This is a genomic window from Lactobacillus jensenii DSM 20557 (assembly GCF_001436455.1).
Classification (GTDB): domain Bacteria; phylum Bacillota; class Bacilli; order Lactobacillales; family Lactobacillaceae; genus Lactobacillus; species Lactobacillus jensenii.
The window spans coordinates 57672-104471 of sequence record NZ_AYYU01000003.1 but is presented as its reverse complement, the minus strand read 5'-3'; the positions used below and the strand labels follow the sequence as shown (position 1 = coordinate 104471).

Sequence of the window (46800 nt, the reverse complement as noted above, 5' to 3'; positions counted from 1 at the left end):
CACTAGTCTTACCACTACCAGCAGCACCTTGAACAAAAAGTAAATCTGCATTAGTATTACGAATTATTTTGTTTTGTTCTTTTTGAATCGTCGTAACAATTGACTTCATCTGTGTTGATGATTTCTCACCCAACACTTCTAGCAGCATTTGATCACCAATTGATTCATTAGTATCAAACATATTTTCAATTTGACCATCTTCAATCATAAATTGACGTTTTTTAGTCATATTGACTTCTTGCTCACCATTAGGTGCGTGATAAGTTACTTTACCCAACTTACCATCATAATATATTGAAGAAATTGGAGCTCGCCAATCATAAATCAAAAAATGATCATCTCGATCTGCAAATGAGCCCAAGCCAATATAAATAGTTTCTGGCTTTTCGCCTACTTCTTCAAAATCAACTCTTGCAAAATAAGGCTTTTTTTCTAGTCTTTTAAGAGTGGATAATTGTTTGCTTGAATGTTGCCATGCATTTTGCCTTTCAGCTAACATCTGTTGTTGTTGATGAATTGATAAAGCTGTATCCATCGAAGTTGAATAGCCATCATAATCTAATTTTAAATCATCAAAAAAATGAGCATTCAAATTACGAGCTTCTTTTTCAGCCGATTTGATTGAACCCGTCAATTTAGCTTCTTTTTTCTTTATTAAATCTAAAACTTCGTCTAAGTGGGCCTGTTCATATCTTTTTTCATTTTCAAAATTACTCAAAAGCTTCCCACCCTTTCTAAAAATCTTGCATACTATTGTAGCATATCTCGGCCTTAAGTTATAATTTGTCGCACTTTAGACTTTCTTTAATAAGCTTTGGTAATTTATTCACATCTTTTTCAAAACTTCCAGATATATTTTTAGCTAAAAATGGATTATTGTATTAATGAGGGAATAAAAATGAAAATTATCAATAAATTATTGAAGTTGGGTATTTGGATTGGCATAATTGCATTTGCTATTCATCTATATCAAAGCGATTCTTCTATCCAAACTGCAGCTAAGGACTCAGTAGCATTTTTACAGACTAAAGTATCTCAACTAGTCTCCCCAAATAGTAAGTCAAGTGCTAGTGACGATCATGACTCAACCGGTAATTATACTTGGACAAGTAATAGCGCTACTGTTTATATCGAGTTGGATAATCAAGTTTTATATAATGCAACAATGAATGCCATTAATAGCTGGAATAATACAGGAGCATTTACCTTCAAGATTGTTAATTCTAAAAAGAATGCTAATATCATAATAAAAGCAATGAATGATGATTCAACTAATGCAGCTGGATTAACTAGCACTTCTTATAATCCAATATCACATCACTTACTGAAAGCAGTTGTTAAACTTAATGAATATTATTTACTAAATCAATGGTTTGGTTATGATAATCAAAGAATTACCAATACAGTTGAACATGAATTAGGTCATGCAATTGGTTTAAGTCACACTAAAGAAGTTAGTGTAATGTATCCTGAAGGTTCTTACTATACAATCCAACCTAAAGATATCAGTAACGTAAAACAGCTATATGAAGAAAATAATCAATCTTCATCTAGTTCAAATAACGCAGCATAAAGAAAAAGAGGCATACTATGAAAAAAGTTTACATTATCCGTCACGGTCGAACACATATTAATCACTACAATAAAATGCAAGGTTGGTGCGATACCCCATTAACTAATGAAGGAATTGAAGGGGCCAAAAAAGTTGCCCAAGTCCTCAAAAATATTCCTTTTGATTTAGCCTTATCTAGTGATACAAAGAGAGCAAGTGATACTTGCGAAATAATTATGAAAGAAAATATTAACCATAATCAGTTACAGCATCTAACTAGTAAATTCTTTAGGGAACAATTTTATGGTTACTTTGAAGGAATGGATTCTGACATGGCTTGGCGTATGATTGCAGGACCTGTAGGATTGCGAAATTTACAAGATTTACTTGATAACTATTCAATTGATGAAATAAAAGATTTAATGAAAAAGTCTGATCCATACCATGATGCAGAAAATGCCCAAGAATACTGGGCTCGATTGGAACAAGGTTTAAACTTAATCCGCCAATTAGATGGTTATGAAAATATTTTGCTAGTTACACATGGCTTTACCATTAGATCTCTTGTTGCAAAATATGGCAATGGAAAATTTGATATTAAAACTGGTCCACGAAACTCATCTATTACTATGATGGAATTAACTGATTCTGATACCAAAATTACTAGTTATAATCAACTTACACTATAAAAAAACAGGGCTCTCACTTAATTATTATGAGAGTCCTGTTTTTAATTATTAGTTTCCAATTTTTGAAAAATCAAAGTCAGGGAACCAAACTTTTGCTTCACGCTCAGCACTTTCTTGACTATCAGAAGTATGAATCACATTTCGAATATTGTCATCTGGCCATTCTCTACCAAAATCACCGCGAATTGTACCCATTTCTGCATTAGATGGGTTAGTGGCACCTGCCATTTTATGTAATACATCAATTACATGTGTACCTGAAACAATCATTCCAATCATTGAACCAGAGGTCATATAATTTAACAAGTGAGGAAAGTATGGCTTACCAACACTATCAACATAATGTTCATTAAGTTGCTTTTCAGTTGCATTAATTACTTTTAATGCTTCAATTTTATAACCGCGATTTTCAATTCTGGTAATAATATCACCAATATGACCGGCTTTTACACCATCTGGCTTAACTAAAACAAGTGAATATTCATCCCTAATCATAAGTTATCTCCTTTAATTGAATTCTTTAACTAGAATATCAAATAAAGCTACATTACTAAAGCTTCTTCAATACAATTCCTTGATAAAGTTTAACAGTAACTAGATAATAAATTGAATACAAAACCAAGAAAATAAGTAATGGTATCCAGAAATCTTGGTACGGACTAATAACAATCTTTTTAAACAGTTGTAATCCTACTAAAACATGACAAATACCTAAAATAGCTGGTAAGAAGAATAATGCTCCTACTTCATGTCTAATTGCACGTTTAATTTGCTTAGTTCTAAAGCCGATTTTTCCAATCATTTGATATCTGATACGATCTTTTTCAGCACCGGTTAAAACTTTAAACATTAAAGTCGAGGCAAGCATTGCTAAGAAAGCAAAGCCCAGGAAGAATCCCATAAATTCAAAGCCTGATACTAAGCCAGTAACCATTTGATAAGCCATTGGAGTTAACGGTGGTAATTCATCTGGATAAGGATTTTGAATTTTGATAACTTCGAGCAATTTTTCATAATTTGCTACCATATTTTTGGTCTTAATCAAAGTTAATTGTTTAACAGTTCCTGCTACTTTTTGATAATTACTTGCTGATACAAATTTTATTTCTTTATTAATTCCAATAAGTGACTGCAACAAATAATTCATTTGCTCAACATCGGATTTTTTGGCAGTCAGCTTAACAGTCTTTAAATTAGTAACTGCTTCACTTTGACTGGATATTTTCTTAGTGTCATAGACTTTATTAATAAAAGGCTGCTTTTCAAACTCCGCTTTTTCAAAGTAAACGTAGTGTTTACCTATCTTGTAGTTATAATTAAATTCTCGTTTTCCAGATATTTGCTTTAACAGTGCTTCTGTTTTAGGTGTTTTCTTTAAAATTGCAGCATCATAATAAACAGTAGCAGAGTAAGTACTCTTATAACTTTCAAAACGCAAGCCAACTGTAATTGCTCCTAAAGCTAGGGCAAAGAAAATTGAAATAACAGAAAGAATTTGTGTATATTCTTCGAGTCTAAACTTTAACTGCCCCAAAGTAAAGGCACGTAAATTCTTGTACTCTAATTTGTGGTAGCGACGTAATAAGTCAATTAGTAAACCCAAACTTGCTTTAAACAAGAAATATGAGCCAAAAGAAATCGTAAATAAAGAAGTTACAATCAGTTTTACATCAAGGCTTTGTTTAAACAAGATAATGTAACCAGTAGCTAAAAGACCAATTCCCAATAAACCAAAAATTACTCTTAAAAACTTTTTATGACTAACATTTACTGGTGATTGTTCTTCCCTTAGCAACTTAATTACTGGTGTTCTCACCAACTTAATTCGATTAAAAAGTGCCGCAAAAAAGAATACTAGTAAGTAAAAGGCAAACGTTAATAAAATCGCAGTTGGTACAACTGGAGAAAATGATTTTAGCTTTATTTTAACCATCTTCATCAAAAGAACTGTTACACCTTGACTAGCAAAAATCCCTAAAACAATTCCAGCTAAAGTAGAAATTGCACCCGTAATTAAGGTCTCCGTAAAGATTAAATTACCGATTTTTCGTGATTTTGCCCCCAACATTAGATATGTTCCATAATCTTTTTTTCGCATACTCAATAAAAATCGATTAGCGAAGTTGACATACGCTAAAGTAATAATCCCTAACAACACAGCACCAAAACCAAAAATAAATTGGGTCATACTCAAAGTTACCGGCATGTTACTTTTCAAAAATACGGGATTCATGATTAAAGATAAAAACAAGTAAAAAACAGTACTTGAAATTACTAGTCCTAAAAACAAAACCAGGTAATCCTTGAAGCGTGATTTTATTCCATTAAATGATAATTTCCAAAGCATCGTAAACTTCCTCCGCTCTAGTTTTCAAGTGTTCCTAACTTAGCGAGTAATTCCTCATAAAAGACTCTTCGACTCTTCTCACCTTTTATTAGCTCAGAATCAACCTTCCCATCTTTGATAAAAATAATTCTCTTACCAAAACTAGCCGAGAAAGGATCATGCGTAACCATTAATGTAGTTACTCCTTGCTTATTCAGTTCTTCCATAGTAGTTAATAATTCTCTAGCGCTTTTTGAGTCTAGTGCTCCTGTAGGTTCATCCGCAAGTAAAATAGCTGGTTCATGAACTAATGCTCTACTTGCTGCCACTCTTTGTTTTTGACCCCCAGATAATTGGGTTGGATATTTATCTAATAAATCAGCTATTTCCAGACGTTTAGCCACTTTTTCAACTAAGGGATCAATCTTTTTGGCAGGATAGTTTTGCAATGAAAGTGGCAATGCAATATTTTCACGAACGCTTAAATTTTCTAATAAATTGAAATCTTGAAAAATAAAGCCAATTTCTTTCCCCCTAAAATCAGCCATCGCATTTTTATTTAGATTACTGATATCCTTTCCATTAATTTCGACACGACCGCTTGTCGGTTTATCTAGTGTTGACAGGATATTTAATAAAGTTGTTTTTCCTGATCCTGATGCACCCATAATAACGATAAAATCGCCCTTTTTAGCTTCAAATGAAATTCCCTTAAGGGCTGTAAATTGTTTTTGCCCCTTTTTTCCATATATTTTAGTGACTTCCTTTACATTAACTAAGTTTGTCATAATCTTTCCTCCCTCTTTTTTGCATTACTGTTATATTCAAATATCACACTATACTAATAAAACAATATTGTCAATAATTTTGTCTTCAATTTCTTTACAAAAATCTATTTATTTGCCTCAAATTACTAATAACCCTTAAAATAAAAGTAAACGTATAAAATGAAAGAAAGGTATCTATAATGATTGATAATCAGCCTCAAAAGACTAAAGTAGTTGTTGCTGGTGTTAACTTAAATGATCCTAATTTTGATTATTACATGACTGAACTTGTAAATTTATCTGAAGCAAATAATATGCTTGTAGTTGGACAAGTTAGACAGAATCTTGAACAAGTATATGGTGGAACCTACTTCGGATTAGGCAAACTCAATGAAATAAAAAATTTAGCTCATGGTTTACAGGCAAGTGCAGTTGTTTTAAATGATGAGTTGACACCAATGCAAATTAGAAATATTGAAAAAATAACTAAATTGCAAGTGATTGATCGAACTGAATTAATATTAGAAATATTTGCCAATCGAGCAAAGACTCGTCAAGCAAAATTGCAAGTTCAACTTGCTAGACTTCAATATGAACTTCCTCGTTTACATCCTAGTGAAAACACTTTAGACCAGCAACGTGGTGGTGGAAGTGTTAACCGTGGTTCTGGGGAAAGTAAACTCGAATTAAATCGCCGAACAATTGATAAACAAATTACAGCCATAAAAAAAGAGTTGCAAAATGTTGCAACTCAAGAAAGCATCAAATCTAAGAGAAGAAATAATTCCAAATTGCCACAAGTCGCTTTAGTCGGTTATACTAATGCTGGAAAATCAACTACTATGAATGGCCTATTGAAGGCTTTTAATAATGATGCTAGTAAAGAAGTATTTGTAAAAAATATGCTTTTTGCCACTTTAGACACTAGTGTACGGAGAATAAATTTTGATGGAACTAATGATTTTATCATTTCTGATACCGTAGGCTTTATTTCTAAATTGCCACATAATTTAATTGAATCCTTTAAAGCAACGTTAAAAGAGGCTAGCGATGCTGATTTGATTGTAAATATTGTTGACAGTAGCGATTCAAACATGCTCCAAATGATTAAAACAACGCAAAAAGTACTTCATGAGATTGGAATTACTAATATTCCAGTTGTAACAGCTTATAATAAAGCCGACTTAACAAACAAAAAATTTCCAGAAATTGAGGGAAATGATATTTTATACAGTGCTAAAGATAGTAAGTCAATTAAAGCTTTAGCAAAATTTATCACTAAACGTATTTTTTCTAATTATAAAACTTTAAATATTGAATTGCCGCTTAATGCTGGCTCTTTATTATCATATTTACATGAAAATGGTGATGTTCAAAAAGAAAAATACACTGACACTGGAATTTTAGTTAAAGTGAAATTAGCACCTAAAGATTACTCTAAATTTTCTATATATAAACAAAAAAGCGAATGATACATTCGCTTTTTACGTTAACTATAAATTAGTTACTATAAATATCCCTTCCATACTAAAATTTTATACAAAAAAGGCATCTACAGTAGATGCCTTTTTTAATATTCTAATTATAATACGCGCTTAGCCACTGATGGGTAGAAGTATTGGCTAATACTTTGCTTAATAACACCTTGGCTAGGAGTTGCTGCGTGAATGTATTGACCATTACCTACGTAAATACCTACGTGGTAAGGTGCGCTTGCTGAACCCCAGAATAATAAGTCACCAGGTTGCAAGTTATTCATTGAAACAGTTGTACCGTTGTTTACTTGAACATAAGTTGTACGGCCAAGTGAAAGACCAACTTGTGAATATACGTAATTTACCAAACCAGAGCAGTCAAATGCTGATGGACCATTAGCACCCCAAACATAAGCTTTACCAAGTTGTGCTGAAGCTAATGATACAACCTTAGCTGCTGATGAAGTAGCTGATTGTGTAGTATTTGATGAGGTGTTTGAACTAGTATTTGATGAAGGATTTGAAGCAATTAGATATTGTGCTGGAACCCATTCATTAGCCCCTACGCTGTACCAAGTTTTACCATTTGAATCAGTTGCTGATGCAACAACAGTAACACTTGAACCGTGAGTTAATCTCTTACCAGTAAATGTTGGATTATTGTAACTTGTCCAAACATTAATACCATAACCTGCTACATAATTGACGTACATTGTAGCATTCATTTGCTTAGTATTTGCGTCAACAGCATATTCTGCTGGAATCCATTCATCAGTACCCACCTTGTACCAAGTCTTGCCCTTTGAATCAGTTGCTGATGCTAAAACGTTTACTGTTGTACCATGAGCTAATCTCTTACCAGTAAATGTTGGATTATTGTAACTTGTCCAAACATTGATACCGTAGCCTGCTACATAGTTAATACGCATTGTAGCATTCATTGACTTAGTATTTGCTTCAATAGTGTATTCTGCTGGAATCCATTCATCAGTACCCACCTTGTACCAAGTCTTGCCCTTTGAATCAGTTGCTGATGCTAAAACGTTTACTGTTGTACCATGAGCTAATCTCTTACCAGTAAATGTTGGATTGTTGTAACTTGTCCAAACATTGATACCGTAACCTGCTACATAGTTAATTTGTACTGTTGAAGGTGTAGTAGCTGCTTGAACAGTAGATTGACTATTAATTGCATTTGCTGTTGCTACACCGGCTAATGCAAAAGCTGTTGCAGCTGAAATCTTAGCTAAATTACGTTTAAAATTCATAAATATATTCCTCTCAAAAAATCTTCGGTAGCGAGTTTTTTAAGCTACATGTTTTATTTCTCAATTAATTCAATGAATATAATACAAAAGCAATGTTACACAAATGTTACAAAACCAAGTCTTTACTGTTAAAAAACATTACAAAAGCAAGATTGTATGTAACAATAGCTAATTTTTTCGTAATTTAGTTATGATTTTGTCTATTTTTCTTTGAGTTTCTTCTAAATTATCATTTACTAAAACATGTGCATATTTCTTTAGGCTATCACTTAACTGAAGATCACGCTTAAATTCGCGGCTATTAATTCTTTTTAGAATTTCAGTTGGTTCGTCACCACGTTCTACAAGTCTTTCTTCTAGTGTCTCCAAATGTGAAACTTTTAAATATATAAAATAAAATTGATTTGCTTGCAACTTTTCCACATATGACTTCACGCCAGCTGTATCAACAATTAATGAAACAATATCATTAGTTTTCCAAGCTTTTTCTAAACCTTCTCGGCTTGAGCCATATTGATATGATCCATATTTAACGCTTTCAAATAAATGTAGTTTTGCAAAGCTTTCTTCATTTTCAAAATAATAAGCATCTTTGCTTTCGCCTGATCTAATCGCTCTTGTAGTATGCGTTAAAACACGTGGAATTTGATATTTTTCTTCTAAATAGTTGGAAATTGTCGTTTTTCCTGCTCCACTTGGTCCTGCAATTATAATTAATTTTTTCAAAAATAACTCTCCCCGCTTGAAATTCATTAACTTATATAATAGTATTTCACTATCGTTGAAATAAAAAGAGAGAAAAGGCGAGAAAATGAAAAAAAATGATGTAAAAATCGGAGCAATTGTTGAAGCACGGTCTCAAGAAGAATTGAAGCACCCATTTCAAGGTAAAGTAGAAAAAATTTATGAAAACTCTGCCTTATTATCAATTACTTCTTTTGATCCTAAAGATGCAGCTTCAGTTAGTGATTTAAACAATAAAATGGTTATTAATTTTAAATATTTAAAAGCTGTAAAATCACCCAAAAAGTCTGCAAATACAACTTCAAACAATGATGTTAAGATTTCTAAAATTGATGATGATGCATCAAATAAAAAGTAAATATTTTTCTGTTTAGAATACTTTGAGGTCTTAAATTAAGGCCTTTTTTTTGTTAACATAAATGTAGTTTCTATGGTGAGGAGAATACCTGTGAATAACAAAATAAAAGTCAGCTTATACTGGATTATACTCATACAACCTTTTTTAGATATCTATTGGCTCTATTATCCACCATTATCAGAAATTTTGCCTTTTGCATTACCAACCATTATTCGAATTTTAGGCGTAATCGTTATATTAGGTATGTTTTTTAGTCAAAAACATAATTGGCAACGTTTAGGAAAGCAGTTGTGGATTGTAGCTTATATCATAATATTAATTTTTTATTCGGTCCTTCATATATGGCATGTTAAAGATTTTAACAGTGTTGATCCAACTAATTATGGCTATTCAACTCTTGGTGAAATTTTTTATCTCATACGAATGGTATTACCATTAATAACAATTTATATTACATGCTATGCAGAACTTACGGAAGAAATTTTTTATTCAGTAATCAAATGGATTATTGGTTTATTTTCCGGAACCATTGTTATTACTAATCTTTTTACAATTTCTTTAATGTCATATGAAAGTGTTTTAGATCCTGGACTTCATTTTATTAAAGGAAATATTTTTACTTGGTTTACAAATAACCCACTCAATTATTACTTTTTAGCTTCTAAAGGTCTTTTTTACAAGGCAAATACATTAAGTGCCATAATGTTAATGCTTTTACCATTAATGCTTTACATTGTAGTAAAAGAACCTAACTGGAAGAATTCAGGTCTATATCTAACTCAATCATTAGCTATGCTTGAATTAGGTACAAAAGTTGCTACAATTGGTTTATTTATTACTACGGCTGTTTTTTTAATAATTTATCTACTCCATTCCTTTATATTCAAAGATATCAAATTAAATAAAAAAGCTATCCTCATTTTGACAATTATAACTTTATTTTCAAGTTTGATCTTTCCACACGCCCCTTCAATTCAACGAGCTAATTATGACTCAACTTCTACTCCACTTCATATTACTAGCAAAACTAAAAAGAAATCTAAACAGCTAAATGAAGTTTTATCAGATGGGTTAAAGCAAAATCGTGGTGAAAAGCGTCGTAATTTCTTAATAAAATTTATTAAGCATAATGCAGCAGCTTACGCTTTAAATCAACGCTTCATAGAAAAAAGTTATTCATACAAGTATGATCCAGATTTTTGGTTAAAGATCATGAAAATGCCTATTCAACAACGAATGAATTATCGAATTATTGAGCGTAAAATGTTAGACCAAGTTGTCAAAAATAATAATAATCGCTTAGATAATTGGTTAGGAATTTCGTATATCCGTGAAAACAATATATTTATTCTCGAAAGAGATTTCTTAGCTCAAAAGTATTCATTAGGCTGGATAGGTATGCTATTATTTACTGGCATATACCTTCTAATTATTTTATACAGCGCAAGCAAATGGTTATTAAATAAAGCATATCGTAAACTTCAAAACACCGCCTTATTAATGTCTACCTCTTTACTAACCATTTCTGCATTCTATGCTGGGAATGTTTTGGATTTTTTAACGGCAACATTCATCTTTGCATTTATCTTAGGATATTTATTATCTAAAATGAGACAAGAAAAAAGAAGCTAATCTATTAGCTTCTTTTTTCATTTTTAACTTCTCTAACGAAGGTGGCGTCAGGAACTCTTATTAAATAATATTTAAGTGCATTTCTTCCAACATGAAGGCCTAATCCATTTTGCCAAGTATTTTTATATTTAGCTTCATAAATAGCAACATAAGCTTTTTGATATTTAACATCATACTTTGCAAGCACTTGCTTTGAATATGGTAATTTTTGTGCAACTGCATTTAAAGCTACAGTGCCATCAGAAATAGTCGCCCAATCACTCGTTACATTATATCGTTTGCCTTCAGTAAAGAAACTATATCTTTGATATAGTTTCTTCTTTTGTACCGAATTACTAGTCACATAATATGAGCGTTCTGCTGATGAAGATAATACTAATGGTTTATACTTAATACTTTGTTCTATTTGACTTTTTGAAGTTAAACTAGGATTATCAAAAAAACTATTTTGAATTTGTACGAAAAGGCCTATCAATAATATCAGAACTTCTAAAAGGTCTAAAGAAAATGTACGCCAAGTAAAATGCTTTTGTTGGATAACTATCATTTTTAAATGACGCTTTCTGATGTGATACGATATAAAAATCAAATAGATTAAAAGAACTAACCAAACCAATATACCTAGCCAATTCCAATTAAACATAAGCTAATTCCTCCTTGTAACTTTTAGTATAAGTTACTTGGTATCTATAAATAAAGAAAAAATCATGATTAAAATCATGATTTTTTCTTTGCCTTATTTTTAGTTGATCCAGATTTCTCAGGCTTAATATAATTACGAATATCAACTAGTTTTTGATTAATTAATTCAGCAAAGCGATTCGCAATTTCTTCCTCATTTACATCATCTGTATCCGCTAATTCTTCAATCCAAAACTTAGAAGCATTTATATATTCACTAGAAACTTCGAAATAGATTTTAACCGGTAATTGTTCTTCAGCTGAAACAAAGTTGCTAATTTTTTTATAATTTGCATACGGTAAATTAACCACATTGGTTTCTAAAATAAAACTAGCAGGTCTTTGTCCTGTTATGTCAAGCTGTACATGAGCTAGAGAATCATTTTTCATTGCTGCTAAAACTTGTTTTACTAAATTCTTACTTATAGCTCTTACCTTAGCTTTAGTTAAAGCAGAATATTTCTCAGTTTCAAGATCTTGAATGTAATCCTCATTTTCAATTTTTTCTAGTAGATCTTTTAATAGTATTTTCAAAGTTTACCCTCTTCAATGTATTAATTTATATCTTTCAAAACTTAGATTAACCAATTACCCAATATTTATCAACTACGAATTAAATAACTTTTTCCCTATTGACTACATTTGTAAACTCACTTTAAGTTATTTAAAGCAATTTAGCAGCATTATCTGTTTACAAGCGCTTACATTCGGTGTACATTGATGCTGTAATAGTTATTCTCCTCTAGTGAGGTAGAAAGAAAGGTCAACACTATGACAGAAAAAGTATATACTGACTACTTCTATGATGAAGCAGATTTTGATAAAAACCATTTTAGATACAAAAATTTGCACATCCCAGATGGGATTGAAGCACAACCTTTAGCAGTTCCACCTGTTTTAAAGCCAGATAAAGAAGAAGGAAATGACGTTTGGTTCACCATCGAATCAATGGAAGGTGAAACTCCATTTTTGCCAGGCTCAAAAACCAAGACCTGGGGCTACAATGCACCATTTTTAGGTCAAACAATGGTACTCAAAACTGGACAACATGTTCATGTTACCTTAAAGAATAGTTTAAAGGAATTAACCACTTACCACTGGCACGGTATGGAAGTTCCCGGTCCATACATTGACGGTAGTTGTCATGCACCTGTATATCCAGGTGAAGAAAAAGAAATTGAATTTACGGTTGAACAACCTGCCGCATTAACTTGGCTTCATGCTCACCCATGTCCAAGTACAGCAGCTCAAGTTTGGATGGGATTAGCAATGGGCGTTGTTATTACTGATGACCACGAAGCTGAACTTCCAATTCCTAAAGCATATGGCAAAGACGAATTCCCTATTGTTTTACAAGACAGAGTATTCCACGAAGATAATCAATTTGATTACCGTGCTGATTACGATCCAATGGGCGTATTTGGTGATACACCATTAATTAACGGTGTAATTAAGCCTTACATTGATGTAACTACTCAAAAAGTTCGTTTACTCTTCTTAGGTGGTACTAACCGTCGTGAATGGAGATTACACTTCGACAACGATTTAGTAATGACTCAAATTGCTGGTGACGACTCATTCTTAGCTCACCCAGTAAAAATGACTAAATTACTCGTTGGTCCTGGTGAAAGATTGCAAGTAATTGTTGACTTCTCTGACTACAAAGAAGGCGATATAGTAAATCTTTACACAGATGACTTCAAGCTAATTGAATTTAGAATTCACCACTTTGAAAAGGATGATTCAGTCTTACCTGATACCTTATTTACACCAGAAGATCCAGTAGTTGCTGACGATGCTGTTGTTCGTAAAGTTACAATGGATGACCACGACAAGATTAATGGTAAACAATATTCCATGCAAAGAATTGATATGAAGGCCGAAGTTAACCATGCAGAATACTGGGATGTAACTAACACTAACTCTAAGAGTCATGGTATGCTTCACCCATTCCATATTCATGGCGCTCACTTCTTAGTCGTATCACGTAACGGTCAAACACCAAATCCAAATGAAATTGGCGTTTACAAAGACACAATTGAAGTTGCACCACAAGAAACAGTTAGATTAAAGGTTATCTTCCCTAAAGAAGGCATCTTCATGTATCACTGCCACATTATTGAACACGAAGATGCTGGTATGATGGCTAATATCTTAATCGTTGATCCAACAAAACCTGAGCCTCACTACGACTTAATGGACATGGAAACCTTAACCAAAGCATTTGCTGAAGAAAAAGGTATTCCAGAAAGTGAAGTCTTCATGCCAGGTATGTGTACTGAAGGATACATGAATCATTGCCACGATGATGCAAACAGTGGTGCTAGTCATCACTAAATAAAGCTAAAATTTATTAGAAAAAAAGACCTGCATTGCAGGTCTTTTTTCTACCAATTTCCACCATTATCATATTCACTAACGTTATTATTATAAGTTGTATTATAACTACTTGAACTTGAGTTAATTGCGGAATCACTATTAGCTGGAAATACTTGATAATTAGTGAAAGCATTAGGATTGGTCCAATCAATAGCATTATATTTTTTATTTAAGCGATTTTGTCTAGTTTCTTCATTACTAATTTTTTGCTTATTCAAGCCTAAATTAGTACGAATATAATCTGATACTCTCTGTAATTCACTAGTTGATGCAACCTGAATCGAGGCTCCATCAATCCATGCATCATGGCCATGAATGTAATCACTCTTAATATTATTTGCAACTGAACGATAATTAATAGCAATAGCCATCATATCACTAAAAGTCATATTAGTTGTCACATTTTTTGAAAATGCTTTTAAAATCTTTTTATAGTTAGAAATACTATTTAGGCTTAAAGCATTTTTGACAATTGCCATAATAATTTGTCTCTGGCGCATTTGACGTCCATAATCTCCACGAGGATCTTCTTTTCGCATTCTCGCATAATCTAATGCTTGCTTACCATTTAAATGCATCTTTCCCTTTTTGAAAGTTGTATTATAAGTAAACGAAAATGGAACTTTAACATCGACTCCCCCTACAGCATCTACTAGCTCTTGTAATGCCTTCATATTAACTTCCATATAATAATTAATCGGGGTATTCAGCAAAACCTTAGTCGTCTTCATAGCTGCTTTGTTACCGCCTACTTGGTAAGCTGAATTAACTCTAAACATGAAATATTTTCCATTATCACCCCTAATATCAGCTAATAAACCGCGCGGTATCGAGGTTAAAGTCGACTTTTGCGTCTTAGGATTGGCTGTCGCCAAAATCATAGTATCAGAATTTCCTTGATCATGACGATTCTCAATTCCTTGATCTACTCCCAAAATCAAAACTGATATAGGCTGCTTATTGGTAATTTGTGTAGCTGGTGTACCACCTTGATAAGTATTTCCTAAAGCAGCTTCTAAATTAAAGTAGAAATGACTACCCCATGTTGCTATAAATCCAATAATAAGAAAAATAAATAAAGTTAAAGTTTTCTTAGACTGTCTATTATTGCTGAAATTTTGCTTATTTGCAGCAAAAAATTGATTTCGAGATAGTAAGCGTCCACTTTGCTGCTTGAAGTGATATTCTTCCCGTCTACCCAGATGGTTTTGTGTCATATCCAATTCTCCTCAACAAACTTATATTTAAATTCTGCCACTTTTTGTTTTAAAACTATACTTTTTTCATTAATTTTAAGGCTTTATTTAAGATAAAAAGATATTTTTTGTAAATTTGATAAGTAACACGCTAAAATAAAATTATTCAATATACGGAGGAATTTTATTATGGTATTACCCACAAGAAATGAGGTCCCAAAAGAATTAACTTGGGATTTAACAAGAGTTTTTCCAAATGATCAAGCCTGGCAAAAAGAATTTAAATCAGTAAGCAATGAAATTGATAAATTAAGCAGCTTAAGCACCATTATTACTAAGTCAGGTAGTGATTTATATTCTGCTTTAACCCAAATCTTTTCAATTGATCGCCGACTTGAGAAAGTTTACGTATATGCCACAATGTCTAGAGATGTTGACACTAGTAATAACCACTATTTAGGTTTTGCTGCAATGGCTGAAGACTTAGCTAATAAATATAGCTCCGTAATCAGTTTTGTTAATCCAGCAATTTTATCTCTAAGTGATCAAAATCTTAAAAAATTTGAATTGCAAGAACCTAAATTGGCACATTATAAGCATTACTTAGACCAAATTACCAACAAGCGTCAACACACTTTAGATGCACAAGCAGAACAAATTATTGCTGCAAGTGGAGCGGCTCTTAACTCATCAAGTAACACTTATAATGTTCTAACAAATTCAGATATGGAATTTGGTTATACAACTGATAATGATGGAGAAATGGTTCAATTATCTGAAGGCTTATATAGTCAACTTATCCAATCACCTCAAAGATCTGTTAGACAAAATGCTTTTGAAACTCTTTATGCAAGTTATGGTCAATTTCAAAATACACTTGCTTCAACTCTCTCGGGTAATGTCAAAGCCCAAAATTATGCTGCATTAATGCATGGTTATGCTAATGCAAAAGAGGCTTCTTTATCGCAAAACAATATCCCCGTTTCTGTTTACGATAACTTAGTTAATGGGGTTCACAAGCACCTCGATTTACTTCACCGCTACATGAAATTAAGAAAAAAAGTTTTGGGACTACAAAACCTTGAAATGTATGACCTATACGTTCCAATTACTGGAACTCCATCTTTAAGATATAGTTATAAAGAGGCTAAAGATCAAGCACGAGAAGCATTGAGTATTTTAGGGAAAGAATATCTTGATCAGGTAGATTATATTTTCAATAATCGTGTAATTGATGTTGTAGAATCTAAAAGTAAAGTTACCGGCGCATACTCTGGGGGAAGCTATGATACTGATCCGTATGAATTGCTTAACTGGACGAATGATTTCGATGCACTTTACACCTTAGTTCATGAAACCGGGCATTCTGTCCATTCTGCATTTACCAGAAAAAATCAACCTTATGTTTATGGTGAATATCCTATCTTCTTAGCAGAAATAGCTTCAACTACTAATGAAAACATTCTAACTGAATACTTACTAAGTAAGACAACTGATCCAAAAATTAGAGCGTTCATTCTTAATTACAACTTAGAGGCATTCAGAACTACACTTTATCGTCAGACTCAATTTGCTGAATTTGAACAATTTATCCATGAAGCAGATCAAAATGGCGAACCATTAACCGCAGAAAGATTGAATACCTTTTATGGTGAACTAAATCAAAAATATTATGGGATTGTAGAACCTGGCAGTGATATTGACAAAGAATGGGCTCGAATTCCGCATTTTTATTATAATTTTTATGTATATCAATATTCTACTGGTTTCGCCGCAGCCGTTGCTTTAGCAAAAAATATCGTTCATGGTACCGATAAACAAAAAACAGACTATCTAAACTTCTTAAAAGCAGGGTCAAGCGAATATCCTATTGATATTATGAAAAAAGCCGGTGTTGATATGACAACATCAGCTTATCTTGATAGTGCCTTTTCAGTATTTGAACAACGCTTAAACGAATTAGAAAAATTACTTTAAAAGAAAAAACAGACTAACAAGTTTCGTAATTTAATAACATTAAATTATTTACAACTTTAGTCTGTTTTATTTTTTACAGCTTTATCATTCCAATAATTATTCCAACTAGATACAAAAAGACGCAAATAATTCCTAAATAAAGTCCTGCCCATTTCAAAGCATCCTTTAAAATAATTCCTTCCTTTCCTTCTAACTTCACCCCAGTAGTTGCAACTGCAATTGATTGAGGTGAAAGCATATTGCCCGCTGTTGACCCAGCCATATTTGACGCAACTAACCAATACTTATTTACTCCTAAATTTTTAGCAGCAGATAATTGTAAATCTCCAAATAAAACATTAGAGGATGTATTTGAACCCGTAGCAAAACTGCCAATTGCACCAATAACTGGTGCAAAAAGTGGATATATTGGACCTAGTCCTTTCACCAAGCTAGTTGCTAGTGTTGTAGTCATTCCTGAATAGTCCATAACTTTTGCCAAGGCAACAATTGCACATACCGTAATAATCGTTTTCCAGACGCTTTTCAAAGTTAATATCAAAAGTTTTAGTTGCTCTTGCAATGAAACTTTTTGAATTAATCCGCCAATAATTGCGGATAATAAAATAATCGTTCCAGGTGAGGCAAGATATGCAAAATCTTGACTATTACCCTGGCCAGGATAAATTTGAAAATTAATTTTAAAATTATTCAAAAAGTTATTAATTTGTGGAAACAGCGATGAAGTAATTAATACTAATAAAAAAATCAAAATAAATGGTGCTGCCGCAACTACGATTTCAGTAAAAGTATGTTTCTCCTGATCAACAGCTGACTTACTTTTTACTCGGGCTAATATTATTAATGCAATCAGAGTAACTAGCGACGCCATAATTGTTGGCAATTCTGCTCCTAGATAATAGGAAACTACTAATTGAACAAGACCATATACCAGTCCAGCTGTTAAAGGATAGTACCAAATCTTTTTTAATTCTTTAAACGAAGAATCTACTAATAAAACTAACAAAAACGGTACTAAAATACATAAAATTAATAATTGTAAGCTAACAAATATAGCTAAAGTTTGCGAATTTAGTTTTGTTACATCTGCTAAAGTAATTACTGGAAGTCCTACTGCTCCAAAAGAAGTAGTTGCAGTATTAGCCAATAAACTAATAACCGAAGCCTTAACAGGCTTAATATTAAAAGAAATCAATATACCAGCAGGAATGGCAACAGCTATCCCAAATCCAGCTACAGACTCTAAAAAAGCCCCAAAGCCCCAGCATACTAGTAAAACTAATATTCGTGGATCAGTTGATACTTGGCTCAATGCATTTTGAATAACTCTCATATTTCCTGAATAACTCGCACTGTTATAAGCAAACAAAGCGGCTACTACAACATATGAAATTACTATTAATCCCATTATTGCACCATCTAAGGCACCTAAAAAAGTTTGAGTGGAGGTTAATTTGCCACCTAATATTGATAACAATATAGTTAAAGCAAGTCCAATACTAGTTGCTTTAACTGCGGCCATTTTTAAAACACCCAGTGAGATAATTAACCATATAATTGGTAACAAGTCTAAAAATAACTGTATTAGTGAATTCATCTCATACCTCCAGTATAGTTATACTTTTATATTATCATATAGTATTTATACGGACCAATTATATGCTTAAAAAAACTCGCTTACGCGAGTTTCTAATTAATATTTTAGCATTCCTAATATTATTCCAAGACCAAATAAATATAGACAAATTACTATTAAATAAAGGCTAAACCATTTTAAAGCCTGTTTTAAAAGCTCTCCTTCATGCCCTTCAAGACCTGTAGATGCAGTAGCAACCGCTATTGATTGTGGAGATATCATTTTTCCTGCTGTGGCACCTACCATATTGGAAGCTACTACCCAGTCAACATTTGCTCCTAATGATTGGGCTGCCGATAATTGCAAATTTCCAAATAATACATTAGCAGAAGTATCTGATCCAGTTATAAAAGTTCCTATTGCACCAATTAATGGAGCTACTAACGGATAAACTGGTCCCATTAAAGCTACTAAGCTAACTGCTAAAGCATTTGTCATTCCGCTATATCCCATTACTTTGGCTAGAGCAACAATCGTGCAAACTGTTAATGTGGTTTTTCCTAATCCTTTAATTGTAACAATAAATATTTTACTTAATTCCTGTAATTTGATTTTTTCAATCAAGCCACCAATAATAGTTGCAATAATTATTAATGTACCCGGCGAAGCTAGATATGCAAACTTAAAACTACCCTTGCCAATTGAAAATTTAATAATGAATTGATTTAAGAGCTGATTAATACTTGGAACAAGTGGAGAAGCTAGTAATACAAATACAAACACTAAAATAAATGGGGACATTGCCTTGAGTACTTGAGCAAATGACTGACTTTTCTCTTTTTTACCCTCAGTTTGCTTTTCATTTTGCTTTCTTAATTTTGCTAAAAAGATAGTCACTACAATACTGAAAATTGCTCCCACAATTGCTGGAAGCTCAGGTCCTACAAATTTTGCAACAATAATTTGAGGTAAGGCAAAGGCAAAGCCTGAAGCCAAGCAAATCCCTGCTACTCCTTTTATTGCTTTAAGACTATTTTCAACTAGAATAACTAAAATAAATGGAATCACCACAATTAACGGAAATAGTTCAAAAGTGACATAAGTGGATAATTCACTACCATTAATTTGGGTAATATTAGCTAAGGTGATAACTGGAAGGCCTATTGCGCCAAATGCTGTAGGAGTGGTATTAGCTATTAAGCATATTACACTTGCCCTAATTGGATCAATTCCAAAAGCTATTAAAATACCTGCAGGAATTGCTACTGCTGTTCCAAATCCAGCAATTGCTTCTAAGAATCCACCAAAGCCCCAGGCGATAATTAACACCAATATACGTTTATCCGTAGAAATTGAACTCAATAAATCCTGAATAACCTTAAGGCTACCCGATTTATTAGTTACATTATAAGTAAACAAAGCTGCCACAATGACATAAATAATTGGAAATAATGCCATTAAAGCTCCCTCTAAGGTAGCACTAAATACATTAATAAGGGGCATATTAAAACTAAACAAGGCTAAAATAATTGTTATAATTAAACCAATCATCGTAGCTTTGGTAGCTGCCATTTTTAAAACACCTAACGAGGTAATTAACCAAATAATTGGAATCAAAGCAAAAATAAATTTAATCCACATACTTACATTCATAATACTGCCTCCATATTTAAAACCCTATAGGTTGATTTTATTATGAAAGCGCTTTAATTGTAAAGTGAAATGTATTAAAAAAATGACGCAAATCTGCGTCATTTCAATGCTTATTTTTTCACAATCTTTGATAAATATACAATCAAATATACTATAACTTCAATTACAGAAATGAAGAAAGTAACTGGCCAATTGGTAATAAAGCCTAAATATAATCCGGCCCAGACACCTATTAATGCTAATCCTACAGACCAAGCTATCATAGCTGGAATCGTTCTTCCTAAATAGCGTGCTGTTGATGCAGGTAAAGTTAATAAAATAAAAACTAACAAAGAGCCTACTACTTGAGATCCAACACTTACAGCCATCGCCATCACAATCAAAAATATTATTCCAACCAGACTAACATTTACATTATGGGCTAATGCCCCAATATGATCAAACGAATCAAAGTTTAGTTGTCTCTGAATTAAGGCAATAATTATTAATACTAATAAAGATAATACAGTTAACTGAATTACCCCTTCTAAATCGACACCAATAATACTTCCAAATAAAATATTAGTTGCATAGCGACTATTAGAACCTGCTAAAGATAAAAATAATACCCCTAATCCAATAAATAAAGCACTAATAGCACTAATGGATGACTCTTTTTGATTAGAATGAATTGATAATTCGCCAACTCCTAAAGAGCCTAACAGTGTAAATAAGAGCATTCCCCAAAGAGGATTAATTCCCATAAATACAGCAAATGCTGCTCCTGCAAAACCAATTTCACTTAAAGTATGGGCTAAAAAGCTAAAACTTCTAGCTACAACATAAACCCCAACCACTCCACAAGTAATTGCAATAAAAGTTGAGGCCCAAAAGGCGTAACGCATAAATTCATATGCAAACATTATTCATACGCCTCCTTAGTTAACTGACTAATTTTATTATGTTCCAATTTTTTATCTTTAAACAACAAGTAGTCCTTCATGTACTTCTTAGCAAGAGGAATATCATGCGTTGTAAATAAAACTGTCAACCCATGCTTTTCATTTAAATGCTTAATGAGAGTCATTAATTCTTCCTTTGCTACTGGATCTAAACTTGCAGTAGCTTCATCTAAAATAATGAAATTTGGCTCATCAAGCAAAGCCTGAGCTAAGTATGCTCGTTGCTTTTGTCCACCACTAGCCTCTCCCATACGGGTATTTTGAATTTCTAGTAAATTCGTTTCCCTTAATATATTATCAACTCTTTTTTTAATAGAGGCTGACTTAAATAAAGGAGTATTCAACTCAATAAAAGCTCTAATACTTAAAGGATAGTCTATATCAATATTCCGAAATTGGGGAACATAACCAATCTTAGTATTCTGAGAGAATTTAAAAGTACCATTAGTAGCTGTTAGCATATTCATAAGAATACGAATTAAAGTTGTTTTTCCTGCACCATTTGGTCCAAGTAAGGCAGTCATTGAGCCTTTTTTTAGTGTGAAATTTAATTTTTTAAAAACAGTCTGATCATCAAACTGCATAGTCAAATTTTCAACTGTTAAAACTTCTCCCATTACTACCTTCCTTTCAATTAAATTTTTGATTTTTATTGATAATTAAAAATCTTATCAGTATATTCCTATTTACTCAACAATGCAATGATTTTTCTTTGAACACTACTATCATCACTTGATCCAATTAATTCATCAGCGGCTTCCTTAGCAACCACTTGTGCTGTTGAAGTAGCAAAACTTTTTCCAACATATTCAAGCATTGCGACATCATTGCCACTATCTCCAAATGCTACCATTTCCTTAGGAGCAATTCCTAATTTTTCTCCCAAAAGCTTGAGTCCCACTGCCTTGTTCATATTTACTTTAGAAACATCGATAGTATATTCAGAACCTGCAACAAAACCTAAATTAGGATATTTCTCTTTCATTTCAGGCACCAAATCTAAAACATTTTTATCTAAAATTACAAAGCTCATTTTAAATAAACGATCAGTAATTTCTTCAAAAGAATCTACTGCTGTCAATTTGTGATAGTACTTTTTCATTTCTTGATAAAGTTCAGTACCATCACTTTTTAAAACATAAGCACTATTCAATCCAGCCCAAACAACAGGATATCTATATTCATTACAAGCTCTTCTTATTTCATTAATTTCTTCAATAGTTAAATCTTCAATTGCCAAAATCTGATTACCTTTAGCAACCAAAGCACCATTTTCTGCTACGAAATATAGGTCATCAATATTATCTGGGAAACGTGTTTTCAAGTTATCATATTGATTACCACTTGCGATAACGAAATTAATATTATTTTTCTTCATCAACGCAATATCTTTTTCAAAAAGATCAACATCATACTTTTTATCAGAGTTCAGCCATGTACCATCCATGTCCGTCGCAATTAATTTAATCATAATTATCCTCCTGCTTACTTACTTTTATTCTATCAAAAAAAGACGCTATCTTAATCGATAGCGTCTAATTTATTTAAATCAACATAAATTATTTGTTTACTGGTTTTTTCCAGAATCCTAAAATAATAGCAGCAACAATTGAACCAATAATTACAGCTAAGAAGTAACCTGGAATGTTAGTAGCAAGTGGGAATACCCAGAAACCACCATGAGGTGCTGGAACACCAACATGAAGGAAACCAACTAAAGCACCCGCAACAGCTGAACCGATAACACTTGATGGAATTACACGACTAGGATCTGCAGCAGCAAATGGAATTGCTCCTTCAGTAATGAATGAGAATCCTAAAATCCAGTTAGTAATACCAGCTTTTCTTTCTTCATCAGTAAACTTATTCTTAAAGAATGCACTAGCAATAGCTGTAGCAAATGGTGCAACCATACCACCAACCATAACAGCTGCCATTAAAATAGCGGCTGTCTTTGAATTAGGGTCATTAGCAAATGCTCCTGAAGCAAAGACATAAGCTGCCTTGTTGAAAGGACCACCCATATCGATTGACATCATACCTGCCAAAATAGCAGTAAGTAATACTAAGTTACCAGTTCCCAAGTGGTTCAAGAATGCTGTAATAGCTCCATTCAATGCTCCAAAAATAGGATTAATAATAAAGTACATGATAAGAGCTACAAACAATAAACCAAAGATTGGGTATAAGAGCATTGGCTTCATACCTTCAACTGATTTAGGCAAGCCCTTGAATAACTTCTTAAGACCTACAACAATGTAACCAGCAATGAAACCAGCAGCAATACCACCTAAGAAGCCGGCAGCAGAATTTGCGCTATGGTTAACACTTGCAACATAAGCTCCACCAAATGAGCCTTTGTAAACAGTTGCCATAAATCCGCCAACAAAACCTGGCATTAGTGCTGGTGCATCCCCAATAGCTTCAGCAATATAAGCTGCAAGAACTGGAACCATGAAGGCAAAGGCCATATTACCAGCATTGTTTAAGAATACAAATGCCTCAGTCTTTGAGCCACCCATATATTGTTCAACTAAGAATGAGATGGCCATCAAAATACCACCACCAATAACGAATGGAAGCATATGACTAATACCATTCATTAATTGTTGGTATACTGCATGCCAACCACTTGCTTTAGCTTCGCTTGCTTCTTCGCCGTTGCCACTATCGTGGTATACACTACCTTTTCCAGCTAAGATATCTTTAACTAATTCTTCTGGCTTGTTAATACCATCAACAACTGGACCAGCAATTAATTCTTTACCATCAAAACGTGCCATCTTAACTTTCTTATCAGAAGCAATGATAACACCCTTAGCGCGCTTAATTTCATCAGCTGTTAATTCATGCTTAACACCTTCTGAACCGTTAGTTTCAATTCTAACTTCAGCACCTAACTTTTCACCGGCCTTAATTAAAGCTTGTTCAGCCATGTAAGTGTGAGCAATACCATTAATACATGCAGTAACACCAACAATTAAAGGCTTATCGCTAGCTTCTTTTGCTGCTTCTTTCTTAGCTGCTGCCTTTTCTGCTGCAGCTTTTTCTTCAGCATCTTTAGCTTCTTCAGCTTTAGTAAAGATATCAATAATTTCTTCAGGCTTAGTAGCTGCCTTTAACTTAGCAATTAAATCAGGATTTACAAGTAAACCTGAAAGCTTAGCTAATGCTTGTAAGTGAGTATTATCTGCACCATCTGGAGCAGTAATCATAAAGAATAAGTGAACTGGCTGGCCATCAAGTGAATTAAAGTCAATACCTTTTTCACTCTTAGCAAACAATACTCTCGCCTTATTAATGCTCTTGTTACGAGCGTGAGGCATAGCAATTCCTTCGCCAATACCAGTAGTAGATTCGTTTTCACGAGCCCAGATTGACTTAACGAATTCTTCTTTATTGTTAACAATACCAGTAGCAACTTCTAAATCAGCCATTTCATTAATAGCTGCTTCTTTGTCAGTTGCCTTTAAGTCCATAATCATTGACTCTGGACTCAAAATATCTTTAATCCGCATATTTTCCCCTCTTTTTCTAAATTTTTATTTTACTTCTTCTACTTTAATTTGTGGTAAAACAGCATCAATTTGACTCTTAACTGCAATATCCTTAGTGAAGGCAGTAGCAGCACCACAAGCCATACCAATTCTAAATGCTTCAACTGGATCTTTAGTTTCAAAATAAGTTCCAACAAATCCAGCAATCATTGAGTCCCCAGCACCAACTGAATTTACTGCTACACCTTTAGCACCAGCTGCATGGTATACACCATCTTGAGTTACTAAGTAACCACCATCTTTTGCCATAGAAATCATGACATTTTGGGCACCCATATCAAGTAATTTCTTAGCATATGTAAGCATATCTTCATTTGAATTAAAAGTTACACCAAATAAATCAGCTAATTCATGATGGTTAGGTTTAATAACAAGTGGTTTATATTCTAAAGTATCAAGTAAAGCTTGACCAGTTGTATCAACTACAAATTCAGCTCCAGCTTCTTTAATAGTTGGAAGCAAGTCTTTATAAAAATCGGCCCCTAAACTTGGAGTTAAACTACCACTCATTACAACAATATCGCCTTCATTTAAATCTGTTAAACGTGACTTAAATGCAGCAATTTCTTGTTCTGTAATTTGTGGACCAGCAGCATTAATTTCTGATTCAACTTCTGCATGAATCTTTACATTAACTCTTGTTGTATCAGAGATTTTTACGAAATCACTAACAATTTGCTTTTTATTAAGTTGGCGAACAAGTTCTGTTCCTGTAAAGCCACCAACAAATCCCCAAGCTGTATTATCAATTTTTAACTGATTTAAAATTTGAGAAACATTAATTCCCTTTCCACCTGCTAAGAATTGACAATCATTTGTCCGGTTAACTTCACCTGTATTTACTTTTTCAAGTTGTAGTACATAGTCAAGTGCTGGATTAACTGTAACTGTATAAATCATTTAGTCAGCCTCCTCATAAACTAAATCATCTGGTAACTTATTTTTTTGGTCAAAAGATAATGGATTAGTAATCAAGGTCACCTCAGATACATGAGCAAATTTAGCAAAATGCTCATCAAATAGCTTTGCCGAATCCATTAATACAAAGACTTGTTTAGCCTGCAATAGTTCTTGACGCTTAATAGCCGCTTCAGCTGGATCGGGAGTAGTAAAATTCCCTGTCTTGCTTAAGCCATTTGCTCCAATAAAAGCAGCTGTAAAATTCAATTCTGAAAGCTGCTTAATTGCAACTTCTCCTACAATAGCATGAGTCTGCTTCTTTAATTTCCCTCCCAAAACTCTTGTAGGAATATCTTCTTTAAGAAGTTCGACAGCTGTATCTAAGCTATTAGTTACTACTGTTAGATCAGCAATCTCTTTTAAAAAAGGGACCATTTCATAAACAGTAGTTCCAGCATCTAAAAATATATAGGATCCAGGTTTTACAAAATTTTGAACCGTATATTTTGCTATTTTTCTTTTTTGCTCAACATTAATTGTGAAACGAATATGTTGAGCAATGTCTCTAATTGACCTATTAACTGCTTGTGCTCCACCATGAACTCTTCGCAATATCCCTAATTGATCCATTTCTGACAAATCACGGCGAATGGTTGATTCTGACGATTGCGTCAATTTACATAAATCAGCAACACGACAGAAATCATGCTGGTCGACGTAATTCTTTATAATCGATTGGCGCTCTTGTGTCAGCATCTTTTTTCACCTCGACTAATATAGTAACCGCTCTCTCAATCAAAATCAATCATTTTCATTCATTTTCTATCACTTTTAGGCAAAATTTTTCTAACAAAAAAGAATACATCCCCAAAGGAATATATTCTTCATTTAATTATTAATCTTGATATAAATACTTGCTTACAGCCTTATCAACTTCCATACCATTTCTAATCTTCAAAGCTAATTCAATCGTTACATCAGCTAAAATAGATTGTGGATCAATTACATTATATGGATGATCTGGTGCTTTTTCTTGGGCTAATGATAATTCAGTACACCCTAGTAAGATTACATTACAACCGTACTCATCATGCATCTTTTGCAAAATTCTGTGGTAGAGTTCTTTATTCACAACACCTTTTTCTTTGATATTATGATAAATCAAATCAGTTACCATTGGCTGAATTTCACTACCGCCAAATTCTACCTCGCGACCCACTTTTTCAATTGACTTTTCATATAGACGATCATAGATTGATCCTTCAGTCGCAATTAATCCTATCTTTTTTTCATTTGGGAATTTTTCCAAAAAAGTATGAATTGCAATGTCCATCATATTTAAAAAAGGGACCTCTGTTAAAGCAGCTAAATCATGATAAAAGTAATGGGCAGTATTACATGGCATTACAAAAAAATCTGGCTTGAGTAAAGATTGTTTTTCAACATCATCTTTTAATGCAAAAAAGAAATTTTCTTTAGTATGATCCTTGATGTAAGCTGTTCTGTCAGGAATTTCAGCATCATTTACTAGGATATAGTTTAAATAATCTTGATCTTTATTAATTTTTACACGGTGATTAATTAAGCGAACATAACTTTCTGTTGCAATAGTTCCCATCCCACCAAGGATAGTAAAAAAGTGTTTCATCCTAATCTACTTTCTATCGATTATTTTTCTAGTTCTTTAATAACATTTCTAGCCACAACAATATCTGATGGGTAAGGAGTGTTTATACCTCTAACTTTTTGGAAAGGATCGGCCCCTTTACCACAAATCAATACAACATCATTTTTACCAGCCATACTAATTGCTTCACGGATTGCTTTTTCACGATCAAGTTCAATAGTTACATCTACCTTAGCGTGATCAATTCCAGCATTAATTTCTTCAGCGATATCCATTGGATCTTCAAAACCAGGATCATCAGTAGTAAGAAAGGCTTTATCCGCAAAAACGCTTAAGCTTTGACTGAAGCCTGGTCGCCGGCTCACTCCCTTATCGCCAGGAGCTCCTACAACAACAATAATTTTAGGATTACTAAATTCTTTCTTCATGAATCCCATTAAAGCCATCATACTTGCCTTATTATGAGCATAATCAACTACAACTAAACCATGGTTTTTAGTTTTCTCAGTTTCCATTCTACCTGGAATAGTGACATGACGAATGCCTTCGGCAGCATGATCGTGATTCGCCCCACCAAGACCTGCTCCAATAATAGCAGCTGTACCATTAATTTCGTTAAAGTCACCAATCATATCTAAAGTATATTCGCCTTCAATAGCTAAGTGCTTGGCCTTATCACTAGCACAGAATAATTGGAACTTAGTTTCAATCAAATCAGTTTCTTCAGATTTAAATAAAAAGTCCACTGGTACTTTTAAATCAGGATTTTCATAGCCTTGTCTACTAAAAAGATAAATACTATCTGGATTAGTAGTTGTTGTAGCAGCAGCATAAACTTCAGAGAAATGATCTGTCTCTGCATTAATAATACACTTCCGTGAATTTACAAGTAATTGTAGCTTGCAGTGCAAATAATCTGCAAAATTAGGGTGTTCATTAGGGCCGATATGATCTGGTGTTATGTTCAAAAAGAAACCTAAATCATAAGTTAAACCAAAAACTCGATTCTTTTTATAAGCTTGTGAGGATACTTCCATAACTAAGTGAGTCATCCCGTTATCTACTGCTCTACGCATATTACGAAATAAATCTAAAGATTCTGGAGTAGTTAAGCTTGATTTGAATGTATCTTCTGGTTTAGGTCCAACTACATCATTAACTGATGAAAATAATGCAGTTTTACCACCATTCATCTTATCAAAAATCCCTTTTAAGAAGTAAGCAGATGTGGTTTTTCCCTTAGTACCAGTGAATGCAACCAAGAATAAATCGTCTTGAGGGAAACGATAAAATGCAGCTGATAATAATGCCATAGCCTTAGTAACATCTCTAACAACTAGAGCGTGCATCCCTTTTCCTTCAGGAAATGGTTGTTCTGCCACATAACAAGTAGCCCCATTGTCTTTAGCCATTGATAAATAAGTTGGTCTAAAGCCTGCTCCCTTACAAAAGAATAAAGTGTTGGTTTGAATATCACGTGAATCATAAGAAATGTAGTCCATTTTCGTAGGTACAGAATCTTGAACTGCACTTGATTTTAATAAGTGATGTTCTTTTAAAATTAAAATACATGTGTTTAAAGAAATACTCATGGTTTAAAACCCCTTAGATTGTTTTCAGACCAAATTATAACACAGTAGTCTTGCTTTCGGGCAAGGCTACCTTAAATGGCAAATGAATAATAAAACTTGTTATTCGTTCATTAGATTCACATGTAATTTTTCCATGATGTAAATCTATGACTTCTTTAACAATTGCTAACCCTAAACCTGTGCCACCAGTTTTAGTATTACGTGAAGTTTCCACTCGATAAAAGCGCTCAAAAATCTTTTGAAGTGCTGCTTTGGGAATAGCTTCACCATTATTTTCTACTCTTATTTCTACTAAATTTGCTTTAATCTTTTTGGCAGATAAGTTAATAAAACTTGCACCATGTCCATATTTCAAAGCATTAGAAATCAAATTATTAAAAACTCTTACTAACTTTTCCGCATCAGCATCAATTACTAAGTCATCTGGATTAGTATTGACATTTAAGGAAATATTCTTTTCTTCAGCTTCTAATTCAAAGCCTGCAGCTACTTGCTCAAGCATTGATGTTAAGTGTAGTGGTGCAAAATTTACTTTTGTTTTTATAGAATTTAAAGTCGTGTAATCAAACAAATCATTGGCTAAAGCTTTCATTTGTCCCGCTTTATTATAGGCAATATCAACATATTTTAACTGATCAGCTGTCAAACTATTATCAGCCTTTAATAACCCTAAATAACCGATAATTGATGTTAAAGGGGTACGAATATCATGAGAAACATTAGTAATCAAATCATCTTTAGATTGTTCTATTTGCCTTTCTTCATTCATAGCATTTACAGTACTATCAACCAAGAAATTTATTGAATCAATCACCTTTTGCAAATCTGTTTTTACTACGAAAGAAATCCGATGATCAAAATGACCCTCAGCTATATAATGCAGTTCTTGAATAACGTGTCGTAATTGCATTTGGTGATAGCGTCTTAACAAGCGCCAATATAGTACTAACATATCTCCACAGCCCATGAAGAAGACAAAAATTCTTTGCCAAGACCAAATATGTAATCCATTTCCTAAAATCAAAGTACTTTTCAAGAAATAAATTCCATTTTCCAAACTTTGATTAGTTAAAATAGCCAAGTTTATTAAGATTATAATTGATAAATTTAAAAGAAGAAGCAGGATAATTGTTACCACTGCTTCCGCAAATAACTCGCTTTTTTCACGCCCAGTTAACTTGACGCGCTTTTTTTTCATGTTTAAGCCTCTACTTTGTAACCTACTCCCCAAACTGTTTGAATAACTTCTTCTCCATCAGTAGCCTTTTGAATTTTATCACGCAAGTGAGAAACGTGGACCATAACAGTTTTAGCTGAAACAACAGACTCTTGTTGCCATACCCTTTCAAAAATTTCATCAGCACTAAATACCCGATTTGGATGGCTAGCAAGTAAATATAAAATACCGAATTCTAATGCTGTCAACTGAATAACATTTCCTGCAATTGTTTTGACTTCATGTGAATCCTTGTTAATTACTAAAGGACCAATTTCCAAAATATCAGGTTTATCACTTGTAACTTTCTTTTGACTACGACGAAGTAATGAACGGACTCTAGCCATAACTTCTAATGGATTGAATGGCTTAACAACATAATCATCGGCTCCAGTAATTAAACCTTGAATTTTGTCCATATCACCAGTTTTAGCTGAAACAACGATAATAGGAATATCTGAATCTTTTCTAAGTTCTTTAATTACGTCAATTCCAGTTATACCTGGCATCATAATATCCAAAATCATCAAACCAATATCAGGCGTCGTTGCAATTTTGGTTAGAGCTTCTTTTCCGCTATATGCAGCAATTGGTTCATAGCCTTCATTTTTGAGGTAAATACTAAGTAATTCAACAATTTCTTTGTCATCATCAACGACTATAATTTTCATAACTTGGAATCCTCTTTTTTTACTTTCTAATAATCTCAATTTATATTGTATCGAATATATAAAAAAGAGCATGTAATTAAGCATGCTCTTTTCATATTCTTAAGATTATTCGATTTCCTTTTTACCAGTGTATAACTCGTAATAGTAACCTTTTTTAGCTAACAATTCTTCATGAGACCCTTTTTCGATAATATGTCCGTGATCAAGAACACAAATCAAATCGGAATTAACAATTGTTGATAAACGGTGAGCAATTACAAAACTAGTTCTACCAGCTAATAAATTATCCATACCCTTTTGGATAATTCTTTCAGTTCTCGTATCGATACTTGAAGTAGCTTCATCCAAAATCATCACTGGTCGATCAGCAATCATTGCTCTCGCAATTGATAATAACTGCATTTGTCCTTGTGACAAGTCACCACCTGAACCATCAATTACCGTTTGATAGCCATTATCAAGCTCATGAATAAATTCATCAGCATGAGCAAGTCGTGCTGCTTGGTAGACTTCATCGTCACTAGCATCTGGATTACCAAAGCGAATATTATCCATGATTGTCCCAGTAAACATGTGCGTATCCTGCAAAACAATTGCAACGGACTTACGCAAATCATCTTTCTTGATATCCTTAACATCGATACCATCGTAGGTAATACTACCACTATTTATTTCATAAAAACGATTAATCATATTAGAAATAGTAGTTTTACCAGCACCGGTTTCACCAACTAAGGCAACTTTCATACCAGGTTTAGCATCAATGTTAATATCATAAAGAATTTGCTTATTTGGAACATAGCCAAAATCAACATGATCAAACTTGATATGCCCCTTAACTGGAACTAATTCATTATTTGCTTTACGCCAATTCCAAGCATTTTTGACGCCAGTTTTATGAGTGATAGTAACGCGACCTTCATCAACTTCAGTAGCTTTATCAAGTACATTAAAGATTCGGTTAGCACCAGCCATTGCCATTACAATTGAGTTTAATTGTTGGGAAATTTGAGCAATTGGCATACTGAATGAACGTGATAATTGTAAAAATGAAGCAATTGCACCCAAAGTTAATGGGAAGAAGCCATTAATTGCACCTAAACCACCAATTAAGGCAATTAAAACGTATGAGATATTCCCAACGTTACCCATAATTGGGAAGAGCACTGTCGCATAAACATTGGCTAAACCAGATGCTTGACGCAATTCATCATTATATTTATCAAAATCGTTCTTAACGTATGGTTCATGACTAAAGACCTTAATTACCTTTAACCCGCTGAGCATTTCCTCATTATAACCATTCATTGCACCTAATTTTTCTTGTTGCAACTTGAAATAATGACCAGACTTTTTAGTTAAGTAACGAACAATTCCAACTGATAATAAGAAAATAACTAAAGTCAAAATTGTTAATTGCCAACTTAAAACTAACATCGAACCTAATACGAAAACAATAGTCAAAGTTGAACTCACAAATTGAGGTATTGACTGTGATATCATCTGCATCAAGGTATCAATATCATTAGTATAACGCGACATAATGTCGCCATATTCATTTTGATCAACATATGCAATTGGTAAATATTGCATATGTTTAAACATCTTATCTCTGATACTCTTTTGCACTTTTTGAGCTAAGACCATCATCAATAAGGTATACAGATAAGTCGTGGCTACCCCAATTAAATAAACTAATGCTAAAAAGCCAAGCGCATTAAACAAAGGGGTAAAATTAGGATTAGCCTGCTTAAGTAAAGGCGTAATATATTTATCAATTAATTGTTGAATAAATAATGAACCATAAACTGTACTAAAGGCACTGACAATGATTCCAATAATTGCTAATGGAAAAGCTACCGGTCCAGTTTTTACAATATACTTAAGTAATCGCCAAAACGTATGCTTTTGATTTTGATTTTTCATCTACTCACCTACTTTTCTTTTTCAGATTGATACTTGTTAAGTGAACTATATAGGTCGTTACGTTCAATAAGTTCATCGTGAGTGCCGATATCTTCAATTCGACCATGATTCATCACAATAATTCGATCAGCATCTTTAATTGAAACAATTCTTTGCGAAATGATAATCTTGGTAGTATTTGGCATATCACGCTTCAAAGCCAAACGAATTTCTTTTTCGGTTTTAGTATCAACAGCTGAAGTTGAATCATCCAAAATTAAGATTTTTGGCTTCTTTAGTAAGGCACGCGCAATTGTAATTCTTTGCTTTTGACCACCAGATACATTGTTACCACCTTGTTCAATCATAGTGTCATATCCATCTGGGAATTCATTGATAAAGCCATCTGCATGAGCCACCTTAGCTGCTGCAATAATTTCTTCATCACTCGCATTTTCATTACCCCATCTTAAGTTATCTTTGATAGAGCCAGAAAATAAAACATTGTTTTGTAAAACCATGGCCACATTATCACGCAAAGTCTTTAAATCATATGAACGAACGTTGTGACCAGCAACTCTTACAGCACCACCAGTGACATCATAAAGCCGTGGAATCATCGCTACTAAAGTAGATTTTGAAGAACCAGTTTCACCAATAATCCCAATAGTTTCACCTGAATGAATATGTAAGTTAATATCAGACAAGGCTAAAACGTCACTATCTTTTTCATACTTAAAGTTAGCATGATCAAATACGATATCACCATTAGTCAAGTCAGTAACTGGGTGCTGCGTTGGCTGAGTAATGGTTGATTTTTCCTCAATTACTTCAGTAATTCTTTTACCACTGGCTTGAGAGATAGTTAACTGGGTAAAAATCATTGATAAAATCATCAAACTGAAGAGCACTGAGTTTGAATATGAAAACATTGATACCAACTGTCCAGTTTGCATTTCATGTCCCACGATCAATTTGGCACCAAACCATGAAAGTAGAAGCATTGAGCCGTTTAATAATAACATCATAACTGGTGCATTTAATGCAATAATCTTTTGTGCACCAGAAAAGAGTTTGTAAATCATATTTGATGATTCAGAAAACTTATCAATTTGCTCTTGCTCATGCACATAAGTTTTAACTTCTCTAACCCCACGAACATTTTCACGAACGGTTTGATTCAACTTATCATAGTTTTTAAAAATCTTGGGAAAGAATGGAAATGCATTCTTAATAATCAAAGCCAATAAGATAGCCATAATTGGCGCAATAATTACAAATTGAATTGCAAGTTTGGCATTAACAACAAAGGCCATAACAATTGAAACAATCAACATCAGTGGAGCTCTAACAGCAATTCTAATTACCATTTGATAGGCCAATTGAATATTGTTAATATCTGTCGTTAGACGCGTTACTAAACTAGAACTTGAAAATTTATCAATATTTTCAAAAGAGAAGTTTTGCGTATTATAAAACATATCTTTTCGCAAGTTGGCCGCAAAGCCAGCTGCTGCTTTAGCTGAGAAGTAACTTGCACCAATACCAAACATTAAAGAGATAAAAGCCATTAATAATAAGAATAGCCCTAATTTAGTTATTAATGAAGTATTCCCCTTCATAATACCGTCATCAATTAGCCATGCCATAACGTAAGGAATAAACATTTCGATGAAAACTTCGACAGTTACGAATATCGGCGAAAGAATCGATTCTTTACGATATTGGCGAATTGACTTCATCAAGGTCTTAATCATATTTGATCCTCTTTTCAATATATTTTTTTATATACAGATTAGTGTACCGCGGTATACTTTTTAGCTCTAAACTAAAGAAAGAAGGCATAAAGCCTTCTTCCTAAAATATCCGCTTATAAGAAAATGATTTTCTCAAAACTTACACTATTTACTTTTTTAATAGATTATCCTTTTATTTAATAAAAGTCAAATAATTTACTCTTTATCTACTTTAGGATTTAAAACACTTGTTGTAATATTGTATTTTTTTCTAAATAAATACCTAGCTCCATAAACAAGTGCTGCCAGTACCAAATTAGCCCAGGCAGGGAGAACAGGATTAATGATTTGAAATGCTTTACTTGAAAAAATAGTAATTACTACGAATAAAACAGCTACCATTGCAATTGTCAATAATGCTATCTTTCCAAATTTTGCTTTTCCACCTGCTACCAACACATCAGTATAATAAGTCATCAAAGTTCCTAAAATCGCTGCAATTGCAACTAATGTCAACAAACCATACTGTGAATTATATTGGTTCTTAGCACCAGCAGTTAAAGCCATAATAGAAATCATTGCAGTAAAGACTACAAAGTATAATAAACCTGAATCAACAGCTCTCATCCAATATTTAGGCTTTTTAGGCTTAATAACTGGATGCAAAATTTCTTCTGCTTTTAAAATTGGTGATTTCTTATACAAGTTACTTGCGGGAATACCTTGCTTTTGGGCAGTTATGATTTCATCCAATAAATCATTGGCTATTTTTGTAGCTTCAGCTTCGCTCTTACCAGCATCCATTAATGCTTTTTCTAAACGAAATACATAATCACTATTTTTGTTAGTTAATTGCTTGCGCATGCTATCTACATCTTGTATTACACTACTAGTTTGCTTTTCTACTTTAGCTTGAGAAGCTTCTTGCTTTTGGGTATTAGCTAAGTTTTTTTCTCTTGTATCCATTTATTTCCCCTTAGACATTAAATCTAAATTCAATAATGTCGCCATCTTGAACAACATAATCTTTTCCTTCTAAGCGCAAGCGTCCCGCTTCTTTAACCTTTTGCATACTTTCATATTTGTCTAAGTCATCAAATGATACAACTTCGGCACGAATAAATCCACGTTCAAAGTCAGAGTGAATAACACCAGCAACTTGTGGAGCCTTCATTCCTTCATGGAAAGTCCAAGCACGTGTTTCAGGGCCACCAGCTGTAAAGAAAGTTCTCAATCCAAGTAAATGATATGCAGCCTTGATTAAACGGTCTAAGCCAGATTCAGTAACACCTTCTGCTTCTAAGAATTCTTGCTTTTCATCATCATCTAAACCAGCTATTTCTTCTTCTGTAGCTGCACTAATCGCAATTGCACCAGCATTTTCACTTTCAGCATGTTTTTTAACAATTTGGAAGTATTTATCACTTTCAGGATCTGCCATTGAATCTTCAGCAATATTAGCCACATAGATTACTGGCTTTGAGGTAAGTAAAAATAACCCTTTAACGATTTTCTTTTCATCATCTTTGAAGTCAATGCTTCTTACAGCTTTTCCTTCTTCAAGAACTGGCTTAATCTTTTCAAGAACAGCAAGTTCAGCTTTAGCATCTTTATCGTTACCTTTAACTAACTTTTCAACCTTACCAATTCTTCGATTTACTGCATCTAAATCTGCAATGGCAAGCTCCAAATTAATTGTATTAATATCTTCTTCTGGATCAACTTTACCAGTTACAGATGTAATATTATCGTCATCAAAAGAACGAACAACATGGATAATAGCATCAGTTTGACGAATATTTTCTAAGAATTTGTTACCCAGTCCTTCTCCTTTTGAAGCGCCTTTAACCAATCCTGCAATATCAGTAAATTCAAAAGTAGTATGAACAATCTTTTTAGCTGGAATTAATTCATCAATTCTTGCTAAACGAGGATCTGGAACTTCAACCATTCCAACATTGGGTTCAATTGTTGCAAATGGGTAGTTGGCCATTTCAGCACCAGCTTTGGTAATAGCATTAAATAAAGTGGACTTACCAACATTTGGTAATCCTACGATTCCGGCAGTTAATGACATTCTTTTTTCTCTCTTTCTTATAAAAATCACTTAGGTATAGCAATATTTTCTTTAGGAAGGTAATGCTCCAATTTTTTATTAACTGGATCATTAGCTTTGGTCAGAATTTTCTTAAGTCTTTTGTTAAAGTCTGCTCGTGGCATCATCAAAATATGACCACATCCCATACACTTAAGGCGAATATCTGCACCTAAACGTAAAACTTCCCAATTATTAACCTGACAAGCATGTGGCTTTTTTAAAAGTACAGTATCAGCTAATTGATATGCCAATTTTGTATCAGTCATCTAAATCAATTCCTAACATTGTCAAAATTCTATTCAAATCATCAGTTGAATTAAAGTCAATTGATAAATGGCCTTTACCTTTTTTACTTTCAGAAATTGAAACAGGACTTCCAAATTTTGTAGATAATCTACTTTCACTTGCTCGAATAAAAGCAGACTTTCTTATCTTATCACTCTTAGAAACTTTATTAGCTTTTTCATTCATTGCACTAACTAAAACTTCTAATTTTCTAACTGGAATTCCTTCTTTAACAACTTTTTTAGCTAAATCATCAATTTTCTCTTTATCTTTTAACCCTAATAAGGTTCTAGCTTGTCCCATTGATAATTCACCATGTTGCAAAAGTTTTTTAGCTTTTTTAGGCAAAGTTAATAGACGTAAGTAATTAGCTATATAAGGGCGAGATTTCCCCATTCTTTTAGAAACTTCTTCTTGAGTTAATCCCAAATTCTTTTGAAGCATTTCATAAGCTTGAGCTTCTTCTAAAGGGGATAAATCTTCACGCTGTAAATTTTCAAGCACTGCAACTTCCATCATTTGAGCTTCATCAAAGTCTCGAATGATAGCAGGGATTGTTGATTTTTTAGCTAGTTTAGAAGCTCTAAATCTCCGTTCACCAGCAATAATTTCATAGCCATCTAAACTTTTACGAACAATAATTGGCTGAAAAACACCATTCTCCTTAATTGAGTCAGATAACTCTTTTAAGCTCTTATCATCAAAGTTCTTTCTTGGCTGATATGGATTAGGCCGAATGTCTTCTAGGCTTAATTCTTCAACTTCTTCTGTACCATCCACACTTTGTACTATTTGAGTTGGAGTATCTTCAAATAAGGCTTCTATTCCGCGCCCAAGGCCACCTTTTTTTCGTAGTTCATTATTTCTTGAGTCTCTTGCCATGAGCTTTTAGCACCTCTCTAGCTAAATCATCATACAACTTTGCACCACGCGACTTAGGATCATATTCAGTAATTGGCTCACCATAACTTGGAGCTTCAGCCAATTTAGTGATTCGCGGAATAATAGTTTTATAAACTTTTTTACTAAAATATGACTGTACTTCTTTAACTACTTCAGCCCCTAAGTTTGTCCGTGCATCAAGCATTGTCAAAAGTACGCCTTCAACATCTAAATCCTTATTAAAGTGTTTTTGAACTAAGCGGATAGTATTAAGAAGTTGGCTTAATCCTTCCATTGCATAGTATTCACTTTGTACTGGAATTAAAATTGAATCACTAGCAGTAAAGGCATTAATTGAAAGCTGGCCAAGTGAAGGCGGGCAATCAATAAAAGCAAAATCGTAATCATTTGCTACTTGATCAAGTGCAGATTTCAACCGAGTTTCTCTGGCCATCATACTAATCAATTCAGTTTCTGCGCCTGATAAATTAATTGTAGCTGGAGCAATATCTAAATTTTTGGTACTTGTATGATGAATAGTATCAGTTATCGGAATCTCATCAACTAATACATTATAAATGTCTTGATGGATAGTCGATTTTTCTATTCCTAATCCACTTGTTGCATTTCCCTGAGGATCAATGTCAATAATTAAGACCCGATATCCTCTATTCGCAATACTTGCAGCCAAATTAATAGTTGTAGTTGTTTTACCAACTCCACCTTTTTGGTTTGCAATTGAAATAATATTGACCATCAATTACATACCCTACTTTCTGTGTAATTCAATTGTTATTTTATACCCATCATCTGTTTTTTCTTCATGGGATTTTACTTGTATACCAGAATCCTTTGCTAATTTAACAGCTTGCTTAATGGTATTAATTTGAACTTTTAAATCCTTGGCTGTTTTTACAACCCGCTTTTTCTCAGGTTCTTTTTTAGCTGGCTTTTTAACTTCTTCAGCTTTTTTAGCAAAGTAACCATCTACATCTTCGCAAATTGCTTCGGTTTCTTTAACACTTAATTTCTTTTGTAATATTTCATGCAAAACATGTGACTGTTCAACTGGTGTTAATCCTAACATTGCCCGACCATGACGAGCCGTAATAGTACCAGATACAAGATATGACTGTACTTCTGGTTCCAGCTTAAGTAAACGTAACTTATTAGCGATGTAAGATTGTGATTTCCCCATATCTTTTGCTAAAGCCGTTTGCGTTAACTCATTTAATTTCATTAAGTCTTCATAAGCTCGAGCTTCATCAATTGGATTAAGATTTTCACGTTGTAAGTTTTCAATTAAGGCCAAACTAGCAGCTTTTTGATCATCCATATTTTGAACAATTGCTGGAATAGTAGTCCAATTAAGACTTTTTGCTGCACGAAAACGGCGTTCACCAGCAATAATTTCATAGTTATCACCTTTTTCTCTTACAACAATCGGTTGAAGTAAACCCTCTTGCTCCAATGTTTGGGCTAATTGTTCAATTGATGCTTCAGAGAATTCATGTCTTGGTTGATAACGATTAGGAATAATTTTACTTAATTCTAAATCTTGAATTTGTTTTTCTTTTGGAATTTCGTTTTTCTTAGAAAAAAAGAATGCCACTGTTCAATTCCTCCATTAATGAAGTGGCTTGCGGTTAGGTGTGCCCGCTTGCCGAGGATATTTTTTCGGAGTTTGTTTTACTTTATTTAGTAAAATTAAAGTCCGTTCTTCATCAGATTCAGGTAATTGTAAACTCTTAGTTGCAGTTATTTGCCCACCAAGAACTGCAATTGCTTTTTTAGCATCTGCTAACTCAGACTCTGCTTTTGGTCCTTTAAGTGCCAAGAATTGACCACCTTTTTTAACTAAAGGAAGACAATATTCGCTCAAAGTAGCCATATTAGCAACTGCTCTAGCCGTTACTAAATCAAATTTTTCACGATATTTTTCATTTTGACCAACATCTTCTGCACGACCATGAATTAATTCCACTTGTTCTAAATCTAAATCTGCTGTTAAATCAGCTAGAAATTTCAATCTTTTATTAAGTGAATCAACAATTGCTAATTGCATTTCTGGGACCAGAATCTTAATAGGAATAGATGGAAAACCAGCTCCAGCTCCAACATCACAAATATGTCCTTTTTTAAAAAGATCTGGATATTCTAAAAAAGGTGTTAAACTATCGTAAAAATGTTTTAAATAGACTTCCTCTAAATCCGTAATTCTGGTTAAGTTAACATATTCATTAACTTCGATCAGCTTTTTATAGTACTTAGAAAATTGATCAATCTGTTTTTGATTTAAAGCAAAGCCTTTTTCAGCTAATTGCTTAATGAAAAGTTCAGGCTTCATTTACCCTCCATGATTTTGTTTCACACTAATCAATTTACTGCGAAATCATACTTTTAGCAAAAAAATATTTTTGTTACTCATCCAATTATGAATTAAATTTTGCTAATCGTCAAAGCATGAAACAATATCATTTTTAAAAATTTTAATCTATAATAGAGCCTTAAAAGGAGATCTAAAATGATTGTTACTATATTAGTTTTACTTTATTTAGGATGGCAAACATATAAAGGTTTTCAAATCGGTTTTACTCGAAAAATCGTAAATTTAATATTATCAGCTGTATTCTTCTCATTAGCTATTATTTTACAAAATCCACTTGGTAATTTTCTTTATAGTCAATATAGTGGACAAAGCACCACAACTGCTTCAAATCAAATGGAATTAATGGCTGCTCGTTTTATTGCCTTTTTCATTATTTTTTATGCAAGCAAACATATAAAAAAGATGTTTAGCAAATGGCTACCAACTAAAAAGAATGAGAAAAATTTTAGCTCATTACTTGATGGTACATTGGGAGCTTTAGCATCATTAATTGCAGCTTACTTATTTGTTTATGTGATTTTATCAATGTGCAATGCTCTTCAAAATCAATGGTTTATTCAGCAAACTGTTGATTCACCATTTCTCCATTTCATTATTTATCAAACTCCTGGTCTATCTAACGGTGTCTTCAATAATCTATTCAGTATCGGAAAAACTGCCGGATAATAAAAAGAAGTAGCAAACGCTACTTCTTTTTATTTACCATCAAAGCCTTCATAGATTACTTCTTCATTTTGATAAACAAAAACCGCACCAATTCGATTTTCATTCAGCCAATTAGCAACTGGCTTTCCAGCAAAGAATAATCTTTTACATTCAATTTCTGCATCTACGCTATTTTTAGTAAATGTAGTTACACCTGCTAGCTTCGTTTCTACCGGATAACCTGTTCTAGGATCAATTAAATGGTGATATTTATGTCCATTTACCTCTAAATAGCGTTCATAAATTCCACTAGTAACGGCCGAGCATTCAGAAACCATTACACTAGTAATATTTTTTCCTCTCTTTTCAATTGGATCTTGAACTCCTAATGACCACTTACCACTTAAGCGTTTAGGACTTGGTCCAACAAATAAAACATTTCCTCCTAAATTAATAATCCCCGCTAATACACCGAAACTCCGCCATTGATCACGAATTCTATCAGCAATCCAGCCTTTAGCAATACCTCCTAAGTCAAGTTCCATTCCTTTTTCTTCCAAAAAGACAGTTTGCTGTTTATCATCCAATACTACTTTTTGGGGATCAATTAATTTCATTTTTTCATCTATTTCAGATTGGCTTGGAACTCGTGCCCCTTTAAAGCCAATATGCCATAATTTTACAACTGGACCAATTAAGGCATTAAATCCAAAATTTTCTAAACTTTTTTCTACAGCAAGCTTTACTAAACTATAAGTTGCGCTAGAAACTTGAACCGGATGAAGCCCAGCTGCATGGTTAATATCCATAACTTCACTTTTATCTCGATTTACAGTGAAAAGATCTTCATAATAATCAATTAATTTAACACTTTGATCTAATATCCAAGTTTGATCTGTGCCAAATAACTGTAAAGTTATTGATGTTCCTAATGCATGGTGTTTTTTAACAACTTGATGAGTTGCAAGGTCTTCAATCATAATAAACTACCTCAATTTATTCTAAATACAACTTTCTAAGCAAGTTAATTAATTCATCACTAACTAATAATTGATTTTTGATATATGAATCAATGCCACCATATTCTTCACACATCGTAATAATCGCATTATCTAAATATTCATCAGCTACTGAACCAAGTGAGCGTAAATTTGCTCTAAAAGCTAAACTACTACCTTTTTCTTTTGCCTCTAAGTCACGTTTAGCCCGATAATCATTGAGCATATAATTTGAGAAAAGGTAATCTTGTCTAATAGTTTCTAAATCAACACCTAAAATATACAAGATGAAAAAGGTTGTTAATCCAGTCCTATCCTTTCCTTCAGAGCAGTGAAAAATAATCGCTCCTTCAGGAGTATTTGCCATCTCTTCTAAAATACTATGAAAAGCACGTTGACTATGAGGGCGGGTAATCATTAGACGATAATTTTCTCTCATGTGTTCAAAGGCAGCTATTGAATTATCATCAAATTTTTTAAATAAGTCTTCAAAACTTGTTCCTGCCTCAGTATTATCTTCTGGAGATATTGAGATATTAAAATGCTTAGTCCCTGAAATAAACGTATCTGGATCTTGTTTACGCTCTTTTTCTGAACGTAAATCAATTACTTTTCTTAATCCATAATTAATTAAGTATTGTTGATCATGCTTAGATAAGTTACAAATTCTCCCGGTTCTAAGTAATCTTTGCATTTTTACTTTATGACCGTCTTTTGTCACATATCCTCCTAAATCACGAGGATTACGAATTGTTTTTAGTGGTAAAACTTTTGCCTGCACAAATATTCTCCTTCGAAAGTAAAACCGGATAGTTGTCTACCCGGTAATTCTACACTTGATTTAGCTTATTATAAAATATTTAGTTTCAGTAAAAAGCAGCTATTTAAAAAGAATCATTTGATTTGAACCAATTATATCCAGTAATGGTAAATCAAAATCTGCTACTTTTCCAACAATATTCACACGCTTATCTTCTGGTAAATCTTTTTTGGCAATTTCTAATTCTCCTTCATAGCGTAAATACTGTTCATTATCACTAGTAATTATACCCTTTGATCTTTTTCCAGCTTGCAATTTAGCTTGTGAAAATAATTGTCTACTCCTACCTTCTTCTAATCTAATAACATCTCTTGATAAATCTGCTCTCTGATGCCAAGAATGCTTAACTAATTGTTCAGTTATGTTATTATTTTCTGTTAAATGAAGTAGAATAGCCTTTTTATTTAAATACTCTGAAAATTGATCAAAACTTTCATTGCTTAAATCACAATCTCCAATAAAGACATAATCTAATCCCATCTTAAATAAAGCAAGACTGGCAAAAAAGCTACTTACATTACGATGCTCCTCTAAAGTAGGTAAGCTTTCAAAAATAGGCGCTCTCTTGATTCCATCACCTGGAGCAAAAGCCATAACTTTAAAGCCATAACTTTTTAGCCATTTATTACGTTCAATCATCCATTCACGATCTAATCCGGTATTAGGACGAGGATAATAATTATGCCAAGCTTCTAAATGGTCAAAATCCGCCTGATTTTCACGCAGACTAATAACATCTTCTTCGCTAATTGTGCTAGCATTTAAAGCTACTCTGAACTCTTTAGATATCTTAGCTATTTCATCGTTATCAAAGCCTGCATCAATTCTAACACCAGTCAGTCCCAAACTTTTTAAACTAGTAAGATCTGCTTCTAATCCTAGTTTTTTCATACCAGCTTTAGAAATATCCCCTACTAACTCTAAGCCCAAATCGTGACACCATTTCTTTAATTCAGTTAATCCCTTTAAGACTTGATCACTATCTTGCTCAGGAGCCTGTAAAGAAGTAAATATTCCTTTAAAACCAACATTTCTCATTTTTAAAATATAATTATGGGTTTGAGCTGTCAAAGGCTCACCTAGATTGATTGAAAATCCTAGCATTTCTCGCTCCAAATTAGATACTCTTTTAATAATTTTAGTCTAGACCTTTATTGCCATAAAAAAAAGACCTACAAGCTATGAAAATAACTTGTAGGCTCTTTTCATAAAGTATTCTATTTTTGACTTTGAGCAACAAACTTAATAAAGTTTTCCATCACAATATCAAGTTGATCAATATAGGATTGATTAATTAAGTCACCAGTTTCCTTATCAAAATTATCTGCTGCTCTACCTATTAGAACTTCATTACCTGGTAAAACATTTGCACTCATATCAGGAGCTAATAATATTTCTCTGGCTTCTTCTTGTGCACGAGCTGCTCCCATCATTCCATAGGAAGTCCCTACTACCATTGCTGGCTTCATATTCATTAAGTCAGCTCCAGAGTGGGAACCTAACCACTCCAATGCACTCTTTAAAGCTGCAGGAATAGCATGATCATATTCTGGTGTTGTCAAAATAATTCCATCAGCTGACTTTACTTTTTCACGCCAATTTTCGACATTTTCATCCCCAGAACTTTCCCGGTTAAATAAAGGAAGGGTATTAATTTCTGCAACTTCAATTTCTGCTTTATCGCCGTATCTTTTAGCGATATATTTAGCTAAAAAGCGATTAAATGAAAAGTCAGCATTTGTCCCTACTACAGCTAGTAATTTCATCAAAATAGCCTCCTATTTCGTAATTTGTTCATACCATTCTTCAACTTCGCCAAAGAAATGATCTAGAAATTCAAGCGTCCGTTCATCTTTAATTTCACCATCTTCATTAAAAGCCTTTGAGGCAAGACCAAGCATAAATTCATCCCCGTTAAATACTGGGCATGAAAAGCCAGGTGCTGCTAATATATTTTTCAAACGCGTCTGTGAACGGCCAGAACCTTGAGCAAGTGGAGAAGTTCCCACAATAAATACAGGCTTCCCCTTAAACGGATGAAGGTTTGAAGATAACCATTCAAGTGCGCTTTTTAAAGCGCTAGTCACAGAATGTTGTTGTTCTGGTGATCCAATTAATACTAAATCAGCTGCTTCAATTTTATTAGCTAAGTCACTAACAACTTGAGGTGTATCTTGGCCTTCTTTATACAAAGGTAAATCTTTAATTTCAGCAAGTTCAATATTGTGCATAGTAAATCTATTTTTTATAGCAAGTAGTAACTTACGATTATAAGAATTTTCTGCATTACTACCAACAATAGCAAGGATTTTCATAAAAAAACCACCTTTCCAGAAATCTATATTACTTATTATAGTGTTAATTTGCTTATATAAACAATAAAAATAAGGGGCCGTTAATATAAACGCTCCCTATTATTCTTTATCACTTGTAGAAAACATAGGATTATTTTCTACTTGAGATAGATTTTCATTATCAATAGCATCTAAAATCTGTGCTTTTAAGACGTTAACAATTTGCTCTTCACTGAATGTAGCAACTTGATTAATAATTAATGCCGCAATTCCAGTTGCAGAAATCCAGTTGGCCATTACCACTTGCTTGGTTTTCTTTTCACTTAAGTTATACTTGCTATATTCTTCATTAAATTTTTCAATTCCCAAATTTAACAAAGTATCAGCAATAATAGCACTTCCGAGCTTTCCATCAACAAACATTGCTCTAAATAAATCAACATGTTCTTTAGCAAAGTTAATATAAGAAAGATCCAAATCAATTAAAGCTCCACCTGTATAACTCTTTTGCAAAATCTTAGTCTTTAAGTTTACAGAGATGATTTCTAAAACCTGAGTTCGTAAATCCTCCATATTTTTAAATTCAAGATAAATAGGTTGGGTTGAAAAGTCACCGGCTTGAGCAATGTTTCTCGCAGTTAAGCTTTCTATTCCTTCACTTAATGCCAGATTATACGCCACATCTAAAATTTGTTGACGGCGAATTTCTTTTTTTCTAGCCATAGAATAACCCCAATTAAATAACGTTTATGTAGAAAATTTTATATTATATATAAAAATTATATTGCTATTTAGTTATTTTCGCTAGTAAATTGGTCGTATCCATTAGAAATCATTTCAACAATTTCTTCTTTAGATAAGCCTTCACTAATTGCATATGATAAAAAAGAAGCCGACAAAATGTAGCCACGTTCTCCTTCATCAGTCAAGTTGTCAGAGAAGTCTATGTTAATACTACTATTAGCATAATCTGTAGTTAAAGTTATTTTTTTATCTTCCATTTTGAAGTCCTCTCTTTTCATAAATACTAATTAAAACTTATAATAGATTATAATATAACATTTAATGAAAGTGTGACTAATATGATTACAAAACATGGTCGTTCTGCTTGTACTTCAATTTTAATCGGAAAAAAAGCTTCAATTAATGGTAGTGTTATTATCGGTCGTAACGAAGACTGTAAAACTGCCTGGCCTAAACATTTAAAATTTAATCCTGCGGCAATCTGTGCTCACAGTCATTTTTCTTCAAATGACAATAACTTTGAAATGGACTTACCAGATAAAAGTTATGCTTACTCAAGTACGCCTGAATGGACTGATAAATATGGTGTTTTTGAGGAAGATGGTATTAATGAATACCATGTAGCAATGAGTGCTACTGAATCAGCATATGCCAATGGACGTGTATTAGCAGTTGATCCTTTTGATACAGAAAAAGGAATACTAGAAGAAGCTATGGTTACTTGCGTTTTACCTTATATTAAAACAGCCCGTGAAGGGGTTGAAAGATTAGGTAAAATTGTTACAGAACATGGAGCAGCTGAAGCAGATGGCATTTTATTTGCCGATCCTGATGAAGCTTGGTACTTAGAAATCGGTTCAGGACATCATTATGTAGCACAACGTATTCCTGATGATTCTTATGCTGTAGTATCTAATCAACTTGCTATTCAAGAAGTAGATTTCACTGATCACTTAAACTTTATTTTTTCACCAGATTTACAAAATTTTGTGTATCAAAATAATCTTTGGCCTAAAGACAGAACTTTTAACTTTAGAGAAATTTTTGGAACGCAAGACGATTCAGACTTGCACTATAATACTCCAAGAGTATGGGCTGGGCAAAAATTATTGACACCATCAAAAAAGAAGGAACCCCAAGACTTTTATTTACCATTTTTGGAAAAGCCTGATCGTCCAATTACCATTCAAGATGCACAAAGAGTACTAAAAGATCACTATCAAAACA

At 33.2% G+C, this 46800-nt stretch carries 45 protein-coding genes and 2 pseudogenes (1 of these 47 cut by a window edge); 9 read left to right on the top strand and 38 right to left on the bottom strand.

Annotation, left to right across the window (positions count from 1 at the left end; genetic code table 11):
• A pseudogene (locus tag FC45_RS01750) lies at positions 1-718 on the bottom strand (RNA polymerase recycling motor HelD); the annotation flags it as partial.
• Positions 719-898: 180 nt separating this feature from the next.
• Here FC45_RS01750 and FC45_RS01745 point away from each other — a divergent pair.
• Both FC45_RS01745 and FC45_RS01740 read left to right on the top strand, forming a co-directional pair.
• Positions 899-1573, top strand: coding sequence for a matrixin family metalloprotease (locus tag FC45_RS01745; RefSeq protein WP_006588200.1), 675 nt, complete (start codon positions 899-901; stop codon positions 1571-1573).
• Between the two features lie 17 nt (positions 1574-1590).
• Entirely contained in the window at positions 1591-2241 is a 651-nt protein-coding gene (locus FC45_RS01740; protein WP_006585622.1) for a histidine phosphatase family protein, read from the top strand.
• Between the two features lie 48 nt (positions 2242-2289).
• Here FC45_RS01740 and ndk read toward each other — a convergent pair whose 3' ends face one another.
• From ndk to FC45_RS01725, 3 genes are read right to left on the bottom strand one after another with little or no spacing between them, the layout of a single operon-like run.
• Positions 2290-2736, bottom strand: a complete 447-nt coding sequence (ndk, locus tag FC45_RS01735; RefSeq protein WP_006585621.1) for a nucleoside-diphosphate kinase — start codon at positions 2734-2736, stop codon at positions 2290-2292.
• A gap of 55 nt (positions 2737-2791) precedes the next feature.
• Positions 2792-4588, bottom strand: a complete 1797-nt coding sequence (locus tag FC45_RS01730) for an FtsX-like permease family protein (protein ID WP_006588199.1) — start codon at positions 4586-4588, stop codon at positions 2792-2794.
• A gap of 17 nt (positions 4589-4605) precedes the next feature.
• Positions 4606-5355 (bottom strand): ABC transporter ATP-binding protein, encoded by a 750-nt coding sequence (locus tag FC45_RS01725; RefSeq protein ID WP_006585620.1) that lies wholly within the window; start codon positions 5353-5355, stop codon positions 4606-4608.
• 179 nt (positions 5356-5534) lie between these two features.
• Between FC45_RS01725 and hflX the strand changes: the two genes are divergently transcribed.
• On the top strand, positions 5535-6806 hold the full coding sequence (gene hflX, locus FC45_RS01720) for a GTPase HflX (protein ID WP_006585619.1): 1272 nt from the start codon (positions 5535-5537) through the stop codon (positions 6804-6806).
• Positions 6807-6916: 110 nt separating this feature from the next.
• Here the strand turns inward: hflX and FC45_RS01715 are convergent, their stop codons facing one another.
• From FC45_RS01715 to FC45_RS01710, 3 genes and pseudogenes are all read right to left on the bottom strand, one after another.
• Positions 6917-7738, bottom strand: coding sequence for a C40 family peptidase (locus FC45_RS01715; RefSeq protein WP_006585618.1), 822 nt, complete (start codon positions 7736-7738; stop codon positions 6917-6919).
• A gap of 54 nt (positions 7739-7792) precedes the next feature.
• Positions 7793-8077 (bottom strand): annotated as a pseudogene (locus FC45_RS07975) (C40 family peptidase); the annotation flags it as partial.
• A gap of 168 nt (positions 8078-8245) precedes the next feature.
• Positions 8246-8830: a guanylate kinase gene (locus tag FC45_RS01710; RefSeq protein ID WP_006585617.1), complete on the bottom strand. Its 585-nt coding sequence runs from the start codon at positions 8828-8830 to the stop codon at positions 8246-8248.
• A 58-nt stretch (positions 8831-8888) separates the two neighbouring features.
• Here FC45_RS01710 and FC45_RS01705 point away from each other — a divergent pair, with 58 nt between their 5' ends.
• On the top strand, positions 8889-9179 hold the full coding sequence (locus FC45_RS01705) for a hypothetical protein (RefSeq protein WP_006585616.1): 291 nt from the start codon (positions 8889-8891) through the stop codon (positions 9177-9179).
• 90 nt (positions 9180-9269) lie between these two features.
• Positions 9270-10811, top strand: coding sequence for an O-antigen ligase family protein (locus FC45_RS01700; RefSeq protein WP_006587835.1), 1542 nt, complete (start codon positions 9270-9272; stop codon positions 10809-10811).
• Positions 10812-10815: 4 nt separating this feature from the next.
• Here the strand turns inward: FC45_RS01700 and FC45_RS01695 are convergent, their stop codons facing one another.
• Entirely contained in the window at positions 10816-11454 is a 639-nt protein-coding gene (locus FC45_RS01695) for an LVIS_2131 family protein (protein ID WP_006585613.1), read from the bottom strand.
• A 74-nt stretch (positions 11455-11528) separates the two neighbouring features.
• Positions 11529-12026 carry a hypothetical protein gene (locus FC45_RS01690; protein WP_006585612.1) on the bottom strand — a complete coding sequence of 166 codons (498 nt, stop codon included), beginning with the start codon at positions 12024-12026 and terminating at the stop codon, positions 11529-11531.
• Between the two features lie 237 nt (positions 12027-12263).
• Here FC45_RS01690 and FC45_RS01685 point away from each other — a divergent pair, with 237 nt between their 5' ends.
• On the top strand, positions 12264-13829 hold the full coding sequence (locus FC45_RS01685) for a multicopper oxidase family protein (RefSeq protein WP_006587782.1): 1566 nt from the start codon (positions 12264-12266) through the stop codon (positions 13827-13829).
• Positions 13830-13879: 50 nt separating this feature from the next.
• Here the strand turns inward: FC45_RS01685 and FC45_RS01680 are convergent, their stop codons facing one another.
• Positions 13880-15088: an LCP family glycopolymer transferase gene (locus FC45_RS01680; RefSeq protein WP_057706331.1), complete on the bottom strand. Its 1209-nt coding sequence runs from the start codon at positions 15086-15088 to the stop codon at positions 13880-13882.
• A 168-nt stretch (positions 15089-15256) separates the two neighbouring features.
• Between FC45_RS01680 and pepF the strand changes: the two genes are divergently transcribed.
• Entirely contained in the window at positions 15257-17044 is a 1788-nt protein-coding gene (pepF, locus tag FC45_RS01675) for an oligoendopeptidase F (protein WP_006587781.1), read from the top strand.
• A gap of 73 nt (positions 17045-17117) precedes the next feature.
• Here pepF and FC45_RS01670 read toward each other — a convergent pair whose 3' ends face one another.
• From FC45_RS01670 to rsmG, 21 genes are all read right to left on the bottom strand, one after another.
• The gene (locus FC45_RS01670) at positions 17118-18641 is read right to left on the bottom strand and encodes an L-lactate permease (protein WP_006588764.1); all 1524 of its coding nucleotides are present in this window, start codon (positions 18639-18641) and stop codon (positions 17118-17120) included.
• Between the two features lie 96 nt (positions 18642-18737).
• Positions 18738-20261 (bottom strand): L-lactate permease, encoded by a 1524-nt coding sequence (locus FC45_RS01665; RefSeq protein ID WP_006588763.1) that lies wholly within the window; start codon positions 20259-20261, stop codon positions 18738-18740.
• Between the two features lie 122 nt (positions 20262-20383).
• Positions 20384-21175 (bottom strand): metal ABC transporter permease, encoded by a 792-nt coding sequence (locus FC45_RS01660; RefSeq protein ID WP_006585609.1) that lies wholly within the window; start codon positions 21173-21175, stop codon positions 20384-20386.
• Positions 21175-21831 carry a metal ABC transporter ATP-binding protein gene (locus tag FC45_RS01655; RefSeq protein WP_006585608.1) on the bottom strand — a complete coding sequence of 219 codons (657 nt, stop codon included), beginning with the start codon at positions 21829-21831 and terminating at the stop codon, positions 21175-21177. The genes FC45_RS01660 and FC45_RS01655 overlap by 1 nt, the downstream gene beginning before the upstream one ends.
• A 65-nt stretch (positions 21832-21896) precedes the next feature.
• Positions 21897-22685 (bottom strand): Cof-type HAD-IIB family hydrolase, encoded by a 789-nt coding sequence (locus FC45_RS01650; RefSeq protein ID WP_006585607.1) that lies wholly within the window; start codon positions 22683-22685, stop codon positions 21897-21899.
• 88 nt (positions 22686-22773) lie between these two features.
• On the bottom strand, positions 22774-24732 hold the full coding sequence (locus tag FC45_RS01645) for a PTS fructose transporter subunit IIABC (protein ID WP_006585606.1): 1959 nt from the start codon (positions 24730-24732) through the stop codon (positions 22774-22776).
• Between the two features lie 24 nt (positions 24733-24756).
• The gene (pfkB, locus tag FC45_RS01640) at positions 24757-25671 is read right to left on the bottom strand and encodes a 1-phosphofructokinase (RefSeq protein WP_006585605.1); all 915 of its coding nucleotides are present in this window, start codon (positions 25669-25671) and stop codon (positions 24757-24759) included.
• Positions 25672-26427, bottom strand: a complete 756-nt coding sequence (locus tag FC45_RS01635; protein ID WP_006587779.1) for a DeoR/GlpR family DNA-binding transcription regulator — start codon at positions 26425-26427, stop codon at positions 25672-25674.
• Positions 26428-26566: 139 nt separating this feature from the next.
• Positions 26567-27319, bottom strand: coding sequence for an amino acid racemase (locus FC45_RS01630; RefSeq protein WP_006585604.1), 753 nt, complete (start codon positions 27317-27319; stop codon positions 26567-26569).
• Positions 27320-27339: 20 nt separating this feature from the next.
• The gene (locus tag FC45_RS01625; protein ID WP_006585603.1) at positions 27340-28890 is read right to left on the bottom strand and encodes a UDP-N-acetylmuramoyl-L-alanyl-D-glutamate--2,6-diaminopimelate ligase; all 1551 of its coding nucleotides are present in this window, start codon (positions 28888-28890) and stop codon (positions 27340-27342) included.
• 34 nt (positions 28891-28924) lie between these two features.
• Complete coding sequence (locus FC45_RS01620; protein WP_057706330.1) at positions 28925-30088, bottom strand: sensor histidine kinase; 1164 nt, start codon at positions 30086-30088, stop codon at positions 28925-28927.
• A gap of 2 nt (positions 30089-30090) precedes the next feature.
• Positions 30091-30777 (bottom strand): response regulator transcription factor CroR, encoded by a 687-nt coding sequence (gene croR, locus FC45_RS01615; RefSeq protein ID WP_006585602.1) that lies wholly within the window; start codon positions 30775-30777, stop codon positions 30091-30093.
• A gap of 105 nt (positions 30778-30882) precedes the next feature.
• Positions 30883-32703, bottom strand: coding sequence for an ABC transporter ATP-binding protein (locus FC45_RS01610; protein WP_006588761.1), 1821 nt, complete (start codon positions 32701-32703; stop codon positions 30883-30885).
• A gap of 8 nt (positions 32704-32711) precedes the next feature.
• The gene (locus FC45_RS01605; RefSeq protein ID WP_057706328.1) at positions 32712-34439 is read right to left on the bottom strand and encodes an ABC transporter ATP-binding protein; all 1728 of its coding nucleotides are present in this window, start codon (positions 34437-34439) and stop codon (positions 32712-32714) included.
• A gap of 195 nt (positions 34440-34634) precedes the next feature.
• Positions 34635-35384: a DUF1129 family protein gene (locus tag FC45_RS01600; RefSeq protein ID WP_006587775.1), complete on the bottom strand. Its 750-nt coding sequence runs from the start codon at positions 35382-35384 to the stop codon at positions 34635-34637.
• 10 nt (positions 35385-35394) lie between these two features.
• Positions 35395-36495, bottom strand: a complete 1101-nt coding sequence (gene ychF / locus FC45_RS01595) for a redox-regulated ATPase YchF (RefSeq protein ID WP_006587774.1) — start codon at positions 36493-36495, stop codon at positions 35395-35397.
• 26 nt (positions 36496-36521) lie between these two features.
• Positions 36522-36782 (bottom strand): DUF951 domain-containing protein, encoded by a 261-nt coding sequence (locus tag FC45_RS01590; protein WP_006585598.1) that lies wholly within the window; start codon positions 36780-36782, stop codon positions 36522-36524.
• Positions 36775-37683 carry a ParB/RepB/Spo0J family partition protein gene (locus tag FC45_RS01585; RefSeq protein WP_006585597.1) on the bottom strand — a complete coding sequence of 303 codons (909 nt, stop codon included), beginning with the start codon at positions 37681-37683 and terminating at the stop codon, positions 36775-36777. The genes FC45_RS01590 and FC45_RS01585 overlap by 8 nt, the downstream gene beginning before the upstream one ends.
• A complete protein-coding gene (locus FC45_RS01580; protein WP_006587773.1) occupies positions 37661-38440 on the bottom strand; it encodes a ParA family protein in 780 nt (259 codons plus the stop codon). Before FC45_RS01580 ends, FC45_RS01585 begins: the two co-directional genes overlap by 23 nt.
• A gap of 12 nt (positions 38441-38452) precedes the next feature.
• Positions 38453-39295, bottom strand: a complete 843-nt coding sequence (gene noc, locus FC45_RS01575; protein WP_006585596.1) for a nucleoid occlusion protein — start codon at positions 39293-39295, stop codon at positions 38453-38455.
• Positions 39296-39310: 15 nt separating this feature from the next.
• Entirely contained in the window at positions 39311-40030 is a 720-nt protein-coding gene (gene rsmG, locus FC45_RS01570) for a 16S rRNA (guanine(527)-N(7))-methyltransferase RsmG (protein ID WP_006587772.1), read from the bottom strand.
• A gap of 177 nt (positions 40031-40207) precedes the next feature.
• Between rsmG and FC45_RS01565 the strand changes: the two genes are divergently transcribed.
• Positions 40208-40738, top strand: coding sequence for a CvpA family protein (locus FC45_RS01565; RefSeq protein WP_006587771.1), 531 nt, complete (start codon positions 40208-40210; stop codon positions 40736-40738).
• A gap of 29 nt (positions 40739-40767) precedes the next feature.
• Here the strand turns inward: FC45_RS01565 and FC45_RS01560 are convergent, their stop codons facing one another.
• From FC45_RS01560 to FC45_RS01530, 7 genes are all read right to left on the bottom strand, one after another.
• Complete coding sequence (locus FC45_RS01560) at positions 40768-41697, bottom strand: FAD:protein FMN transferase (RefSeq protein WP_006585594.1); 930 nt, start codon at positions 41695-41697, stop codon at positions 40768-40770.
• 16 nt (positions 41698-41713) lie between these two features.
• A complete protein-coding gene (locus FC45_RS01555; RefSeq protein ID WP_006587770.1) occupies positions 41714-42496 on the bottom strand; it encodes a tyrosine-protein phosphatase in 783 nt (260 codons plus the stop codon).
• 99 nt (positions 42497-42595) lie between these two features.
• Positions 42596-43639 carry a MupG family TIM beta-alpha barrel fold protein gene (locus FC45_RS01550; RefSeq protein ID WP_006587769.1) on the bottom strand — a complete coding sequence of 348 codons (1044 nt, stop codon included), beginning with the start codon at positions 43637-43639 and terminating at the stop codon, positions 42596-42598.
• A gap of 113 nt (positions 43640-43752) precedes the next feature.
• On the bottom strand, positions 43753-44301 hold the full coding sequence (locus FC45_RS01545; protein ID WP_006585593.1) for an NADPH-dependent FMN reductase: 549 nt from the start codon (positions 44299-44301) through the stop codon (positions 43753-43755).
• Positions 44302-44313: 12 nt separating this feature from the next.
• Entirely contained in the window at positions 44314-44850 is a 537-nt protein-coding gene (locus tag FC45_RS01540) for an NADPH-dependent FMN reductase (RefSeq protein ID WP_006585592.1), read from the bottom strand.
• Between the two features lie 99 nt (positions 44851-44949).
• The gene (locus FC45_RS01535; RefSeq protein ID WP_006587768.1) at positions 44950-45552 is read right to left on the bottom strand and encodes a TetR/AcrR family transcriptional regulator; all 603 of its coding nucleotides are present in this window, start codon (positions 45550-45552) and stop codon (positions 44950-44952) included.
• A gap of 68 nt (positions 45553-45620) precedes the next feature.
• The gene (locus FC45_RS01530; protein ID WP_034538597.1) at positions 45621-45851 is read right to left on the bottom strand and encodes a hypothetical protein; all 231 of its coding nucleotides are present in this window, start codon (positions 45849-45851) and stop codon (positions 45621-45623) included.
• Between the two features lie 60 nt (positions 45852-45911).
• On the opposite strand from FC45_RS01530, the gene FC45_RS01525 reads away from it, so the two are divergent.
• A protein-coding gene (locus FC45_RS01525; RefSeq protein ID WP_006585589.1) for a C69 family dipeptidase crosses the window boundary here: on the top strand, positions 45912-46800 show its 5' portion. It continues 524 nt past the right edge of the window; only the first 889 of its 1413 coding nucleotides appear in the window; its start codon is at positions 45912-45914; its stop codon lies off the right edge, out of view.

Excerpts from the sequence above, each read along its gene's own strand:
- FC45_RS01745 (WP_006588200.1), top strand. The coding sequence starts at position 899 with ATGAAAATTATCAATAAATTATTGAAGTTGGGTATTTGGATTGGCATA.
- FC45_RS01740 (WP_006585622.1), top strand. The coding sequence starts at position 1,591 with ATGAAAAAAGTTTACATTATCCGTCACGGTCGAACACATATTAATCAC.
- ndk (WP_006585621.1), bottom strand. The coding sequence starts at position 2,736 with ATGATTAGGGATGAATATTCACTTGTTTTAGTTAAGCCAGATGGTGTA.
- FC45_RS01730 (WP_006588199.1), bottom strand. The coding sequence starts at position 4,588 with ATGCTTTGGAAATTATCATTTAATGGAATAAAATCACGCTTCAAGGAT.
- FC45_RS01725 (WP_006585620.1), bottom strand. The coding sequence starts at position 5,355 with ATGACAAACTTAGTTAATGTAAAGGAAGTCACTAAAATATATGGAAAA.
- hflX (WP_006585619.1), top strand. The coding sequence starts at position 5,535 with ATGATTGATAATCAGCCTCAAAAGACTAAAGTAGTTGTTGCTGGTGTT.
- FC45_RS01715 (WP_006585618.1), bottom strand. The coding sequence starts at position 7,738 with ATGCGTATTAACTATGTAGCAGGCTACGGTATCAATGTTTGGACAAGT.
- FC45_RS01710 (WP_006585617.1), bottom strand. The coding sequence starts at position 8,830 with ATGAATTTCAAGCGGGGAGAGTTATTTTTGAAAAAATTAATTATAATT.
- FC45_RS01705 (WP_006585616.1), top strand. The coding sequence starts at position 8,889 with ATGAAAAAAAATGATGTAAAAATCGGAGCAATTGTTGAAGCACGGTCT.
- FC45_RS01695 (WP_006585613.1), bottom strand. The coding sequence starts at position 11,454 with ATGTTTAATTGGAATTGGCTAGGTATATTGGTTTGGTTAGTTCTTTTA.
- FC45_RS01685 (WP_006587782.1), top strand. The coding sequence starts at position 12,264 with ATGACAGAAAAAGTATATACTGACTACTTCTATGATGAAGCAGATTTT.
- FC45_RS01680 (WP_057706331.1), bottom strand. The coding sequence starts at position 15,088 with ATGACACAAAACCATCTGGGTAGACGGGAAGAATATCACTTCAAGCAG.
- pepF (WP_006587781.1), top strand. The coding sequence starts at position 15,257 with ATGGTATTACCCACAAGAAATGAGGTCCCAAAAGAATTAACTTGGGAT.
- FC45_RS01670 (WP_006588764.1), bottom strand. The coding sequence starts at position 18,641 with ATGAATTCACTAATACAGTTATTTTTAGACTTGTTACCAATTATATGG.
- FC45_RS01665 (WP_006588763.1), bottom strand. The coding sequence starts at position 20,261 with ATGTGGATTAAATTTATTTTTGCTTTGATTCCAATTATTTGGTTAATT.
- FC45_RS01660 (WP_006585609.1), bottom strand. The coding sequence starts at position 21,175 with ATGTTTGCATATGAATTTATGCGTTACGCCTTTTGGGCCTCAACTTTT.
- FC45_RS01655 (WP_006585608.1), bottom strand. The coding sequence starts at position 21,831 with ATGGGAGAAGTTTTAACAGTTGAAAATTTGACTATGCAGTTTGATGAT.
- FC45_RS01650 (WP_006585607.1), bottom strand. The coding sequence starts at position 22,685 with ATGATTAAATTAATTGCGACGGACATGGATGGTACATGGCTGAACTCT.
- FC45_RS01645 (WP_006585606.1), bottom strand. The coding sequence starts at position 24,732 with ATGCGGATTAAAGATATTTTGAGTCCAGAGTCAATGATTATGGACTTA.
- pfkB (WP_006585605.1), bottom strand. The coding sequence starts at position 25,671 with ATGATTTATACAGTTACAGTTAATCCAGCACTTGACTATGTACTACAA.
- FC45_RS01635 (WP_006587779.1), bottom strand. The coding sequence starts at position 26,427 with ATGCTGACACAAGAGCGCCAATCGATTATAAAGAATTACGTCGACCAG.
- FC45_RS01630 (WP_006585604.1), bottom strand. The coding sequence starts at position 27,319 with ATGAAACACTTTTTTACTATCCTTGGTGGGATGGGAACTATTGCAACA.
- FC45_RS01625 (WP_006585603.1), bottom strand. The coding sequence starts at position 28,890 with ATGAGTATTTCTTTAAACACATGTATTTTAATTTTAAAAGAACATCAC.
- FC45_RS01620 (WP_057706330.1), bottom strand. The coding sequence starts at position 30,088 with ATGAAAAAAAAGCGCGTCAAGTTAACTGGGCGTGAAAAAAGCGAGTTA.
- croR (WP_006585602.1), bottom strand. The coding sequence starts at position 30,777 with ATGAAAATTATAGTCGTTGATGATGACAAAGAAATTGTTGAATTACTT.
- FC45_RS01610 (WP_006588761.1), bottom strand. The coding sequence starts at position 32,703 with ATGAAAAATCAAAATCAAAAGCATACGTTTTGGCGATTACTTAAGTAT.
- FC45_RS01605 (WP_057706328.1), bottom strand. The coding sequence starts at position 34,439 with ATGATTAAGACCTTGATGAAGTCAATTCGCCAATATCGTAAAGAATCG.
- FC45_RS01600 (WP_006587775.1), bottom strand. The coding sequence starts at position 35,384 with ATGGATACAAGAGAAAAAAACTTAGCTAATACCCAAAAGCAAGAAGCT.
- ychF (WP_006587774.1), bottom strand. The coding sequence starts at position 36,495 with ATGTCATTAACTGCCGGAATCGTAGGATTACCAAATGTTGGTAAGTCC.
- FC45_RS01590 (WP_006585598.1), bottom strand. The coding sequence starts at position 36,782 with ATGACTGATACAAAATTGGCATATCAATTAGCTGATACTGTACTTTTA.
- FC45_RS01585 (WP_006585597.1), bottom strand. The coding sequence starts at position 37,683 with ATGGCAAGAGACTCAAGAAATAATGAACTACGAAAAAAAGGTGGCCTT.
- FC45_RS01580 (WP_006587773.1), bottom strand. The coding sequence starts at position 38,440 with ATGGTCAATATTATTTCAATTGCAAACCAAAAAGGTGGAGTTGGTAAA.
- rsmG (WP_006587772.1), bottom strand. The coding sequence starts at position 40,030 with ATGAAGCCTGAACTTTTCATTAAGCAATTAGCTGAAAAAGGCTTTGCT.
- FC45_RS01565 (WP_006587771.1), top strand. The coding sequence starts at position 40,208 with ATGATTGTTACTATATTAGTTTTACTTTATTTAGGATGGCAAACATAT.
- FC45_RS01560 (WP_006585594.1), bottom strand. The coding sequence starts at position 41,697 with ATGATTGAAGACCTTGCAACTCATCAAGTTGTTAAAAAACACCATGCA.
- FC45_RS01550 (WP_006587769.1), bottom strand. The coding sequence starts at position 43,639 with ATGCTAGGATTTTCAATCAATCTAGGTGAGCCTTTGACAGCTCAAACC.
- FC45_RS01545 (WP_006585593.1), bottom strand. The coding sequence starts at position 44,301 with ATGAAATTACTAGCTGTAGTAGGGACAAATGCTGACTTTTCATTTAAT.
- FC45_RS01540 (WP_006585592.1), bottom strand. The coding sequence starts at position 44,850 with ATGAAAATCCTTGCTATTGTTGGTAGTAATGCAGAAAATTCTTATAAT.
- FC45_RS01535 (WP_006587768.1), bottom strand. The coding sequence starts at position 45,552 with ATGGCTAGAAAAAAAGAAATTCGCCGTCAACAAATTTTAGATGTGGCG.
- FC45_RS01530 (WP_034538597.1), bottom strand. The coding sequence starts at position 45,851 with ATGAAAAGAGAGGACTTCAAAATGGAAGATAAAAAAATAACTTTAACT.